At 71.8% G+C, this 57671-nt stretch carries 48 protein-coding genes, 1 tRNA gene, 1 pseudogene and 1 riboswitch; of the genes and pseudogenes, 18 read left to right on the top strand and 32 right to left on the bottom strand.

All coding sequences use genetic code 11. The features are described 5' to 3' along the window. The first annotated feature begins 81 nt into the window (after positions 1-81). Together ACZ4VI_RS18235 and ACZ4VI_RS18230 are read left to right on the top strand one after the other, a co-directional pair. On the top strand, positions 82-1284 hold the full coding sequence (locus ACZ4VI_RS18235; protein ID WP_468000212.1) for a DegT/DnrJ/EryC1/StrS family aminotransferase: 1203 nt from the start codon (positions 82-84) through the stop codon (positions 1282-1284). Beyond that, positions 1277-3658, top strand: a complete 2382-nt coding sequence (locus ACZ4VI_RS18230; RefSeq protein WP_468000211.1) for a lipopolysaccharide biosynthesis protein — start codon at positions 1277-1279, stop codon at positions 3656-3658. The genes ACZ4VI_RS18235 and ACZ4VI_RS18230 overlap by 8 nt, the downstream gene beginning before the upstream one ends. A gap of 31 nt (positions 3659-3689) precedes the next feature. Here ACZ4VI_RS18230 and ACZ4VI_RS18225 read toward each other — a convergent pair whose 3' ends face one another. The 9 genes from ACZ4VI_RS18225 to ACZ4VI_RS18185 all read right to left on the bottom strand — a co-directional run bounded on the left by ACZ4VI_RS18225 (position 3690) and on the right by ACZ4VI_RS18185 (position 14114). Then, a complete protein-coding gene (locus tag ACZ4VI_RS18225; protein WP_468000327.1) occupies positions 3690-4619 on the bottom strand; it encodes an alpha/beta fold hydrolase in 930 nt (309 codons plus the stop codon). Between the two features lie 118 nt (positions 4620-4737). Next, positions 4738-6300 (bottom strand): HD domain-containing phosphohydrolase, encoded by a 1563-nt coding sequence (locus ACZ4VI_RS18220; RefSeq protein WP_468000210.1) that lies wholly within the window; start codon positions 6298-6300, stop codon positions 4738-4740. A gap of 103 nt (positions 6301-6403) precedes the next feature. Continuing rightward, positions 6404-7471 (bottom strand): glycoside hydrolase family 26 protein, encoded by a 1068-nt coding sequence (locus tag ACZ4VI_RS18215; RefSeq protein ID WP_468000209.1) that lies wholly within the window; start codon positions 7469-7471, stop codon positions 6404-6406. Further along, positions 7468-7926 (bottom strand): hypothetical protein, encoded by a 459-nt coding sequence (locus ACZ4VI_RS18210; RefSeq protein WP_468000208.1) that lies wholly within the window; start codon positions 7924-7926, stop codon positions 7468-7470. Before ACZ4VI_RS18210 ends, ACZ4VI_RS18215 begins: the two co-directional genes overlap by 4 nt. A 60-nt stretch (positions 7927-7986) precedes the next feature. Continuing rightward, positions 7987-9954, bottom strand: coding sequence for a hypothetical protein (locus ACZ4VI_RS18205; protein ID WP_468000207.1), 1968 nt, complete (start codon positions 9952-9954; stop codon positions 7987-7989). A 114-nt stretch (positions 9955-10068) separates the two neighbouring features. Beyond that, entirely contained in the window at positions 10069-10878 is an 810-nt protein-coding gene (locus ACZ4VI_RS18200; protein WP_468000206.1) for a polysaccharide deacetylase family protein, read from the bottom strand. Then, a complete protein-coding gene (locus ACZ4VI_RS18195; protein WP_468000205.1) occupies positions 10875-12125 on the bottom strand; it encodes a glycosyltransferase family 2 protein in 1251 nt (416 codons plus the stop codon). The genes ACZ4VI_RS18200 and ACZ4VI_RS18195 overlap by 4 nt, the downstream gene beginning before the upstream one ends. Before the next feature lie 21 nt (positions 12126-12146). After that, a complete protein-coding gene (locus ACZ4VI_RS18190) occupies positions 12147-13133 on the bottom strand; it encodes a GNAT family N-acetyltransferase (protein ID WP_468000204.1) in 987 nt (328 codons plus the stop codon). Positions 13134-13424: 291 nt separating this feature from the next. Then, entirely contained in the window at positions 13425-14114 is a 690-nt protein-coding gene (locus ACZ4VI_RS18185) for an aspartate/glutamate racemase family protein (protein WP_468000203.1), read from the bottom strand. Between the two features lie 221 nt (positions 14115-14335). On the opposite strand from ACZ4VI_RS18185, the gene ACZ4VI_RS18180 reads away from it, so the two are divergent. The 4 genes and pseudogenes from ACZ4VI_RS18180 to ACZ4VI_RS18165 all read left to right on the top strand — a co-directional run bounded on the left by ACZ4VI_RS18180 (position 14336) and on the right by ACZ4VI_RS18165 (position 18357). Further along, positions 14336-16177, top strand: a complete 1842-nt coding sequence (locus ACZ4VI_RS18180; RefSeq protein ID WP_468000202.1) for an FG-GAP-like repeat-containing protein — start codon at positions 14336-14338, stop codon at positions 16175-16177. Between the two features lie 211 nt (positions 16178-16388). Continuing rightward, on the top strand, positions 16389-16910 hold the full coding sequence (locus ACZ4VI_RS18175; protein WP_468000201.1) for a hypothetical protein: 522 nt from the start codon (positions 16389-16391) through the stop codon (positions 16908-16910). Positions 16911-17107: 197 nt separating this feature from the next. After that, positions 17108-17299: pseudogene (locus ACZ4VI_RS18170) on the top strand (HD domain-containing protein); the annotation flags it as partial. A 338-nt stretch (positions 17300-17637) separates the two neighbouring features. Beyond that, on the top strand, positions 17638-18357 hold the full coding sequence (locus tag ACZ4VI_RS18165; protein WP_468000200.1) for a helix-turn-helix domain-containing protein: 720 nt from the start codon (positions 17638-17640) through the stop codon (positions 18355-18357). Between the two features lie 6 nt (positions 18358-18363). Here ACZ4VI_RS18165 and ACZ4VI_RS18160 read toward each other — a convergent pair whose 3' ends face one another. The 6 genes from ACZ4VI_RS18160 to hutU all read right to left on the bottom strand — a co-directional run bounded on the left by ACZ4VI_RS18160 (position 18364) and on the right by hutU (position 25094). Further along, positions 18364-18834, bottom strand: coding sequence for an SCO4225 family membrane protein (locus ACZ4VI_RS18160; protein WP_468000199.1), 471 nt, complete (start codon positions 18832-18834; stop codon positions 18364-18366). 153 nt (positions 18835-18987) lie between these two features. Next, entirely contained in the window at positions 18988-19575 is a 588-nt protein-coding gene (locus tag ACZ4VI_RS18155; RefSeq protein ID WP_468000198.1) for a DnaJ-like cysteine-rich domain-containing protein, read from the bottom strand. Positions 19576-19592: 17 nt separating this feature from the next. Then, positions 19593-20840: an imidazolonepropionase gene (gene hutI, locus ACZ4VI_RS18150; RefSeq protein WP_468000197.1), complete on the bottom strand. Its 1248-nt coding sequence runs from the start codon at positions 20838-20840 to the stop codon at positions 19593-19595. A gap of 44 nt (positions 20841-20884) precedes the next feature. Beyond that, the gene (locus ACZ4VI_RS18145) at positions 20885-22231 is read right to left on the bottom strand and encodes a formimidoylglutamate deiminase (protein WP_468000196.1); all 1347 of its coding nucleotides are present in this window, start codon (positions 22229-22231) and stop codon (positions 20885-20887) included. Further along, entirely contained in the window at positions 22222-23412 is a 1191-nt protein-coding gene (locus ACZ4VI_RS18140; RefSeq protein WP_468000325.1) for an allantoate amidohydrolase, read from the bottom strand. Before ACZ4VI_RS18140 ends, ACZ4VI_RS18145 begins: the two co-directional genes overlap by 10 nt. A 17-nt stretch (positions 23413-23429) precedes the next feature. Further along, on the bottom strand, positions 23430-25094 hold the full coding sequence (gene hutU / locus ACZ4VI_RS18135) for a urocanate hydratase (protein WP_468000195.1): 1665 nt from the start codon (positions 25092-25094) through the stop codon (positions 23430-23432). Positions 25095-25207: 113 nt separating this feature from the next. Here hutU and ACZ4VI_RS18130 point away from each other — a divergent pair, with 113 nt between their 5' ends. Both ACZ4VI_RS18130 and ACZ4VI_RS18125 read left to right on the top strand, forming a co-directional pair. Beyond that, positions 25208-26524 (top strand): type III PLP-dependent enzyme domain-containing protein, encoded by a 1317-nt coding sequence (locus ACZ4VI_RS18130; protein WP_468000194.1) that lies wholly within the window; start codon positions 25208-25210, stop codon positions 26522-26524. 23 nt (positions 26525-26547) lie between these two features. Then, entirely contained in the window at positions 26548-27012 is a 465-nt protein-coding gene (locus tag ACZ4VI_RS18125; protein ID WP_468000193.1) for an SRPBCC family protein, read from the top strand. A 16-nt stretch (positions 27013-27028) separates the two neighbouring features. Here the strand turns inward: ACZ4VI_RS18125 and ACZ4VI_RS18120 are convergent, their stop codons facing one another. Next, positions 27029-27892: a MurR/RpiR family transcriptional regulator gene (locus ACZ4VI_RS18120; protein ID WP_468000192.1), complete on the bottom strand. Its 864-nt coding sequence runs from the start codon at positions 27890-27892 to the stop codon at positions 27029-27031. A 99-nt stretch (positions 27893-27991) separates the two neighbouring features. On the opposite strand from ACZ4VI_RS18120, the gene ACZ4VI_RS18115 reads away from it, so the two are divergent. Beyond that, the gene (locus ACZ4VI_RS18115) at positions 27992-28588 is read left to right on the top strand and encodes a hypothetical protein (protein WP_468000191.1); all 597 of its coding nucleotides are present in this window, start codon (positions 27992-27994) and stop codon (positions 28586-28588) included. 252 nt (positions 28589-28840) lie between these two features. Here the strand turns inward: ACZ4VI_RS18115 and ACZ4VI_RS18110 are convergent, their stop codons facing one another. Beyond that, positions 28841-30229, bottom strand: a complete 1389-nt coding sequence (locus tag ACZ4VI_RS18110; RefSeq protein WP_468000190.1) for a cystathionine beta-synthase — start codon at positions 30227-30229, stop codon at positions 28841-28843. A gap of 119 nt (positions 30230-30348) precedes the next feature. Here ACZ4VI_RS18110 and ACZ4VI_RS18105 point away from each other — a divergent pair, with 119 nt between their 5' ends. From ACZ4VI_RS18105 to ACZ4VI_RS18095, 3 genes are all read left to right on the top strand, one after another. After that, positions 30349-31359 (top strand): SGNH/GDSL hydrolase family protein, encoded by a 1011-nt coding sequence (locus ACZ4VI_RS18105; RefSeq protein WP_468000323.1) that lies wholly within the window; start codon positions 30349-30351, stop codon positions 31357-31359. A gap of 374 nt (positions 31360-31733) precedes the next feature. Further along, positions 31734-32954, top strand: a complete 1221-nt coding sequence (locus tag ACZ4VI_RS18100) for an acetyl-CoA C-acetyltransferase (protein ID WP_468000189.1) — start codon at positions 31734-31736, stop codon at positions 32952-32954. 366 nt (positions 32955-33320) lie between these two features. Next, positions 33321-34184: a hypothetical protein gene (locus ACZ4VI_RS18095; RefSeq protein ID WP_468000188.1), complete on the top strand. Its 864-nt coding sequence runs from the start codon at positions 33321-33323 to the stop codon at positions 34182-34184. Positions 34185-34200: 16 nt separating this feature from the next. On the opposite strand, the gene ACZ4VI_RS18090 is transcribed toward ACZ4VI_RS18095, so the two are convergent. Continuing rightward, the gene (locus ACZ4VI_RS18090) at positions 34201-34548 is read right to left on the bottom strand and encodes a hypothetical protein (protein ID WP_468000187.1); all 348 of its coding nucleotides are present in this window, start codon (positions 34546-34548) and stop codon (positions 34201-34203) included. A gap of 100 nt (positions 34549-34648) precedes the next feature. Between ACZ4VI_RS18090 and ACZ4VI_RS18085 the strand changes: the two genes are divergently transcribed. Continuing rightward, complete coding sequence (locus ACZ4VI_RS18085) at positions 34649-34879, top strand: DUF4287 domain-containing protein (protein ID WP_355114563.1); 231 nt, start codon at positions 34649-34651, stop codon at positions 34877-34879. Between the two features lie 70 nt (positions 34880-34949). After that, positions 34950-35516: a TetR/AcrR family transcriptional regulator gene (locus tag ACZ4VI_RS18080; RefSeq protein ID WP_468000186.1), complete on the top strand. Its 567-nt coding sequence runs from the start codon at positions 34950-34952 to the stop codon at positions 35514-35516. Positions 35517-35572: 56 nt separating this feature from the next. Here ACZ4VI_RS18080 and ACZ4VI_RS18075 read toward each other — a convergent pair whose 3' ends face one another. Together ACZ4VI_RS18075 and ACZ4VI_RS18070 are read right to left on the bottom strand one after the other, a co-directional pair. Beyond that, the gene (locus tag ACZ4VI_RS18075) at positions 35573-36457 is read right to left on the bottom strand and encodes a Bax inhibitor-1/YccA family protein (RefSeq protein WP_468000185.1); all 885 of its coding nucleotides are present in this window, start codon (positions 36455-36457) and stop codon (positions 35573-35575) included. A gap of 111 nt (positions 36458-36568) precedes the next feature. Continuing rightward, positions 36569-36650: transfer RNA gene (locus ACZ4VI_RS18070), tRNA-Leu, on the bottom strand. A gap of 390 nt (positions 36651-37040) precedes the next feature. Here ACZ4VI_RS18070 and ACZ4VI_RS18065 point away from each other — a divergent pair. After that, positions 37041-37811: an ABC transporter ATP-binding protein gene (locus ACZ4VI_RS18065; protein WP_468000184.1), complete on the top strand. Its 771-nt coding sequence runs from the start codon at positions 37041-37043 to the stop codon at positions 37809-37811. 89 nt (positions 37812-37900) lie between these two features. Then, on the top strand, positions 37901-40432 hold the full coding sequence (locus ACZ4VI_RS18060) for an ABC transporter permease (protein WP_468000183.1): 2532 nt from the start codon (positions 37901-37903) through the stop codon (positions 40430-40432). A 68-nt stretch (positions 40433-40500) separates the two neighbouring features. Here ACZ4VI_RS18060 and ACZ4VI_RS18055 read toward each other — a convergent pair whose 3' ends face one another. The 9 genes from ACZ4VI_RS18055 to ACZ4VI_RS18015 form a co-directional block, all read right to left on the bottom strand. Further along, positions 40501-41799 (bottom strand): class I SAM-dependent methyltransferase, encoded by a 1299-nt coding sequence (locus ACZ4VI_RS18055; protein WP_468000182.1) that lies wholly within the window; start codon positions 41797-41799, stop codon positions 40501-40503. Between the two features lie 175 nt (positions 41800-41974). Continuing rightward, positions 41975-43372, bottom strand: coding sequence for an NAD(P)/FAD-dependent oxidoreductase (locus tag ACZ4VI_RS18050; RefSeq protein ID WP_468000181.1), 1398 nt, complete (start codon positions 43370-43372; stop codon positions 41975-41977). 380 nt (positions 43373-43752) lie between these two features. Continuing rightward, positions 43753-44667 (bottom strand): Ppx/GppA phosphatase family protein, encoded by a 915-nt coding sequence (locus tag ACZ4VI_RS18045; protein WP_468000180.1) that lies wholly within the window; start codon positions 44665-44667, stop codon positions 43753-43755. After that, positions 44664-45197 carry a DUF501 domain-containing protein gene (locus ACZ4VI_RS18040; RefSeq protein WP_468000179.1) on the bottom strand — a complete coding sequence of 178 codons (534 nt, stop codon included), beginning with the start codon at positions 45195-45197 and terminating at the stop codon, positions 44664-44666. Before ACZ4VI_RS18040 ends, ACZ4VI_RS18045 begins: the two co-directional genes overlap by 4 nt. A 58-nt stretch (positions 45198-45255) precedes the next feature. Next, on the bottom strand, positions 45256-45720 hold the full coding sequence (locus ACZ4VI_RS18035; RefSeq protein WP_468000178.1) for an FtsB family cell division protein: 465 nt from the start codon (positions 45718-45720) through the stop codon (positions 45256-45258). Positions 45721-45808: 88 nt separating this feature from the next. Next, a complete protein-coding gene (eno, locus tag ACZ4VI_RS18030) occupies positions 45809-47095 on the bottom strand; it encodes a phosphopyruvate hydratase (RefSeq protein ID WP_260230112.1) in 1287 nt (428 codons plus the stop codon). A gap of 295 nt (positions 47096-47390) precedes the next feature. Further along, positions 47391-48086, bottom strand: coding sequence for a transglycosylase family protein (locus ACZ4VI_RS18025; RefSeq protein WP_468000177.1), 696 nt, complete (start codon positions 48084-48086; stop codon positions 47391-47393). Between the two features lie 3 nt (positions 48087-48089). Further along, a riboswitch (cyclic di-AMP (ydaO/yuaA leader) is annotated at positions 48090-48265 on the bottom strand. A gap of 265 nt (positions 48266-48530) precedes the next feature. Beyond that, a complete protein-coding gene (locus tag ACZ4VI_RS18020) occupies positions 48531-49487 on the bottom strand; it encodes a transglycosylase family protein (RefSeq protein WP_468000176.1) in 957 nt (318 codons plus the stop codon). 114 nt (positions 49488-49601) lie between these two features. Then, on the bottom strand, positions 49602-50843 hold the full coding sequence (locus ACZ4VI_RS18015) for a cytochrome P450 family protein (protein ID WP_468000175.1): 1242 nt from the start codon (positions 50841-50843) through the stop codon (positions 49602-49604). A gap of 98 nt (positions 50844-50941) precedes the next feature. On the opposite strand from ACZ4VI_RS18015, the gene ACZ4VI_RS18010 reads away from it, so the two are divergent. Then, positions 50942-52138: a globin domain-containing protein gene (locus ACZ4VI_RS18010; RefSeq protein ID WP_468000174.1), complete on the top strand. Its 1197-nt coding sequence runs from the start codon at positions 50942-50944 to the stop codon at positions 52136-52138. Between the two features lie 226 nt (positions 52139-52364). Here ACZ4VI_RS18010 and ACZ4VI_RS18005 read toward each other — a convergent pair whose 3' ends face one another. The 3 genes from ACZ4VI_RS18005 to ACZ4VI_RS17995 all read right to left on the bottom strand — a co-directional run bounded on the left by ACZ4VI_RS18005 (position 52365) and on the right by ACZ4VI_RS17995 (position 55087). Continuing rightward, complete coding sequence (locus ACZ4VI_RS18005; protein ID WP_468000173.1) at positions 52365-53345, bottom strand: nucleoside triphosphate pyrophosphohydrolase; 981 nt, start codon at positions 53343-53345, stop codon at positions 52365-52367. Positions 53346-53365: 20 nt separating this feature from the next. After that, the gene (locus tag ACZ4VI_RS18000; RefSeq protein ID WP_468000172.1) at positions 53366-54010 is read right to left on the bottom strand and encodes a SurA N-terminal domain-containing protein; all 645 of its coding nucleotides are present in this window, start codon (positions 54008-54010) and stop codon (positions 53366-53368) included. An 81-nt stretch (positions 54011-54091) separates the two neighbouring features. Further along, a complete protein-coding gene (locus ACZ4VI_RS17995) occupies positions 54092-55087 on the bottom strand; it encodes a glycosyltransferase family 2 protein (protein ID WP_468000171.1) in 996 nt (331 codons plus the stop codon). 124 nt (positions 55088-55211) lie between these two features. On the opposite strand from ACZ4VI_RS17995, the gene ACZ4VI_RS17990 reads away from it, so the two are divergent. Further along, positions 55212-57671: YfhO family protein (locus tag ACZ4VI_RS17990; protein WP_468000170.1), on the top strand; the 2460-nt coding region annotated here is incomplete at its 3' end.

Raw genomic sequence — 57671 nt, 5'->3', positions numbered from 1 at the left:
TTCACCGGACGGGCCCTTCCGCGTTATTGACGGGTCGCCCGGAATGGGCCACATTGAGGCCGGGGTTCAGGGGGGAATCGCATGGTTTCTGCGTACGCGGAACTGGAAGAGCGCATGCGCGGCAGGCTCGGGGGCAGAGAGTGCCTCCATGTGCCGTCGTGCCGCTTCGGTCTCTATCTCGCGCTGCGCCACTGGTGCAGACCCGGCGGCCGGGTGCTGATGTCGCCGGTCAACGACGACGTGATCTTCTTCGTGGTGCTCGCGGCGGGGCTACGACCGGTCCAGGCGCCGCTCGACCCGCGCGACGGCTCGATCGACGCGGCCGCCGTGCCCGAGTCCGTCTGGCGCGGGCTCTCCGCCGTACTGACCACCAATCTGTACGGGAATCCCGACCCGGCGCCCGAACTGCGCGCCCGGTGCGACGCGTTGGGCATTCCGCTCCTGGAGGACGCGGCCCACGCCATCGGGTCGACGGTCGGCGGCCGCCCGGTCGGCACGTGGGGCGAGGCGTCCGTGTTCAGCCTCTCCAAGCACACCGGGGCGAAGACCGGGGGCTTCCTGACCTTCGCCGACCCGGCCCTCCGGGACGAACTGGCCGCCGCGCGGGACGAGTTGCTGCACCCGTCCCGTACGACCTCCGAACTCGCCTATCTCGTACGGCCGTACGCCGAGGCCACGGTCCGCGCGCTGCGGCTCGTGAAGGCCGCGCACGCCACGCTGCGGCTGCTCGGGCGGCAGGAGCGCGAGGAGATCCGGATGCCGCTGCGGGCCGACGAGCTGAAGCAGGCCCTCGCCGCCGCGCCGGGGCTCGCGCCCTTCCACTCGTGGGTCCGCGTCGACATGCACGACTACCGCCTCGGCCCTGGCCCGGGCCGCCTGCGCCGTACGGAACGGCTCCTGGCCCGCCTGGACGCCACCCTCACCGCCCACCGGGCCGGTACGGAGCGCCTGCTCGCGAGCGAGTGGGGCGGGGGCGGGGGTGCTGCTGTTGCGGAGGTCCAGCCGCTGTTCCGCGTGCCGCTGCTCGTCGAGGACCGGGACGCGGCCATCGCCGCCCTCGCCCGCCGCCGTCTCGTCACCGGCTACCTCTACGACCCGCCGCTCGACACGTACGCGGGCGAGCTCTTCACCGACCTCTCCCCCGCCCCGGAACCGGCGTCCTGGTTCGCCCACCACGCCCTGCCGGTGGACCCGCGGCGGGCGGACGAGGCGATCGCCACGCTGCGCGCGTCCGGCATCCGCCCGGCGCGGCGCGGCGACCGCGGGCGCGGCGACCGTGGCTGAGACCGTCCGGCTCCACATACCGGACGGGGAGGAGCAGCCCCCTGGGCCGAAGGCCCCCGCGTCGACGGCACCCGGGCCGGAGGCCGCCGGATCGCACGCCCCCGCCCCCGCGGCGGAGAGCGGGGGCTCCATGTTCCGTAACGCCTACGCGCTCATGCTGTCCACCGGCGTCTCGGCCGCACTCGGGCTCGGATTCTGGCTCGTCGCCGCCCGGTACTACTCCGAGGAGGCCGTCGGGCAGGGTTCGGCCGCCATCGCCGCGCAGCGGCTGCTCGCCTCCCTCACCGCGACGACGATGATCGGCGCGGTCGTCCGTTACGTGCCCCGGGCCGGCCGCGCCACCGGCCCCCTGGTCCGCCGGGTCTACCTGGTCAGCTCCGTCGTCGTGGCCCTGGCCTGCGGGATCTTCCTGCTCACCGTGGACTGGTGGGGACCCTCGTACGCGCCGCTCGGCTCGCTCTCCGCCGGGCTCTTCTTCACCGCCTCCTGCGTCGGCTGGGCGCTCCTCACCCTCCAGGACGGTGTCCTCACCGGGCTCCGCCGCGCCTTCTGGGTGCCCGTCGGCAACGCGGGCTTCTCCATCGGCAAGCTGCTCCTGCTCGCCGCCTTCGCCACCACCATGCCGGTCCTGGGCGTCTTCGTGTCCTGGTCGGCGGCGATCGCCCTGTCCGTCGTCCCGCTCGGCTGGCTCGTCTTCCGCCGCCTCATCCCCCGCCAGGCCCGCGCCGACCACGACCGCGAGCCGCCCGCCCTGCGCGAGATCGGCCGCTTCATGGCCGGGGACTCCGTCGGCGCGCTGTTCAGCCTCGCCATGATCAACCTGCTGCCGGTGATGGTCGCCGTCCGCTTCGACGCCGCGCACAACGCGTTCTTCTACACGGCGTACACCGTCGGCGGCACGATGGAGTTCATGGCCATCAACATGGCCTCCTCCCTCACCGCGCACGCCTCCCACAGCCCGGAGTCCCTCGCCGAGGGCGTCCGCGGGGCACTGCGGCGCATGGCGCTGCTGCTCGTCCCCGTCGTCCTCGTCCTCGTCGTCTTCGCGCCGTACATCCTCGCCCCCTTCGGCCCGGACTACGCCGAGCACGGCACGACGGTGCTGCGTCTGCTCGCCGCCGCCGCGCTCCCCCGGGTCGCCGTCGAGCTGTACATCGGCGTGCTGCGCGTCCAGGGGCGTACGGGGGCGCTCGCCGCCCTCCAGGGCGCGATGTGCGTCCTCGTCCTCGGCAGCGCGGCGCTGCTCCTCGGCCCGGTCGGGATCTCCGGCGCCGGGTTCGCGATGCTCGGCTCGATGACGCTGATGGCGGCGGTCTCGGCACCCGGCCTGCGGGCCGCGCTGAAGGGCGGCCGCGAGGAGATCGAGTACGGCACGAGCTGGGCGCGCCGCGCCGCCGAGCAGGAGTGGGCGGCGCCCGGCGGAGCCTCCGCGGACACGGTGACGCCGGCCTTCGGCATCCCGGTGTACGCGCCCCGGCCGGAGCAGGACGAGGGCCGGGGCGATGGCCGCGCGGAGAGCCGGGGCGCGAGCCGGGTCGAGGGCCAGGCCGCGGGCCGGGGCACGGCCCGGGGCGCAGGCCGGGCCGCAGGCCGCGCGGAGAACCGGGGCGCGAGTCGGCACGAGGGCCGGGTCGAGCGCCGGCACGAGGGCCAGGCCGCGGGCCGGGACACGGCTCGGGACGCAGGCCGGGACGCAGGCCGCGCGGAGAGCCGGGTCGAGGGCCGGGTCGAGGGCCGAGTCGAGGGCCGGGTCGCAGGCTGGGACGCGCGCCGGGCCCCAGGCCAGGACGCGCGCCAGGCCGCAGGCCCGGACGTGGCGGGCCAGCGGTCCGGGACCTGGCTGTGGCTGCTCCTCGGTCTGGCCGCCGGCCTCTTCTGGATCCCGCTCGTCCGCGCGGACGGCCTCGGCCTGGGCCAGCTGTCCGGTACGGAGCTGATCGCCGCGCTCCCGCCGGTCACCCTCGCCGCCGGGATCCTGCTCGTCGCGCTGCACTGCGCCGCGGTGTCGCTGCGCCGGGTCCGGCCCCTGCTCGCCGCAACCGTCGTACTCGCCACGTTCCTCGCCCTGCACACCGCGCCGCCCCTGCTCGGCATCCACCCGGACCCGGCGGGCGGCCCCGGCGCGGCGCTCGTCCCCGCCGGGGCCCGGGAGGCGCTGCCGATCGTGCTCCAGGCGCTCTGCCTGATGCTCGCGGCCGGGCTGCTGCGGGTTCTCGGCGCGAGCGTGCGGATCACGGCGTGCGCCGTGTGGGTCCTGGTGTGGGCGGGCTGGGCCGCCCAGCACGCCTTTGCCGCAGCCCCGCTACCCGTCCTCCTCGGGGCGTGCGGGGCCACGATGGCGGCGGTCGCGGTACGCGGACTGCGGCGCCGCTAGAGGGCTGCCCCTGGAGCTGGGGCGCAGCCCCCTAGGCAGAGGCCCGCTCCCCGCGTGCCGCCTCCGGCCTCCCCTGCCGACGGCGGAGGAAGGCCAGGACGGCCGCGTTCAGCGCCTGGGCGTTCTGCTCGTGCATCGCGTGTCCCGCCGCCGGAATCTCGACCCGCTCGGCGTCCGGCAGCAGCTCCTGCAGACGGTCTGTCAGCCGCAGGAAGAACGAAGGGCTGTGCTCGCCGGTGACCAGGAGAACCGGCGACCGCACCCCGCGTACCTCGTCGTCGGGCAGCGGCGGGAATCCGGCACCCATGAACTGGGCCCTGAAGGCGTTCAGGTTGTCGCGCATCTGCTGCTTGCGGACCTCCGGAAGGGCGGCGTACGCCTCCTTCCCGAGAACCCCGTGGACGAACGTGAGCATGGCCCGTTCGTCGGCTCCGGCACCGAACTCCTTCCGTACCGGGCCGATCACCGAGCCGCCGAACTTCATGATGGCCAGCGCCGTCCTCGGCCGCCGCACGAGCAGCCGGAGCAGCTCGGCCGGCCGGGGAGGTTCGCTGACGAACAGTGGCAGCGCGGGCGGTTCTTCGAGGACGACCGTGCGGACGGCCTCCGCGTGGTGCATCGCGGTGAGCAGGCAGATGTACGCGCCCCAGGAGTTCCCCACGAGGTGCGCGGGGGCCGCGCCGACAGCGTGCAGGAACGCGACCAGATCCTCGACGTGCACGGTCATCTGGTCGTCGGCCCCGGCGGGGATGTCGGCGCCCGGGCGGGCGTAGCGGCGGCTGTAGGTGATGGCGCGGTACGCACCCTCTACGGCAGGGAGCTGCTGCTCCCAGGTCCGCAGATCACTCAGGCTGCCGTGGACGAACACCACCGGTTCGCCCTTCCCCGTCTCCACGTACGCGAGGGGTACGCCGTGGACCGTCACGGTGCGGATGTCGTAGGTGCTCAGCGGCCCGAACATCACGGCCACGTCCTTCCTGGGTCCGGTGCCGGTCCGGCTGACCGGTCGGCGTGGTCCCAGGTTCGGGCGCCGTACGTGTGCGCCGCATCGGTAGATCCCCCCATAAAGGCGGGAATCCTCACTGACCGGTGAGGATTCCGTGCTCCATGGCGAACAGCGCCGCCGCCGGGCGCGTGCGGCAGCGGATCTTGGAGTAGATGTGCTCGACATGGTGTTCCGCGGTGCGCGGCGAGATGAAGAGCTGTGCGGCGATGACGCGGTTGGAGCACCCCCGGGCGAGCAGCCGGAGCACCTCTATCTCACGGTCGCTGAGCCCGCCCGGCCAGGGCGCGCCGCGCGGTCGCGCGACGCCCGCCGCGGCCGCGACCGCGTCCACGGCCTCCGCGTCCAGCCGGCCTGCCCGAGCCAGGCTCTCCAGCACGATGGCGGCGTCGGCCGCCGTACGGGCGGGCCGGTACGGCCTCGGCTCGGTCATGGCGTGGTAGGCGTCCGCGACGGCCAGCAGGCGGGCGGCCGGCAGCACCGCGGGCCCGGACGTCTGCCGGTGATAGCCGGAGCCGTCGAGACGCTCGTGGTGCTGGCCGACGACCGGAGCCAGGTCGCCCAGCGCCGGGCTACGGGCGAGGACGCGCTCGCCGTGATACGTGTGCAGCTCCACGGCCTCCCGCTCCAGGACCGAGAGCGGACCGGCCTTGTCCCAGACCCGGCTCGGCACGGCGATACGGCCGAGGTCGTGGACGAACGCGGCCCGACGCAGCCGCGCGATGTCCGCCTCAGGCCTGTTCAACTGCCGCGCGGCGGACTGGGCGAGCACGGCGACCCCTCGGGAATGGCCGCGCAGACAGGGCGACTTGAGGTCCGTCAGGTCACCGAGCGTCGCGGCCAGCCCGTCCAGGTCCGTGGCGGGCAGCCGCCGCCAGGGCCACGGCTCCGCCGCGAGCGTCGCCTCGTACGTGTCGTCGGCGTCGGCCCGGGCCAGCAGTTCGAGCCCGTCCAGGGCGAAGGCCGCGACGAGCCGGGGGCCGAACCAGGCGCTCCGCTCCCCCACGGTCTCCACCGCATGCTCCGGTCCGGCGACCTCCGCGACGGCGACCGCATGCGCGGCCAGCTCGGTGATCCGCGCGGTCAGACTGACGTCCTCGCCCCGCAGCCCCTCGGGCGCGCCCCTGCCGTCCCACCGCTCGAACTGCTGGAGCAGCGCGGCACGGACCCCCGCGCCCAGGTGCAGGCGCCGCGCCAGCGACGCCGCCACCTCGCAGGTCGCACGCTGCGTGCCCGCCGCCCACCGGCCGGAGGCCGCGAGCCGGGCCGCGAGGGCGAGCCGACGCGACGGAGGGAGCGACGAGGTCGCCGTACGCACGAAGGCGATCGGCCCGCCCGGGCCCGCCGGGTCGGTGACGCTCATGGCCGAGCGGACCACCGTCTCGTCCACCCGGAACCGCGCGGCTTCGTCCGAGGCGGTCGCGGTACAGCCGATATGGCGCAGGAGCGAGACGTAGTACACGTCGGCGAGCTGCTGCCCGTCGATGCCCAGGCCGGCCGCGAACCCGGTCGCGACATGGCACGAGCGCACGGCCTGCCCTTGCTGCTCGCCCATTCCCAGGTCGGTGAGCAGGGAGACGGCGGCCAGCACCTCGGCCAGGCGGGCCTCCTCGCGGCCCACGCCTTCCCTGACGGCCATACCTCTGTTCTAGCCCAGGAACCGGGCCCGGGCGAGCCCGTATGCCGACAGACGGCCACCTACCGATCACTTCGCGTGACACCCCTGGGGAGGGCAGGCGCGGTCACCTTCTCGGCACGCGCTGCTTGAAGTACGGGGCAGAGCCGGCGACCTTGTAACCCTCCAGCGCGGGGCCGGAGTTGACGGTCAGGTCGCAGTCCGGCCCCGGCACCGCCCGGTTCCAGTGGACGTACGCCCGGACCTCGGGCAGCCGGCGGGCGGCCTCGGGGATCTCGGCGTACCACTCCCGCTGCCGTTCCGGCCGCCGCGGATCGGGCGCGGTGGCGAACTCCGCCAGCATGAGAGGCTTCTTCGCCGAGATGTTCGCGCGCAGCCACTCGTAACCGGGCCGCTGACTGGCTTCGAAGTCGAGCCAGTTCGGCGACTTGTGGCACTGGTAGTAGTTGTACTGGTCCATGCCGATCCAGTCGACGTACGCGTCTCCGGGATAGAGCGCCTTCATCGTGTCGGCGTTGCCGAGATAGCCGGAGACCGTCCACACCCACACCACGTTCCGCACCCCCAACCGCTCGAAGCGGTCGCGCAGATGGCGGTAGGCGGCGACGTACTCCTCCGGGGTGCCGGCGCCCTCCTCGATGCGGAAGTCGGTCTCCTGGTCGAAGGAGAAGAAGACCCGCTTGCCGTACTCCTTGATGCGGCGCGCCTGCGGGTCGATGATCGAAGCGTCGTACTTCCCCGACGCGATGTTCTTCCAGCCGAGCTGGGTCTCGCTCCAGCCCGCGTGGTGCTTCTCCTTCCAGACCGTGGACTCCCAGGCCAGCATCAGCAGCCGCTCCCGGCCCAGTTCCACCTCGTCGGGGGTGAGGAGTTCGCCGTCGGCCGGGTTCCCGGACATGTCGTGGTACGTGTAGACGAGGTCGAGCTTGCGCCCGATCTTCTTCTCGAAGGCGTACACGGGCCTGGTGAGCGAACTGTCCTCGTCGTACGGGATGTACGCCCCCCACCAGGCCCCGCAGGGGGCGACGAGGGCGGCGTCGGGGGCGCAGGCGTCGGCGGCGTCGGTGGTGGTCGCGGCCCAGATCCCCGTCCCGGCCGCGAGGGCGGCGACGGCGGCCAGCGCGACGGCGAGCGGGGCCCACCGCCCCCGTATGAGGGCGTGGCGCCCGCTCATCGGCCCCCACCGGTCCTCCGTTTGACCCTGAACCGGGCCGTGAGCGGCGAGGCGGCCCGCTCCACGCCGCCGCGCGTGGCAGCGGGCAGCGGCACCCCGGGCAGCACGGCGGCGACGGTCACGAAGAGGGCGAGCACGACGAGGAACGCGACCGTGGAGAACCGCTCCATCAGGAACAGGGCGGTCGAGACGAGGGTGGCGAGCGAGAGGCTGACGGGGGCGGCTAGCGCCAGGGCCTCGAGGCGGGCGCCCGGCCGCAGCCCGCCCGGCTGCGGGAGTAGCAGCGCGAGTCCCGGCCCGAGGCAGACGAAGGCGAGGACGGGGACCCAGCGCAGCGGGGCGCCGGCGGGCAGCGCGGTCGCGGCGAGGGCGATCCATCCGGAGGCCGCGAGCCCGATTCTGCGCGGGAGCCGGGAGTTCGCGTGCGGGTGCGGGTGGGCGTGCGGGTGGGCCATGGCGTACGTACTCCTTGTGGTCCGGAATCCGGAAGGGAGCTGGGCGCTGGGCGCTGCTGCTCAGCCGCCCGGCGTGGGCCGGTGGCGCAGGACGAGACCGTGCTCGCCGTCCTCCACCACCTCGAAGAGCGGGGAGCGTCTCAGCGCGTTCTTCAGGGTCTCGAAGCCGCCCGCCGGCAGGTACCCCTCGCCGATGACGGCCTCGCCCTGCGTGGGCGTGAGGATCACGTAGGCCGGGCGGCCCGCGGGGATCCCGCCGGCGAGATAACCGGCCGGGTCCTTCAGCATGCGCAGGTTCTCGTCGACCTCCTGCTCGGTGAAGAACCAGCGCTCGTAGTGGTCGTAGCGGTAGTAGGCGTCGGGGAAGCCACCGGTCGCGGCAAGGATCAGGGCGCCGTCCGGGGCGCGGTCGAAGGCGCGGCGGGTGAGGGCGAGTTCGCCGGGCGGGGCGTAGTGCATGCCCTCCTTGCCGTAGTACGAGGGCAGGAAACCGGCCAGCATCGCGACGAGGACCAGCGGCAGGGCCACGGCGGCGGTGCGGCGCGCGGCGGTGGCCGTGCGGCGCGCGGCGGTACGGGACGCGGCCGTGGTCGTTGCCAGTCGGCCCACCGCCCCCGGCGCCGGGATCAGCGCGGCGGCGGCGAAGAACGCCGAGCCGGGGAGCCCGAAGAGATAGACCCGGAAGATCATCTCGCCGCCGTAGTCGTTGAGGGCGAGCATCGGTACGGGAGCGACGGCGGCGAGCACGAGCGGCAGGGCGCTGCGGGCCAGCCTGCGGCGCAGCAGCACGGCGGCCACCGCGAGGCCGCCGAGGGCCAGGACCATGAGCGTGTTGGCGCTGCCGACCAGTTCGGGGCCCGGCCCTGTGGGGTCGCCGGCGAAGCCGGGGCGGGAGTTGCCGAGCAGGTCGCCGGCCTTCTCGCGCAGGGTGCCGAGGGTGTCGAGGAAGAGGGCGCGGCCCATGCTGAGGTCCCAGGCCAGCATGATCAGCCCGGTGACGACGAGCAGGCCGATGTTGCGGTGGCGGCGGGTGAGACAGAGCGCGAAGAGCGTCGCGCACAGCATCACCGGGGTGAGCTGGTGCGAGGCGTTGATGGTGACGATGAGCGGGGCGATGATCAGCACGCAGATCGCGCGCTGCCTCGTCGTCGTGGGCGGCGGCACGGCGGCCGCGGCCGGGTCGAGGACGGTGCGGTCGCGCAGCCGCCCCGCCGAGCCCGGCCGGACGAAGTGCCGGACGACGACGGCGAAGACGGTCAGATAGAGCAGATACGAGAAGCCCTGCGGGGAGAGGTAGTCCTGGCCGACCCAGTTCGCCAGCTGGAAGATCCACACCCCGGTCCACACAAGCCGCCAGTCGTCGCTGAAGGTCCGGTAGATCAGCAGCAGGACAGGCAGCGTGAGCAGGCCGAGCGCGACCGGCGCCCAGTTGATGAACGAGGCCGCCGAGTCCACGCCGAAGGCGCGTACGAGCGCGGCGTCCAGCGAGAAGAACCCGGGCCACTGGTCGTACGCGGACATGCCGCCGGACAGCTCGCGCTGCGGGTACACCGTGCCCTCGGCGAGGAGCCGGCTGATCACGGCGTCGTGCTTGGAGGCCCAGGCGTAGCGCACGGAGTCGTAGAGGATCGCCGGCGGCGCCTTGAGCGCCACGAGCATGGCGACGCTGTACGCCGCCGGCCACCACGGGGCCGTGCCGGCGCGCCGCAGGGTGACCAGGAACCCGCAGGTCAGGACGGCGAGGGAGGCGTAGAACGGGAGCGGGAAACGGTCGAGGAGGCCGTAGTCGGCGATGTCACGGAAGCGGGTCCGGGGCACCGCGTACGCCCAGAGGGCGGCGGCCACGAGGAGCGGCAGCACGCTGAAGACGGTCTGCGGCCCGAGGGCGCCCCGCATGGCCGTGAGGCTCCGCCGCCCGCGGGTCGGCACGGGGGTGTCCGCGTCGGATTCCGCCTCGGGCCGCCGCCGGGCGGAGGGAGGCGACGGCACGCCGCTTCCGGTGACTGGCGCGGGCGTACGTTGCTGCACGGTGGCACTCCCCCTGGAACTGTCGTCACATCAGATACATGCCGGTTGGGGGCGCCCGTCGGGCCCACTCCCACCAGGCCACTCCCACCAGGCCACTCCTACCGGCCCGCGCCCTCAGCCCGCGAACTCCGGTCGGCCCCTGACCAGCGCGCGGGTCCTGCGGTACAGGCGCCAGCCCACCGTCGGCAGCGAGTCCGGGTACGGGGCGGCCTTGGCGCCTCGGCCGTTCATCCAGTGCTCGACGTCGGCGACGGTGTGGCCGCGGCGCACGATGAGCCGGGCGATCCGGTACCGCTCGTCGGTCTCGGAGCTCAGCGCGTGCCGGACGGCGACGGCCGAGGCGTACCCGGCGGCGACGGCGGCCCGGCGCACGGCCGGACTGTTGTAGCCGTGCGGGTAGGCCAGATGCCGGACCTCGTGGCCGAGGGCGTCCTCCAGGACGGCCTTCGGCTCGCGCAGCTCGCGCCGGAGCTCCGTCGGCGGCAGCGTGTCGAGCTGGGGATGCGTGGCAGTGTGGGCCCCGACCTCCATCCCGTACTGCTCCAGGAGCGGCGCCTGCCCGAGGGCCATCATCGGCGCGGGCGGCAGCAGAGAGGCCCGGCCCGGGGTGATCGCCCCGGTGGTCAGGTACGCGGTGGCGGGCAGTTCGCGGGAGGCGAGCGCCTCGGCCGTCGGACCCGGCAGGTCGGCGAAGCCGTCGTCGAAGGTGAGGACGACGGGCCGGGGCGGCAGCGGGGCGCGCCGGGCGAAGTGGTCGGCGAGGACGCCGATGGTGACGGGCGTCCGTCCGCTGTCGACGATCGCGTCGAGCTGGGACTCGAACTCCTTGGGTGTGACGGTGAATTCGGCGATCCAGTCGGGCGGGTCGTCCATCACCGCGTGGTAGAGCAGGACCGGTATACGGGTGTGGGCGGGTGCGCTCATCTCGTACCCCACATCCGCAGGCGGGCTGTGGCGTAGCCGAGAGGTCCGTAGAGCATGCCGCGTCGCTCCAGTCGGGAGAGGCTGCGAGGCCAGGAATGGGTGTGGGCGCCGTGGGCGCCGGGAACGCCGTCGCCGCTGTCGGTTCCCCTCTGCGCGGTCATGTTCCGGGCGTACGCGAGCCCGCGGGGCAGGCGGGCGAGGAGCGCGGGCAGCAGGGCGGGGCGGCGGACGAGGGTGGCGGTGAGGTACGCGGTGAGGCCGGCGCCGTACCCGAACGCCTGGTTCCGCAGGTCCTGCCAGGTCTCGCGGTGGTGATGCCAGACGAGGGCGTCGGCGGTGTAGCGGAGCCGGAACCCGGCGGAGAGGACGGCGACGAAGGCGTACAGGTCGTCGCCGCCCCGGGCGGCCGTCCCGGTGCCGGTGGCCGGATCGAAGCCCCCGGCGGCCTTCAACGCCCGTATGCGGAAAGCCATGTTGGCGCCGGAGCCGAAACTGCCCGCGGTGAACGGGAAGAGCGGCTCGTCGGCGGGCGGGCGCAGCGGGTCGTACAGCCGGGGCGCGAAACCCTTGGCGAAGCCGCCGTGGGATTCGAGGAGGATCTGGGCGGGGGTCCGCAGCCGCGCGGGCAGGATGAGGCCGGTGACGCAGCCGAGCCGCGGGTCGGCGGCGAAGGGCGCGGTGAGGGCGGTCAGCCAGTGCGGATCGGCCACGACGTCGTCGTCGGTGAAGGCGACGACCTCCGCGCGGGCGTGGGCGAGCCCGGTGTTGTGGGCGATGGCGAGCCCGGGGGTGTCCTCGCGGACGTAACGGACGCGGTCGCCGTACTTGCGCGTGACCAGTTCCTCGGTCTCGCGGGTGACGGGCGCGTTGTCGACGACGAGGATCTCGTAGTCGGGATGGTCCTGGTCGAGGAGGGAGTCCAGGGCGCGGGCGAGCTGGTCGGCGCGCTCGCGGGTGGCGACGACGACGGAGGCGCGGGGCGGGGGCGCGTACGGCTCGGCGTCCGCCGCGTCCTCCGCGTCCTGGAGTCGGCTCCGGGCGAGGCGGGCCAGGACCTCGGCAGGATCGTCCCCGTCCCGTACGTGCCCGAGGACGGTGGCGGCGGGGCGGCCCCGGAGCCGTACGAGCGCGTAGACGTCTCCGGGCCCCGGGGGCGTACCGCCGGGGGCGGGGCGGAGGGAGAGGACGGGTCCGTCGGGCGAGCCGAGGTCGAGGTCGGCGACGGAGAGGGCGTGTGGTGGTCGCATGCTGCTGTCCCCGCTGTCGGCTCAGGCCTGGCCGGCGCCGCGCAGGCGGGCGATCCGGTTGAGGGTGCGGCGGCCGCGCGCGGCGAGCGCCGGCCGGTTGCGTACGAAGCTGTGGGCGCGGCGGGACGGCTCGCGGGAGAGCCAGTAGAGCCCGGCGCGTAAGCCGGGACGGGTCACCGACCCTTCGTACACGGTCAGTTCGCCGGTCTTGAGCGCGTCCTTGTACTCGGCGGCGCCGCGGCCGAGGTCGAGCATCCCGATGCCGGCGGCAGCGGCGGCCTCGGCCATCCGCAGATGGAGGACGAGACCGGGCGAGTACTTCGCGAACTCGGGGTCGTAGGACGGGAACCAGCAGGACAGGACGGTCTGCGAGCGCAGTCCGAAGTGCGCGGCGACGGGCCGGTCACCGGCGTACAGCACGGACAGGACGCCGGAGCAGCCGGGCTCGCGCAGCTCGTGCAGCCGCCGGACGAGGGTGTTGATCCACTCCTTAGCGAAGCGGTCACGCCGTCCGGTCCTGCGGTACTGGGCGGACTTCCAGGCCATGAGGGCGCGGAGGGCGGCCGGATCGCGCTCGTCGAAGACGAAGCGGGTGGGCCCCACCTGGCGGCCGAGGCGGCGCTCCTTGGCGAGGGTGGTCTTGAGGAACTTGGGCGACTGGGCGCGCAGGACGTCCTCGTACGCGGCGTAGCCGTCACCAACGTCGATCACGGGCGCGTCGAACGACTCGGCGCCCTCGCGGCGCAGTACGTCCTGCCCGTCCTCCAGGTTGTCGAACTCCCAGGCGGAGAGCCCGCAGACGCGGAGGATCGCGCGGGGCGAGGGCGCGAGGCCTGGCCGCAGGACGGCCCCCTGACAGTCGGAGACCCCGAGCCCGACGGCCCGCCCGTGCCCGAACGGCCCCTTCTCGTACGGAAAGAACCCGACGGGCTCCCCTCCCTCCCACCACACGGCCACCCGCACGCGGGGCCGCACGGCGGCGACGGCACGGGTGAACTCGGGCCCCATGAACGGATTGTCGGGCCCCCCGGACTTCCCCCGAAGCTCCCGCCACGCCTCGATCTCGCGCGCGGTCAACTCCCCCGGTGCGAAGACCTGCACGTGCGTGCGGACGTCCTGTGTCCGGACGTCCTGCGTGCGGACATCCTGTGTCCGGACATCCTTCTTACGGACAGCGCTCAACTCTCCGACCCCCCGGTCTTCCCCCCTGAGTCCTGCCGTACAGGACGGTACCGGTCGAAAACCCTCCGGGACAGGGCACTCGACCTTTCTGTGACAGAGGGGAATTCGTGGGGCGTGTCAGCTGAGGGAGTCGTCGACCGCCGCTTCGGCGTGGATACGGGTGGTCGGGAAGACGGCCACAGGGCTGTCCTCGGGGCGCACGAGCAGCTCGATCTCGGTGCAGCCGAGGATCACCCCTTGGGCCCCTGCAGCGACGAGCCCCTCGATGACCTGCTGGTACGTGGCGCGGGAGGCCTCGTTCACGATCCCGAGGCACAGCTCTTCGTAGATGATCCGGTGGACGGCGGCACGGCCGTCGGCGTCGGGCACGAGGACGGTGAGGCCGTGGGAGGCGAGGCGGTCGCGGTAGAAGTCCTGCTCCATGGTGAAGGCGGTGCCGAGGAGCCCGACGGTGGTGATCCCGGCGGCGCGCACGGCGCGCGCGGTGGCGTCCCCGAGATGCAACAGGGGTACACGGACGGCCTGCTGCACCTGGTCGGCGACCTTGTGCATGGTGTTCGTACAGATGAGAAGCAGGTCGGCGCCGGCCGCTTCGAGCCCTTGAGCCGCCTCGGCGAGCACCTGGCCCGCCTTCTCCCACTCACCGGCGACCTGGAGCCGCTCGATCTCGGCGAAGTCGACGGAGTGCAGGACGCAACGCGCGGAGTGCAGCCCCCCGAGCCGCTCACGGACGAGTTCGTTGAGGAGCCGGTAGTACTCGGCGCTGGACTCCCAGCTCATGCCGCCGATGAGGCCGATTGTCTTCATGGATCCACGCTAGGCGACGCGGTGCCTTCATGAGGGCCTTCATTGTCCGTGACGCCGTAGAAGCGCCCCCGAAGACACAGGCAATGAAGTCGGCCGAGCCGGCCGTAGCATGTCGGCCGTAACTGGTGGGGGTCGCTCGCCGGCCCGCCGTGTGCCCCGAACCGCATGCGTTGACGCGCGGCGCGCCCCCGATGGAGGAAGAAGAGGGGGCCGGGAAGGCTATGGCATTCGGAAGACGAGGGTGGGCGGCCGGCGGGCTGCTGGCCGTGGGGGCGGTGGCCGCTTCCCTGCTGACGGCACCGCAGACGATGGCCGAGGAGGCGCCGGTGGCGCCCAAGACCGAGCTGCGGGTGATCTCCTGGAACATCTGCGGTGAGGCGGGCGGCGTGCGCGGGCAGGCGGGCTATTGCGCCCGTCGCAATGAGCCCGCGGCGAAGGCCGACGCGATCGTCTCCCTGGCCCGCCAGCATCATGCGGACGTCGTGCTGCTGCAGGAGACCTGCGGCTACGGGGACGGCTCGGTCTCCGGGGACCAGAGTCTCAGTCACCTTGCCTTTCTGGAGTCGAAGCTCGGCCCGGAGGGCTGGCAGTTCGCCTTCGCCAAGGGCAACCGCGAGGTCACGGACACGACGGGCAAGGTGATCGGATACGCAACCAACTGCCGCGGATCGCAGCTCGGCGGCGACCTCGGGGTGATCCTCGGGGTCAAGGGCGCCCTCACGGACGTCCAGCGCTTCGACACCCTGCGCGACGACAACACGTCCATCCCCGGCGGGTACGCGGCCCGTGACCTGCCGGCGGTGTGCGGCCGCCTCGAAGGCTGGCCCGACAAACTGTGCAGCACGCACCTGCTCCCCGGGGGCGGGACGGCCGACGAGGCCCGAACCAAGCAGTCCGAAGAGATCAGCGCCACGCTCGGCGCGGACTTCGCCGCCGGCCTGGTCATCGCCGGTGACCTCAATGCCGTCGAGACTTCCCTGAGCCTGAAGCCCCTCATCGACGGCGGCCTGTACCACTCTGCCAGCACCGAGTACACCCGTCAGGGCTGGGCTCCCGGGGTGACGAACCCGGCCCCGGTCACCAGCCGGATCGACCACGTCTTCACCTCGAAGAAGAACCGTTTCGTCAGCATCGAAGTCGCTCACGACCTGATGGACCGGACGAAGAACGTCCCGAACACCCAGCCGAACGGCTGGTCCGACCACGCCCCGGTGATCGCCCGCCTGGCCCCGGCCTACGGCGACCTCACCGGCGACACCCGCCCCGACCTGCTCGCCGTAGAGAAGGCCGGCGGCCTGCGCCTCTATCCGGGCGACGGCACCGGCGACCACGGCGCCCCGATCACCGCCTTCGGCACGGGCACCAACTGGACCGGCGCCTCGGTCACCCACCGCGGGGACTGGACCGGCGACGGCCGGGAGGACGTGGTCGCCCGCGTCGGCACCGAGCTGCGCCTCTACCCGAACAAGGGCGGCACAGCGCTCGACGCCCACAAGCTGCTGACGACGACCCCCCTGGAGGCCGACGCCAGGATCACCGGAGTCGGTGACATCACCGGCGACGGCTATCCCGACCTGGTGGCCCAGCGGGGCGATGCGCTGTACCGCTACGACGGCGTGCCCGGCGCCACCCCGTCCGTGAAGGCTCCGGTGATGATCGGCAGCCAGAGCTGGGCCGCCATGGACCTGTCGGCCGCCGGGGACGCCGACCAGGACGGCTTCCCGGACCTTCTGGCCCGTAACACCGTCACCAACTACCTGTACCTCTACCGCGGCGGCGACGGCAGGAAGGACGGCAACGGCACGGTGATCCGCCCGATCGGCACCTTCGACGACCGCACCCAGTACGGCAGCGGCTACGGCACAGCCAACCGGCCGCTGCTGGCCGGAGCCCACGACGCGAACGGTGACGGCATCACCGACATGTGGACCACGGCTGTGGACTCCTCGGGCGTGTACAACCTGCTCTTCTACGCGGGCGGCGTGAGCGGCGTCGATCCGGTCGACGGCCCCTCGACGCTGGTCGGCGCGGGCGGCTGGTCAATCTTCAGCTCCCTCAGCTGACCGACAGGCACGGACACAGGCGCCCCGGCCCGTGCGCGGACCGGGGCTCCGGTGCGTCCGGGGTCCGGGGGTCCGGTTTCGCGCTTCGGCGGACGTTGAACGACAAGCTCAGATTCTGATCAAGAGCGTTGTCGGGCCCGACTGCCCTTGGCTAGTTTCAGGGGACCGCTTCGGCACTGACCAGGCCGGAGCCTTAAGAGGGGGAAACAGCATGCGCACTTCCGCGCGCAAGTTCGTCACGGCCACCACCGCGTCGGCCGTGCTCGCCGGCGGGCTGATCGGGCTGTCGGCGACGCCCGCGTCCGCAGGTGAGATCTGTGACGACGTCTACAAGCGCAAGTACACGGAGATCTCGTCCACGTGGCACAAGGTGGTCGCGTCAGGGACCATCGACAACCGCAGCAGCAGTGCCTCCGTGCGCGAGAGCGTCAGCGCGGAGATCAGCGCCAGCCTGAAGGGCAGCGTCAGCGGTGAGATCGGAGGCAAGCTCGATCTGGCCGTGGGGGAGATCAACTCCAAGCTCGGCGTCAGTGTCGAGGCCAGTGCCTCCATCTCGCGGGGCAAGACCACGATGATCGTGGTGCCCGCCCACAAGCGGGTCAGCTACAAGATCGGCATCAAGAAGCGGGAGTACCAGGTGTACGTCACGCATCAGTTCCGGAGTTGCCACGTCTCCAACTCCTGGGCGAAGGTCACGGTGGCGGACTCGTACACGGAGACCAAGAACACCTGAGCTTGTCGTGTGAGCTCCGGCATCGAACGCGTCGACCTTGATCAGCGTTTTCGCAGTTCGGCGGACGCGTAGACGGCCTTCGCCTGATCGTGTGCTCCGTCACGGAGTGGATCAGCGCGAAGGCCGTGGTCGTGAGTGGCTCAGGCCCGCCGCCCGCGTTCGCGCCGCAGCCAGTTCACCGCATCCTCGAACTCCTCGACGCCGACAAGCCGGAGTGCCTGCTGCAGGGCCTCGAGTACAAGGCTCAGGGCTACGAGAACGCCCAGCGCTGGATCGACAACAGCCGGGGCCGGATCGTCACGGAGACGGCGGGACGACTGGCGGACGAACTGATGGCGCAGGGCAGCTTGGACTGGTTGCGCGCGACGCTCGGAGAGTCGCGGAGCTGAATGGACCTGACATCCTGAGTGTCGAAATCGCACGTCGCGGCGCGTGGATCGCGGTTCTTCGCGACCCGGTTCTGGGGGAACCGGCGTTCCACGACGTCCCTTTGAAAAGGACTGGGGTAAGAACCGACTCCGTCCAAACCCGACAGCTCACACCTTCGGGTGACAAGGTGGCAGAACGGCCGGTCGGCGCGGTACGGTCTCGCCAACTTGCATATGCCGTAAATGATTTCGGCCCCCGGCGGGACTGGCATCCCGATCGAGGGCCTGATCACCAAGGAAGTTGGGCCTTCCCGATGACTGCGACGCAGTTTAGTACCCTCACGCCCTCGCGGGCCGGAGTGACGCACGTACGTCACCATCACGACGAGAAGTTCACGGTCGTGGGCAACCATCTCGCCCAGCACAAGGACCTGTCCGCCTGCGCGATCGGCGTCGGCGTGTACATCCAGTCGCTGCCCGACGGCGCGCTCGTCGGCATCAAGATCCTCGCCCTCCGTTTCCGGGAGGGTGAGTCGAGGATCGCCGGGGCACTGCGGGAGCTGGAGGCCGCCGGGTACCTGAAGCGGCAGGTGACGCGGGGCGACGACGCCAGGCTGGCGACGATCACGACCTGGTACGAGAACCCGCACCCCGTCGACCTGGTCAAGCGCGCCCGTCCGGCCCGGCGGGAGCCGACGCCGCCGGAACCCGAAGTACCTGCACTCACCGAGGAGTTGAAGCCCGCTGCCACCCTCCTCGCGGGCCTCCGGCAGCGCGAGCCACGGCTGCTGCTCTCGGAGAACGACGTACGGCGCCTGGCGCCCGAGGTCCAGCGATGGCTGGAGCGGGACATCGCCCCCGCCATCGTCACCCGGACCCTCATCAGCGGGCTCCCCACCGGCACCATCCGCTGGCCCGCCCGCCTCCTCGCCCACCGCGTCCGCGAGTGGCTGCCGCCGGAACTTCCTCCCGTGGCGGAGGCACCTACGACCCTGCCACTCCAGAACTGCGACCGTTGCGACCGCGCCTTCCGGGGAGCCGATGAGGGACTCTGCCGCGGCTGCAGCTCCAGGGAGTGAGGTGCCCTATGCCTGTCCGAAGTCGCGTCGACGGCGTGCGAGGAGACCGGTCAGGCCCCGCACCAGCGCCCAGAGCGCCGTGGCGTTGACCAGGGCGCAGGCCAGGATCAGACCGTAGAACCCGAACCCCAGCCACATGTCGGGCAGTTCGGCGCTGGGCACGTCGTACGCTCCCGAGTCGGTCGGGGGCGGCCCCACGGGCACGGGCTCGGGCACGGGCGCAGGCAGGGGCTCGGGCGGCATGGGGCCCGTGTGGACGGGCGGCGTGGCCTCCGGCAACCCGAGCGACTCGGGATCGGGCACGATCAGCCGTATGGCCAGGAGGCTGAGCGGTGCGGTGGCCAGCATCGGCCAGATGCCGGCGAACCCGGCGTCCCCCGTCCGGACGAGCACGTCCACCCAGACCAACAGCCCCACCACCACGGCCAAATAGCCGGCCGGAACCCACACTTCAAGTCTTGACCGACGTCGTCTCACGCCTTCCCCCCGTTCGTCCGACAGCCAGTATCGGAACGGTGGAACCCGCGCGCCTGAGTACGACTACTCAGCGCGCGTACGCACCCGCTACGCCACCCAGGCGTCGGCCGGGCTCGCGCGGGCAGTCGCGGCGGCAGCCGGGGGACAGCCGGGTCATCCGGGCGGCACAGGCTCCGTGCCTGTGCCCTGGCAGTCCGGGCACGTCGTGCCCAGGCCGCATTCCGGGCATACTCGGCTCTTCCAGAAGCCAAGGCCCTCGCACGTGCGGCACGTGCCCCAGCCTTCGCACATGGTGCACAGTTGCTCGCCGGATCTCAGCGAAGCCACGGTGGCCACGCGTGGGGGGCGTGTCCATGTGCGGTGGATCCATACGGTCGGCACCTCGCCCGAGATCCGCAGCGTGCGGCCCTCGGCACGGGCGCTTGCCGTGAAGCGGTTGTGGTCGTGCGTCGCCTTGAGGAGGGGACGCCCGCCGAAGGCCTCGCCGGGCTCCGTACGCCAGCCCGCCGCCTCGAACGCCTCGGCCGCTGCCGCGGGGTCGTAGGGGGTGTCCGGCAGCGTCAGGGACATCTGGAACCGCTTGCCCATCGCCCCGCTCTCGGTGAGCCGGTCGCCGGTCCACTCCTCGGCTCTCGGCTCGACGCCCGGGGCCACGGCAGCCGCGACCGCACGCAGAGCGCGGCGCAGCCGGTTCACCGATTCCTCGAACTCCTCGGCCGCGCCCGCGATTTCATCGCTCATGCATGCGTAACGGGCGTTCAGACCACCCGAGTTCCCCGCCGCCAGACCTCCGTCACCAAAGGCACGCCCGGGCGGTAGGCCAGGTGGACGTGGGACGGGGCGTCGAGGAGGGCGAGGTCCGCGCGGGCGCCCGGGGTCAGGCGGCCGATGTCCGTGCGGCGCAGCGCTGCCGCGCCGCCCGCCGTGGCCGACCAGACCGCTTCGTCCGGGGTCATCCCCATGTCCCGTACCGCCAGCGCGATGCAGAACGGGACGGACGAGGTGAAGGAGGAACCCGGGTTGCAGTCCGTCGACAGGGCCACCGTCACGCCCGCGTCCAGGAGGCGGCGCGCGTCCGGCCACTCGGCTCGGGTGGAGAACTCCGCGCCCGGGAGGAGGGTTGCGACCGTGTTGCCCGACGCCAGGGCGTCCACGTCCTCCTCCGTCAGGTGCGTGCAGTGGTCCGCGCTCGCCGCGTCCAGCTCCACCGCGAGCTGGACACCGGGGCCGTACGAGAGCTGGTTCGCGTGGACCCGCGGGTGCAGGCCCTTCGCCTTGCCGGCCGTGAGGATCGCCCGCGCCTGGTCCCCGTCGAACGCGCCCTTCTCGCAGAAGACGTCCACCCAACGGGCGTACGGCGCACAGGCGTCGAGCATCTCGCCCGTCACCAGGTCCACGTACGCCGCCGGGTCGTCGGCGTAGTCGGGCGAGACGATGTGGGCGCCCAGGTACGTGACCTCGTCCGTGTGCTCGGCCGCGATCCGTAGCGCCCGCGCCTCGTCCTCGACGGTCAGGCCGTAGCCCGACTTCGTCTCGAAGGTCGTGGTGCCCTGGCGCAGGGCCTCCGCCATGAAGCGCCCTACGTTCGCCGAGAGGTCCTCGTCGCTCGCCGCGCGAGTCGCCGCCACCGTCGTGCGGATTCCGCCCGCCTTGTACGCCTGGCCCGACATCCGCGCGTTGAACTCCGCGGTGCGGTCGCCCGCGAAGACGAGGTGCGAGTGGGAGTCCACGAAACCGGGGATCACCGCCCGGCCACCGGCGTCGACCCGGTTGTCAGTGGCGGGTGCTTTGCTTGATTCACCGACCCAGACGACTCGGTCGCCTTCGATGACGACGGCCGCGTCCTGGATCAGGCCCAGGGGGGTTCCATCACCGAGGGAGGGATCGTTCGTGACCAGGCTGGCGATGTTGACGATGGCCGTGGCGGCCGTCGCCACGGCGCTGTTCGCGCTCGTGGGGGCGGAGCTCGCCGCCGGGTTGTTCCTCGTCGCGGGGCCGGTGTTCATGATGAGAGGTGTCTCCTTCAGTCGCTTCGGCCGCTTCAGCCGCTTCAGCCGCGCAGGGCGGCGATCGATTCCGCGAGGGCACGGGGCACGTCCGGTACGGACTGGTGGACCCCGTCCCGTACGACATGGCGGCCGCCCACGATCGTGTGCCGCACATCCGCGGCCGACGCTGCGAATACCGCCGTCTCGGCTGCCAGACGCGGCACCGGTCCCGCTGTCCTGACCGAGTCCAGGGCGATCGTCGTGAAGTCGGCGAGCGCGCCCGCCTCCAGGGTGCCCGCCTCGTCCCAGCCGAGGGCCGCGTGGCCGTCGGCGGTCGCGGCCCGGAGCAGCGCGGCGGCCGTCCAGTGGCCGCGCGTGCGGGAGCGCAGGCGCTCGTTCAGCTCCATCGCCCGCGCCTCCTCCAGGAGGTCGATGACCGCGTGGCTGTCGCTGCCCAGCGACAGCGGGGAGCCCGCGCGCTGGAGGGCGACGGCCGGGCCGATGCCGTCCGCCAGGTCCCGTTCCGTCGTCGGGCACATGCAGGTGCCTGTGGTCGACGAGCCCAGAAGGGAGATGTCCTCGGTCGTCAGGTGCGTGTTGTGGACGCCCGTCGTCCTCTCGCCCAGTACCCCGTGGTCCGCGAGCAGCTGAGTCGGCGTGCGGCCGTGGGCCGCGAGGCAGGCGTCGTTCTCGGCCGTCTGCTCCGAGAGGTGGACGTGGAGGGGTACGGCGCGCGACTGCGCCCAGTTAGCCACCGTCGCCAGCTGGTCGGCCGGGACCGCCCGGACCGAGTGGATCGCCGCCCCGATCCGGACGCCTTCCCGTTCCTTGAGAAGCGAGACCCGTTCCGCCCACGCGTCGGCCGTGCCGTCCGAGAAGCGGAGCTGGTGGGTGTCGGGGGCGGCGCCGAAGCCGGAGGAGAGGTACGCCGTGTCGAGGAGCGTGATCCGGATGCCCGCGTCGGCCGCCGCCGCCACGAGGGCCTCGCCCATCGCGTTGGGGTCGGCGTACGGGGTGCCGCCCGGAGCGTGGTGGAGGTAGTGGAACTCGCCGACCGCCGTGATGCCGGCCAGCGCCATCTCCGCGTACACCGCGCGGGCGAGGGAGTGGTACGTCTCCGGTGTCAGCCGGGACGCCACCTGGTACATGACCTCCCGCCACGTCCAGAACGTGCCCGAGCCGACCTGGACCGTCCCGCGCAGGGCACGGTGGAAGGCGTGCGAGTGCGCGTTGGCCAGGCCCGGGATCGTCAGGCCCCGGAGCACGACCGCGCCCGGAGGCGGGGAGTCCACCCCCTTGCGTACCGCCTTGACGCGGCCCTCCGCCACCTCAAGCGCCACGCCCGGCTCCACGTTCGTGTCCAGCCACGCGTGTTCCAGCCAGTACGTCGTCGACGTCGTCACCTGCACGCCAGCCCTTCCAGTACGTCGGCGAGTGCGATGACCCCCGCCACGCAGTCATCCTCGGCCGCGAACTCGGCCGGGGAGTGCGAGACGCCCGTGGGGTTCCGTACGAACAGCATGGCGGTCGGGATCGATTCGGACAAAATACCCGCGTCGTGGCCCGCTCCCGTGCCGAGGACCGGGGTCTTCTCCCCGAGGATGCCCGTGAGCTCGTCCCGCAGCGCGTGCGCGAACTCGACCACCGGCGTGAAGGACTCCCGGACGACCGTGAGGTCGATGCCGTGCCGGTCGGCGTAGTCGCGGGCCGCGGTCTCGATGCCCTCCGTGACCGTGTCCAGGGCGCCCTGGTCGGCGGCGCGGGCGTCCAGCCAGCCCCGGACCAGGGACGGGATCGCGTTGACCCCGTTCGGCTCGACCGCGATCTTGCCGAACGTGGCGACCGCGCCCGCGAGTTCGGCCTCGCGCCGGGCGGCAAGCACCGTCTCGGCGTAGGTGAGCATCGGGTCGCGGCGGTCGACCAGGCGGGTGGTGCCCGCGTGGTTGGCCTCGCCCGCGAAGTCGTACCGCCAGCGGCCGTGCGGCCAGATCGCGGACGCGATGCCGACGGAGTCCCCGGACAGGTCCAGGGCGCGCCCCTGCTCGACGTGCAACTCGACGAACGCGCCGATCCGGGCCAGGCGCTCGGGGTCGGGGCCGATGGCCTCGGGGTCGTAGCCGGCGGCCTCCATCGCCTGCGGGAGGGTGATCCCGTCGGCGTCGCGGAGCTCGTACGCCTGCTCCTTGGTCAGCCGCCCGGCCGTGAGGCGGGAGCCGACGCAGGCCAGGCCGAAGCGGGCGCCTTCCTCGTCACCGAAGTTGGTGATGGCGAAGGGGCGCTTGAACTGCACGCCGCGGGACCGCAGTTCGTCCAGCGCGGCGAAGGCGGAGACGACGCCGAGGGGGCCGTCGAAGGCTCCGCCGTCGGGTACGGAGTCCAGGTGCGAGCCGGTGACGACCGCGTCACCGGCCGACGGGTCGCCGAGCCAGGCCCACTGGTTGCCGTTGCGGTCGACCTCGTAGTTCAGCCGGCGCGCCTCCGCCTGCATCCGGAACCAGAGCCGGCAGTCGGCGTCGGCGCCGGTCCAGGCGTAGCGGCGGTAGCCGCCCGAGGCGTCGCTGCGGCCGATGGGCCGCAGCGACGTCCACATGGCGTGGAAGGTGTCACTCACGCGTCGTCGCCCTCGCGCATCGGGACGCGGACGCCCTTCTCGTCGGCGACCCGCTCCGCGATGTCGTAGCCCGCGTCGACGTGGCGGATGACGCCCATGCCCGGGTCGTTGGTGAGCACGCGGCGGATCTTCTCGCCCGCGAGAGCCGTGCCATCGGCGACCGAGACCTGGCCCGCGTGGATGGAGCGGCCCATGCCGACGCCCCCGCCGTGGTGGATGGAGACCCAGGACGCGCCGGAGGCGACGTTGACCATGGCGTTCAGGAGGGGCCAGTCGGCGATCGCGTCGGAGCCGTCGAGCATGGCCTCGGTCTCGCGGTACGGGGAGGCGACCGAGCCGCAGTCGAGGTGGTCGCGGCCGATGGCGAGGGGCGCGGCGAGGGTGCCGTTGCCGACCATGTCGTTGAACATGTCGCCCGCCTTGTCGCGCTCGCCCTGGCCCAGCCAGCAGATGCGCGCCGGGAGGCCCTGGAAGTGGACGCGCTCGCCGGCCATCTTGATCCAGCGGTGGAGGGACTCGTTCTCCGGGAAGAGCTCCAGGATCGCCTTGTCCGTCTTGTGGATGTCCGAGGCCTCGCCGGAGAGGGCGGCCCAGCGGAACGGGCCCTTGCCCTCGCAGAACAGGGGCCGGATGTAGGCCGGTACGAAGCCGGGGAAGGCGAAGGCCCGGTCGTAGCCCGCGAGTTGGGCCTCGCCGCGGATGGAGTTGCCGTAGTCGAAGACCTCGGCGCCGGCGTCCATGAAGCCGACCATGGCCTCCACATGGCGGGCCATGGACTCACGGGCGCGCGTCGTGAAGCCCGCCGGGTCCTTGGCCGCGGCGTCGGCCATGTCCTCGAAGGCGACGCCGACCGGCAGGTAGGAGAGCGGGTCGTGGGCCGAGGTCTGGTCGGTCACGATGTCGATCGGGGCGCCCTCGGCGAGCATCTGCGGCAGCAGCTCGGCCGCGTTGCCGAGCAGGCCGATGGAGAGCGGGCGGCGGGCGTCCCGGGCCTCGACGGCCAGCTGGAGAGCGTGCCGGAGGTTGTCGGCCTTGACGTCGAGGTAGCGGTGCTCGATGCGGCGCTCGATCGCGCGCGGGTCGACGTCGATACAGATCGCGACGCCGTCGTTCATCGTCACGGCGAGCGGCTGGGCGCCGCCCATGCCGCCGAGGCCGGCGGTCAGCGTGATGGTCCCGGCCAGGGTGCCGTTGAACTTCTTTGCGGCGACGGCGGCGAAGGTCTCGTACGTGCCCTGGAGGATGCCCTGGGTGCCGATGTAGATCCACGAGCCGGCCGTCATCTGGCCGTACATGGTCAGACCCAGCTGCTCCAGGCGCCGGAACTCCTCCCAGTTCGCCCAGTCGCCGACCAGGTTGGAGTTGGCGATCAGGACGCGCGGGGCCCACTCGTGGGTCTGCATGACGCCCACCGGGCGGCCGGACTGGACGAGCATCGTCTCGTCCTGCTTCAGGGTCCGCAGCGTACGCACCATCGCGTCGAAGGAGCGCCAGTCGCGCGCGGCCTTACCGGTCCCGCCGTAGACGACGAGCTTGTCGGGGTGCTCGGCGACCTCGGGGTCGAGGTTGTTCTGCAGCATCCGGAGGGCGGCCTCCTGCTGCCATCCCAGGGTGCTCAGTTCCGTACCGCGCGGGGCCCGTACGGGGCGGGGTCCTGACATGGGTGCCTCCTCCGATGTGACGCAACTTGTGACGTAGCTATTCACATCCTGGCGTGCTGAATAGTTGTAGTCAACAGCTGCGGGCGCCCCCATACCGGTGGTCCTATGGAGGCATGGCATCCCACCGTCGCGATCAGGCCGTCCGCGCCGCCGTCGAGCAGGGCCTCCTCTCCCCCTCCGAACCCGTCGTCGCGCTTCTCGACACCGCCGGCATCCGCGCCTCGGCCGCCGCCCTCGTCTCCGCCTTCGCCGCCGTCACCGAGGCCCCCGTCCTGCACGCCTTCGCCGTGAAGGCCTGCCCGCTCGTCCCCGTCCTGCGCCTGCTCGCCTCGTGCGGGCTCGGCGCCGAGGTCGCGAGCCCCGGCGAGCTGGCCCTCGCCCGCGCGGCCGACGTCGACCCGTCCCGTACCGTGCTCGACTCGCCCGCCAAGACGACCGCCGAGCTGCGCCAGGCCCTCGCGCTCGGGGTCGCCGTCAACGCCGACAACCTCCAGGAACTGGCCAGGCTCGACGAGCTCGTCGCCTCCGCGCCGACCGCCTCGCAGCTCGGCATCCGGGTGAACGCGCAGATCGGGGTCGGTTCGATCGCGGCCATGTCGACCGCGACGGCCACCTCCAAGTTCGGGGTGGCGCTCCGGGACGAAGGCGCGCGGGAGGCCGTGGTCCAGGCGTACCTCGACCGGCCCTGGCTGACCCGGCTGCACACCCACACCGGCTCCCAGGGCATCCCGCTCGCCCTGATGGCCGAGGGCGTCGCCGTCGCCTACGAGCTGGCCGAGGAGATCAACGCCAAGGCGGGGCGGCAGCAGGTCGACACGATCGACATCGGCGGCGGACTGCCGGTGAACTTCGCCTCCGACGAGGAGACGCCGACCTACGCCGAGTACGCCACGCTGCTCGCCGAGACCGCCCCCGGCCTCCTCGACGGGCGGTACGGGCTCGTCACCGAGTTCGGCCGCTCGCTGCTCGCCAAGCACGGCACGATGCTCGCCCGCGTGGAGTACACCAAGACCTCCGGCGCCCGCCCCATCGCGGTCACCCACGCGGGGGTCCAGGTCGCCACCCGTACCGTCTACTGCCCGGACTCCTGGCCGCTGCGCGTCCTCGCGTACGACTCCGAGGGCCGGCCCCGCGCCGGCGACGAGGTCGTCCAGGACGTGGCGGGCCCCGCCTGCTTCGCCGGGGACCTGCTCGCCACCGCGCGCTCGCTGCCCCTGCTGCGGCCGGACGACATCGTGGTGGTGCCGGACACCGGCGCGTACTGCTTCGCCCACCACTACGCGTACAACAGCCTCCCCCGCCCGGCCGTCCACGGCTTCACCACCGACGAGGCGGGCGGGGTGACGTTCTCGCCCGTACGGAAGGCCCAGACGCCGGACGAGATCGTCGCCGAGGCGGGCGGGGCGTTCGCGGACGCGTTGCTGGACTGACGTCCCGGTGGTTCCGTGGAGCCATGGCTACCAAGAGCGTCGTCGTCGAACGCCGGATCCAGGCGTCCCCCGGGCCCGTCTGGGAGGCGCTGACGGATCTGGAGGACATGCCACGGGTCCTCAGCGGCGTCGAACGGGTCGAGGTGCTCACCGAGGGCGGCTTCGGCGTGGGCACCCGCTGGCGCGAGACCCGGCGGATGATGGGCAAGGAGGCCACGGAGGAAATGACCGTGACCGAGGCCGAGCCGCCGGACCGCTATGTGACGGTGGCGGACTCGCACGGCATGCACTACGTCTCCGAGATCGCGCTGCGCCCGGACGGGAGCGGGGCGACGACGGTACGGATGACGTTCTCGGCGACCCCGGCCGAGGGCAGCCGCCTGGGCTTCCTGACCAAGCTCCTGAGCGGCCTCGGGGCCAGAGCGGTGAGCCGGGCGCTCACGAAGGACCTGGACGACATGGCGGCCACGGTGGAACGCCGCCACTGACGGCTCCCTGAGCCGGCTAATCCACGAACAGGCCGCGCGCCGCCGCCTTGGTGTCGAACTCCTCCAACCGGGCCTGGGCGTCGGGTAGTTCGTCCGCCATGGCCTCCAGGAGGACCCGGCCGAGGAGCATCGGGGCGCAGGCCGTGTCGAAGGCGAGGCCGGTGCCGACGGCGGCCGGGATCAGCAGGTCGCTGTGGGCGGCGACGGGCGCGAACGCCGACTCGGCGACCGTCACCACGGTCAGGCCGGCGCCCTGGGCGTACTCCAGGACCTCCACGACCTCCCGGGGGTGGCGGGGCAGCGCGAAGCAGAGCAGGGCCGTGGCCCCGGCCCGTACCGCCGCGTCGATGCGGTCCGTGAACATGGAGCCGCCCTCGTCGAGGAGGCGGACGTCGGGGTGGACCTTGGCGGCGAAGTACGCGAAGCCGCGCGCCTGCGAGGAGGCGGCCCGCAGCCCGAGGACGGGCAGCGGCCGGGAGGCGGCGAGCAGCCGTCCGGCGCGTTCGACGGGCGCGGGGTCGGCGAGCAGCTCGGCGAGTTGGCGCAGGTTCTCGATCTCGGCGAGGACGGCCTGCTGGTACTCGTTGCGCTCACCGGCCTCGCCCGCGGCCTTGCCCGCGGGCGCGACCTCGCGGAGGTGGCGGCGCAGGGCGGGGTAGCCGTCGAAGCCGAGGGCGACGGCGAAGCGGGTGACGGAGGGCTGGCTGACCCCGGCGAGCTCGGCCAGCTCCACGCTGGACAGAAACGCCACGTCACCGGCCCGGCGCACCATGCAGTGCGCGATCCGCCGCTGCGTCGGTGTCAGCCGGTGCCCCTCGAAGAGCGCCTGCAGCCGTCCGGCCGGGCTGTCACTCACGCCGTCCCCCTTCCGCTTATTCATCCACCTTGAACTCTGCATGAAGATATGCAGCAGGGCAAGAAGAGCGGGGGACGGGCACCGTGGCGTGCGATGAGGAATCGGCCGATCAGCGAGGCTTTCATGCACACCACGATCACCCCGTTCACGCTGGCCCGCTGGAAGGAGCAGCGGCAGTTCGGCTGGCACGGTACGTCTCCGGAGTTCGGCGACATCCGGGTCGTGTGGCCCGTGCTCCCGCACGCCGACAGCGTCATCCGGGCGGAGGCGAGCGGTGGCCTGGTCCCCACGGCCACCTTCGAGACACGGGGCCTCCACGCGGAGCTCGTGGCGATGCCGACGCTGAACCGCGCGACCCTGCGCGTGGGCGACGGCCTCGTGCACATGAGCCGGAGAAGGTGGGGGCTGAGCCGCCGCGGCCGTTCCCTGCGCATGACGTATCTGGGCGCCGCCTACCGGCTGACCGCGATCGATCGCCGGGCGTACACGCTGAAGCGGGAGCCCGACGCGGAGGACCCGGGTGTCGTCGTGACCGTGCGACAGTCCGGGCTCGGGAGGAACAAGAAGGTCACCGTCCAGGCGACCGGCCGGATCCTGCCCGCCGACCTGGCGCTCGCGACTCTCTTCTCCGGGGTCGACCGCGCGGTCCTCACCTGGCGAGGCGCCGTGCGCGCGGGCCTTTCGAGGATGTTCGGCTTCTGGGCCGAGAGCCATTCCTGAGGGAGGACGTGAGCGCGGGGACCGCCGCACCCCCAGTGGCTGGGGGGCGGGACGACGGCGGTCCCCGCGAGGAGCGCGGGCCGGGTCAGGGCCGGTCTCCGCGTCCGCGGCGTCGTGAGGAGGTCCGGGAGCCGCTCCGGTAGTCCGTGACGCCGACAACGACCAATGTGCCGGACGCGTGTTAAGCGGGTGCTGCGCGTACGTGTCCTGCCCGTACCGTTTTCGCGAACGCCCGCTCGACCACGCTTCGGGCTACTTCGACCCGCCGTTCGCAAGGAAGTGGAGCAGGTCCTGACGGCTCACCACACCCGTCGGCTTGCCCTCGACCAGCACGATCGCCGCGTCCGCCGACTCGCCGAGCACGGTCATCAGGTCGGCGACCGGCTCGCCGGAGCCGACCTGCGGCAGCGGCGCGCTCATGTGGCGCTCCAGCGGGTCCTCCAGGGAGGCCCGCTTGGTGAACAGCGCGTCGAGGAGCTCGCGTTCGACGACCGAGCCGACGACCTCCGCCGCCATGACGTCCGGGTGGCCGGCGCCCGGCTTGACGATCGGCATCTGCGAGACGCCGTACTCCCGCAGCACCTCGATCGCCTGACCGACCGTCTCGTCCGGGTGCATGTGCACGAGGGACGGCATGACGCCCTCCTTGTGCCGCAGGACGTCCGCGACGGTGGCGGAGGACGTGTCCTCCAGGAAGCCGTAGTCGGCCATCCACTCGTCGTTGAAGATCTTGGACAGGTAGCCACGGCCGGAGTCCGGCAGCAGCACGACCACGACGTCGTCGGGGCCGAGCTCGCGGGCGACCTCCAGGGCCGCGACGACCGCCATGCCGCAGGAGCCGCCCACCAGGAGGCCCTCCTCCTTGGCGAGGCGGCGGGTCATCTGGAAGGAGTCCTTGTCGGAGACGGCCACGATCCGGTCGGTCACGGACGCGTCGTACGCCGTGGGCCAGAAGTCCTCGCCGACGCCCTCGACGAGGTACGGCCGGCCCGAGCCGCCGGAGTAGACCGAGCCCTCGGGGTCGGCGCCGATGATCTGGACCTTGCCGCCGCTGACCTCCTTCAGGTACTTGCCGGTGCCGGAGATCGTGCCGCCGGTGCCGACGCCCGCGACGAAGTGGGTGATCTTCCCGTCCGTCTGGTCCCACAGCTCGGGGCCGGTCGTCTCGTAGTGGGAGCGCGGGTTGTTCGGGTTGGAGTACTGGTCGGGCTTCCAGGCCCCCGGCGTCTCACGGACGAGCCGGTCGGAGACGTTGTAGTACGAGTCCGGGTGCTCGGGGTCGACGGCCGTGGGGCAGACCACGACCTCGGCGCCGTACGCCCGCAGCACGTTGATCTTGTCCGTGGACACCTTGTCGGGGCAGACGAAGATGCACTTGTAGCCCTTCTGCTGGGCCACGATCGCGAGGCCGACGCCCGTGTTGCCGGACGTGGGCTCGACGATCGTGCCGCCGGGCTTGAGCGCCCCGCTCTCCTCGGCCGCCTCGATCATGCGCAGGGCGATGCGGTCCTTGACCGAGCCGCCGGGGTTGAAGTACTCGACCTTGGCCAGGACGGTCGCCTGGATGCCCGTCGTGACGTTGTTGAGCTTCACCAGCGGGGTGTTGCCGACGAGGCTGATCATCGAGTCGTGGAATTGCACCGTAATCTCCGGGGTCTCCGTAATGGTGCGTCCAGCGTATGCGTAGTCGGTGCGGGTTACGGGGCAGTTAGATCCTGAACGGCTTGAAGGAGGTGACTGCCCCCATGTCCAGGGCGAGGGTGGCACGGCGGATCGCGGCGGGCGCGGCGTACGGCGGCGGGAGCATCGGGCTGCTCGGCGTCGCGGCCCTTGGCGTGGTCCTGGCCGAGGTGCAGCTGGCGAAGCGGAACGTGGGGGGCGGGGTGGCACCCCTGCCGCCGGGGGCGGACGGCCTGTACGGGCGCTCCTACGCGGCCTCGGATCCCGCCGTGACCCCTTTCCGGCTGGCCCTTCTGGGTGATTCGACGGCGGCGGGCCAGGGGGTGCGCCGGGTGGGCCAGACGCCGGGGGCGCTGCTGGCCTCGGGGCTCGCGGCGGTGGCCGAGCGGCCGGTGGTGCTGCGGAACGTGGCGCTGCCGGGGGCGCGCTCGGACGACCTGGAGCGTCAGGTGTCGCTGCTGCTCGCCTCCCCGTCCGGTCCCCCGGACGTGTGCGTGATCATGATCGGCGCGAACGACGTCACGCATCGGATGCCGGCGACGGAGTCGGTACGGCTCCTCGCGGCAGCGGTGCGGCGGCTGCGGACGGCCGGCGCGGAGGTGGTCGTGGGGACCTGCCCGGACCTGGGGACGATCGAGCCGGTGTACCAGCCCCTGCGGTGGCTGGCGCGGCGGGTGTCGCGGCAGCTGGCGGCGGCGCAGACGATCGTGGTGGTGGAGCAGGGCGGGCGGACGGTGTCGCTGGGGGACCTGCTGGGCCCCGAGTTCGCGGCGAACCCTCGGGAGATGTTCGGGGCGGACAACTACCACCCGTCGGCGGAGGGGTACGCGACGGCGGCGATGGCGGTGCTCCCGACGCTGTGCGCGGTCCTTGGCGTGTGGCCCGAAACCGACCGTCTGGAGCCGGACCGCCACGAGGACATGCTGCCGGTGGCGAAGGCGGCGGCGGAGGCGGCGCGGGAGGCCGGTACGGAGGTCACGGGGGCGCGGGCGCCGTGGGCCCTCCTCAAGCACCGGCGACGTCGGCGCATCCCGGCGGCGGAGACGCCGACGCCGTCCCCGGACGCGGAGGACGCCACCCGCCAGGCGTAAGGGGCCCCCGTGTGGGCAATCGTCCCGCTGGGGCGATGGGGGTCCCCCCTGCTCGAGCGAAGCCGAGAGCTTGGGGGAGGGTGGGCACACGGGACGCCTGCGGGCGCGTTCCGTTCATGGGCCCTGACCCGCACCCTGAGGCCGTTGCGCTGTACAGGGCCCTGGGGTGGGCGTAGGGGCACGGGGCGGATGCGCCCGCAAAGGCGCCGTCCGTTGTGCCCACCCGTTCCGCCCCAGCGGAACGAATGCCCACAACGAGCTGAGCGCTCGCTTAGAAAAGAGGTCCGCGTCACACCCTCTAGCCGGTGACCCATCGCCTACGTACAGGTAACTTCCCGTTCTGTCCGCCCTCTCCGCATCCTCCTGGAGCCGTGATGCCCGAAGCCGTCATCGTCTCGACCGCCCGCTCCCCGATCGGCCGGGCCTTCAAGGGCTCCCTGAAGGACCTGCGGCCCGACGACCTCACTGCCACGATCATCCAGGCCGCCCTCGCCAAGGTCCCCGAGCTCGACCCGCGCGACATCGACGACCTGATGCTCGGCTGCGGCCTCCCCGGCGGCGAGCAGGGCAACAACCTGGGCCGGATCGTCGCCGTCCAGATGGGGATGGACCACCTCCCCGGCTGCACGATCACGCGCTACTGCTCCTCCTCGCTCCAGACCTCCCGCATGGCGCTGCACGCCATCAAGGCCGGCGAGGGCGACGTCTTCATCTCGGCCGGTGTCGAGATGGTCTCCCGCTTCGTGAAGGGCAACTCCGACTCCCTGCCCGACACGCACAACCCCCTCTTCGCCGACGCCGAGGCCCGCACCGCCGCCGTCGCCGCGTCCGAGGGCTCCACCTGGCACGACCCGCGCGAGGACGGCCTCGTCCCCGACGCGTACATCGCCATGGGCCAGACCGCCGAGAACCTGGCCCGCTGGAAGGGCATCAGCCGCCAGGAGATGGACGAGTTCGGCGTACGGTCCCAGAACCTCGCCGAGCAGGCCATCAAGAACGGCTTCTGGGAGCGCGAGATCACCCCGGTGACGACCCCGGACGGCACCGTCGTCTCCGCCGACGACGGCCCGCGCGCCGGCGTCACCCTGGAGGGCGTGCAGGGCCTCAAGCCCGTCTTCCGCCCCGACGGCCTGGTCACCGCCGCCAACTGCTGTCCGCTCAACGACGGCGCCGCCGCCCTCGTGATCATGTCGGACACGAAGGCCCGCGAGCTCGGCCTCACCCCGCTCGCCCGCATCGTCTCCACCGGCGTCTCGGGCCTCTCCCCCGAGATCATGGGCCTCGGCCCGGTCGAGGCCTCCAAGCAGGCCCTGAAGCGCGCCGGTCTGACCACGGGCGACATCGACCTGGTCGAGATCAACGAGGCGTTCGCCGCCCAGGTGATCCCGTCCTACCAGGACCTCGGCTTCGACCTGGACAAGGTGAACGTCAACGGCGGCGCCATCGCCGTCGGCCACCCCTTCGGCATGACCGGCGCCCGGATCACCGGCACGCTGATCAACAGCCTGCAGTTCCACGACAAGCAGTTCGGCCTGGAGACCATGTGCGTCGGCGGCGGCCAGGGCATGGCCATGGTCATCGAGCGGCTGAGCTGAGCCGTAGCGGAGGGTAGGGGTCGCCTGAGGAACGAAGGCGGCACCTGCCCGCAGCGGTGGCGAAGGGAAGCGCGAGCAAAGAAGCGAGCGCCTGAGCTGAACCTGACATGGGACGCGCGGCAGCGCTCCCATGGCCTGCTGACGCGGTTTCCAACCGCTCCGCGTCCCAGCCGTGACCGAATCTCCCCCAGGATGTGACCTACGTCCCGGGGGAGAGTCGTTCCCGCAGGTCACGGCAGTTCCGGGACTAAACACCTGGCCCAAATACCTGTCCATTTCGTGACGTAATGCACTGACAGGGGGCGCACTCCCACGGCAGGCTGATGTAGGAAGTCGGGGGATCGACTCGGAATCGGGAGTACGTCAGTGAGCGCCATGTCTCTTGCCCTGCTGGTGACCACGGCCGCCGCCACGGCCGTGGGCGCCGCCGCCCTGCACGCTGCCCACGGTCTCCGTAAGCAGGTCGTCGCGCTGCGTGGCGAACTCGCCGCCTCGCACGGGGCGTCCGTCCCGCACGCCCGCCAGTCGCCCGCGGCCGAGATACGCGCCGCGGTCGCCGAGGCGCTGGCCGAGGAGCGCGAGCGCGAGCTCGCCGAGGCGCGCGCCTTCTGGGCGGCGCAGGAGGCCAGGGACGCGGCCGACGCCCCGTCCCTGCTCGGCGGCCTGGGCGGTCCCGCAGAGGACGGCGCCCCGTTCTACATCCCGCGCCAGGCCGACTTCGCGGGCCTGGAGGCCATGGCCCTGGAGGCGATGGAGGCCGAGGCCGCCGCGCTCGACGGCGCCGGCGTCGACAGCGTCCTGGAGGAGTTCCCGGAGCTGGCCGAGTACACCGAGTACGCGGAGGACTCCCCCGAGCTCGCCGCGGCCCGCCGACGCCACCCCTCGCACCCCGACTTCGTGCCGGTCCAGACGCCCGTCGTCACCGACCACGAGCGCACGGTGTCCCGCCTGGAGGAGCTCGCCGACACGCGCACCGCGCTGACCGACGTACGCCCCGGCCCGCTCGGCACGCTCGACGTGTACGTCTTCGCCGACGGCACCACGCTCTGCATGACCCCCGGCCACCGCGAGACCGCGGAGCGCCTCGCTGAGGCCCTGCGCGCCGGCCGTACGCCGGTCCTGCTCGGCGGCTCCGGCGTCTCGGGCGCGTACGCCCTGACGTTCTCCTTCGGGGACGCGGACGACGAGAACGTCTACATCCTCGCCGACCGCGTCATCGCGTCCCTGTAGTCCTCCCCATAGGCCGCTACAGCCCCGACCGCGCCACGGCCTCCCGTACCAGCCTCACGGCCTCGCCCAGTTCCCGTTCCCGGGAGCCGGCCGGGGCCGTTCGCAGTGCCTCCGCCAGATCGGTCCCGGCGACGAGGAGTTGGTCGGCGACCGCGAAGATCCCGGCGTCCGGCATGATCCGCCCGGCCTGGGCCGGCTCCCCCGGCTCCCCCGGCTCCTCCAAGCGCTGCGCCCGGAGCGCCAACTCCCTGGCCAGCGCGAGCCCTTCGGCGGCGGCGCCACGCCGGAGGCGGCTCTGCGGGGCGGCCCGCAGCCGGTCGGCGAACCGTTCGACGGCGGCGGTCAGTTCACTCGTATCAAGCACTCCGCGACCCTACGCGCCCTCCCGGGACTGTTGCCAACGGGCCGAGGCTCGGGCACGGTGTCGGGAAGGAGCACACGGCAACACGCGTCCGGAGGCGCCGATGTCCCACGCATTCTCCGAAGAGACCCACCGCAACCTGCTCGCCCGCATCCCCCATTGCACCGGTCGTGAAGTCTCCGACTGGCTCCGCACCGTCGAGGAAGGCCCCTCCCTCGTCCGCTTCGAGGAGAAGGTCAGCTGGCTCCGGGGCGAGCACGACCTCGCGTACGGCCACGCGAAGGCGATCATCCACGAGTACGACCTCCGCAGGGCGGCCCGCCGGCTGCTCTGACCGCTCTGATACCCCCGCTGTAGAGTGGGAGAACGATGGTTCTCCCACTCCGGGGGGTGATCGGACGATGATGACGGACACCGACACCGCCGAGCTGCGGCTCCTGGAGGCCGCCGAGGCCCTCTTCGACGAGCGCGGGGTGCAGGCGGTCGGCATGGATGCCATCCGCACCGCGTCCGGTGTCTCGCTCAAGCGCCTCTACCAGCTCTTCCCGTCCAAGGACCATCTGGTGTGGGCCGTCCTCAACCGCCGCGACCGCGCCGTACGGGAGGCCATCGCCGCCCACGGGGCCGCGCACGCCACCACCCCGTACGAGCGCGCCCTCGACGTCTTCGACTACCTCGGCGAGTGGTTCGCCGACCCCGGCTTCCGCGGCTGCGCCTTCATCAACACGTTCGGCGAGATGGGCGGCATCTCCCCGGACGTCGCCGACATCGCCCGCGGGCACAAGCAGGCCCTCCGGGGGTACTTCGCCGAGCAGACCGCGTCCCTCGGGGCGCCCGGGGAGCTGGCCGACCAGCTGGCGCTGCTCGCCAACGGCGCCATGGTCGTCGCGGGCATCGAGGGCTCCCCCGAGCCGGCCGCCCGCGCGAAGGACGCCGCGAAGGTGCTCCTGGACACGGCGCTCAGAGGCTAGGTACGCGGAAGGGCCCGCCCGGAAGCCGGACGGGCCCTTCGTCACACAGGGGTGCGTCAGTCGTCGCCCTGCAGGATCGACAGCAGACGCAGCATCTCCAGGTAGATCCACACCAGGGTCAGGGTGAGGCCGAAGGCCGCCAGCCAGGACTCCTCGCGCGGAGCGCCGTACGTCACGCCGTCCTCGACCTGCTTGAAGTCCAGGGCGAGGAAGCAGGCACCGAGGATGATGCCGATGACGCCGAAGAGGATGCCGAGGCCGCCGCTGCGGAAGCCCAGGCCGTCACCGGCGCCGTCGAAGAGCGAGAAGAGCGCGTTGACCGCCATCAGCAGGATGAAGCCGATCGCGGCCGCCATCACGAAGCCGTAGAAGCGGCGGGTGACGCGGATCCAGCGCATCTTGTACGCGATCAGCACACCGGCGAAGACCGCCATCGTGCCGAGCACCGCCTGCGCGACCACACCGGGCGAGATGTAGGTCGAGACGGTGGCCGAGATGACGCCGAGGAAGACACCCTCGAACGCCGCGTAGGACAGGATCAGCGCGGGCGAGGCCTTGCGCTTGAAGGACTGCACCATCGCCAGGACGAAGGCCACCAGGGCGGCTCCGACAGCGATGCCGTAGGACTTGCCGATGTTCGCCGGGTCGACCGGCATGACGATCCACGACAGGGCGGCGAAGATCACGACCGTGCCGAGCGTCATGGCCGTACGGCTCACGACGTCGTCGATCGTCATCACATTGCCGCGGGCCTGCTGCGGGGCACCGAGCTGGGTGTCCTGCGCGTACGGGTTCGTGGCGTACGGGTTGGCCGCGCCCTCGGCGAACGGGTTGCCGGCGTACGGACTGGCGACGGCGGGGCCCCCGGCCTGCGGCTGCTGCGCGTAGCCGTTGTCGCGGCTGAACCCCCGTCGCGAGAAGACCGGGTTGCTGCTCCTCATCTCACTCCTCCATGCGGCCGCACTGCGCAGCCTTGCCACAAGAGTAATAGGGAAGCAAAAGAAACTCTCTAGTGCCCGGGGAGGATCTTTCGCGGGCGCGATGATGAGCTGTGCCCGGAACCGGACTCGAACCGGTACGGCCCGAAGGCCAGCGAGGTTTAAGCTCGCCGTGTCTGCATTCCACCATCCGGGCATGGCGCGCGGCTCCGCGTTGGCACATGAGCCTATCGGGACGCTTCCCTCGTTCAGCGGAACCCTGGCCCGATGTTGTCTTATTTTATTGACGTCTGAGTGTGCGTCAGCGCAGGTGGGGCCCCATCTGACGAACTGTGACAGGGATCGCGCCCGCAAAGACCCGTCCGCCGGAATGACGGAAAGTCGCCGCCTCGGCACGCCCCGCGCGGCACTCCCCCGGGGGGTACCCGGCTCTCAGGGATCCCGTCATACCTCAGGAGGAGGGCCGGGCTCCGCGGTCCGACTCCAGTCGGCCCCTGGAACGGGCACGTGGGCGGACGACCGGGCCCTCAACGCTCGACACGATGGAGTGGTTCCCGAACGCACCGAAGTGACAGGAGTCCCCCTCGTGACCACCACCCCCACCGTGTCCCGCGCCACCGCGGTGGCCGCCCGCGCCACGGATCTCTCGAAGGTCTACGGACAGGGTGAGACCCAGGTGGTCGCCCTGGACCGGGTCACCGTGGACTTCCGGCAGGGCGAGTTCACCGCGATCATGGGCCCCTCCGGCTCCGGCAAGTCGACCCTGATGCACTGCGTCGCGGGTCTGGACTCCTTCAGCTCCGGCTCGGTCCGCCTCGGCGAGACGGAGCTCGGCACCCTCAAGGACAAGCAGCTGACCCAGCTGCGCCGGGACAAGATCGGCTTCATCTTCCAGGCGTTCAACCTGCTGCCGACGCTGACGGCGCTCGAGAACATCACGCTGCCGATGGACATCGCGGGCCGCAGGCCCGACAAGCAGTGGGTGGAGAAGGTCATCGACATGATCGGCCTGTCCGGCCGGCTGAGCCACCGCCCCGCGCAGCTCTCCGGCGGCCAGCAGCAGCGAGTCGCCGTGGCCCGCGCGCTGGCCTCCCGCCCCGAGATCATCTTCGGTGACGAGCCGACCGGAAACCTGGACTCGCGCTCGGGCGCGGAGGTCCTGGGCTTCCTGCGCAACTCGGTGCGCGAGCTGGGGCAGACGGTCGTCATGGTCACCCACGACCCGGTCGCCGCGTCCTACGCGGACCGGGTCGTCTTCCTCGCGGACGGCCGGATCGTCGACGAGATGCTCGCCCCGACGGCGGACGGCGTCCTCGACCGCATGAAGGCCTTCGACGCGAAGGGCCGCACCAGCTGACGCCCCTGGGCCCCGCGCCCCGGACCCCCGCAGCCCTTCGACGTTCCGCCCCCGCACGCAGGGGGCGCTCCACCCCAGGACACACACCCATGTTCCGTACCGCCTTGCGCAACGTGTTCGCGCACAAGGCCCGGCTGCTGATGACCGTGCTCGCCGTCATGCTCGGCGTGGCCTTCGTCTCCGGCACCCTGGTCTTCACCGACACCCTCTCCCAGGCCTTCCGCAACCAGTCGGCCAAGAGCTACGACGACGTCGCCGTCGCCGTCAGCCTCCACCCGAGCCCGGAGGAGGCCGCCAAGACGCCCGGCCTCTCCCAGGCCGTGATCGACCGCATCGGCAAGGTCGACGGCGTCGCCTCCGTCACCGGGCGCGTCGACGGCTTCGCCGGTGTGCCCGACAAGGACGGCAAGCTGATCGGCGTCGGCTGGTCCAACAAGGGGACCAACTTCGCCCCGGGCGCCGACGGCAAGGATCCGGCGTACGACTTCACCCAGGGCGCGGGCCCGGTGCAGGACGGCCAGATCGCGCTCGACAAGGACTCCGCCGCCAAGGGCGGCTACAAGGTCGGCGACATCGTCCGCGTCGCCACCAACGGCCCGGTGAAGGAGTACACCCTCTCCGGTGTCTTCACCACCGACGACGGCGCCGTCAGCGCCGGCGGCAGCCTCGTCCTCTTCGACAACTCCGTCGCCCAGAAGCAGTTCGTGAAGCCGGGCTACTACCAGGACGCCACCGTCGTCGCCGCCCCCGGCACCGACGCCGACAAGCTCCTCGACGAGGTCCTGAAGGTCGTCCCGAAGGCCGCCACGGCCCAGACCGGCCAGGCACTCGCCGAGCAGCAGGCCCGTGACATCGAGGCCGGGCTCGGCGCGCTGAAGCAGGTGCTGCTCGGCTTCGCCGGCATCGCCCTCTTCGTCGGCATCTTCCTGATCGCCAACACCTTCACCATGCTGGTCGCCCAGCGCACGAAGGAACTCGCGCTGATGCGCGCCGTCGGTGCCTCGCGCAGGCAGATCACCCGATCCGTCCTCGTCGAGGCCGGTCTGGTCGGCCTGGTCGCCTCGGCCGTCGGCTACGGCCTGGGCATCGCGCTGGCCGTCGGACTGCGCTCGGGCATGAACGCCTTCGACCTGAAGGTGCCGGGCGGCCCGCTGGTCCTCGGCACCGCCCCGGTCATCGCCGCGCTCGCCGTCGGCATCAAGATCACCATGCTCGCCGCCTGGCTGCCCGGCCGCCGCGCCGCGAAGATCCCGCCGGTCGCCGCGATGAGCAGCGTCCACGCCGCCGCGACGACCAAGTCCCTCGTGGTCCGCAACTCCATCGGCGCCGCGATCACCGCGCTCGGCGCGGTCCTGATCGTGCTCGGCGCGGGCAAGGGTGGCGACGACGGCCGGATGTTCATCGCGGGCGGCGCCTTCCTCACCCTCATCGGTGTGATCGTGCTGATCCCGCTGCTCTCCCGCCCGGTGATCGCCGTCATCCGCCCGCTCTTCGTCGGCGTCTTCGGGGTCTCCGGCAAGCTCGCCGGCCTGAACGCGGTCCGCAACCCCCGCCGTACCGGCGCCACGGCCTCCGCGCTCGCCATCGGTCTGACCCTGGTCACCGGCCTCACCGTGCTCGGTACGACGGTCGGCGCGGCCCTCGACAAGATGACGACGGACCAGATCCGCGCCGACTACATGGTCTCCATGGCCAGCGGCCAGGGCCTGAACAAGGACGCGCTCACCGCGATCGAGAAGGCCCCCGGCGTCACCGCCGTCTCGCCGCAGCAGGCCGGCTGGTTCGCCCTCAAGGGCAAGGACGTCTCGGCCTCCGGTGTCACCCCCGGCGACATCGAGAAGCTCATCAAGCTCAACACCGTGCAGGGCTCGCTGAGCTCCCTCGGCAAGGGGCACATCGCGGTCGCCGAGAAGACGGCGACCAAGCAGGGCTGGAAGGTCGGCGACACGCTGCCGGTCGAGTACGGGGACAAGCAGAAGGGCAAGCTGACGGTCGGCGCGGTCTTCGAGGACAGCGAGTTCGTCTCACCGGTCCTGATCGACGCGAAGATCATCAACGCGCACGAGCAGCAGCCCTACATCCGGGAGATCTACGTCTCGATGGACGGCGGCGCCTCCGCGGCCAACGAGAAGGCGCTCGCGAAGGCGATGGGCGACAACCCGGCCGTCACCGTCATGGACCACAAGGACATCCGTGACCTGTTCGGCGGCCAGATCAACCTGATGCTGAACATCATGTACGGGCTGCTTGCGATGGCCCTGCTCATCGCGATCCTGGGCGTCGTGAACACCCTGGCGATGTCCGTCTTCGAGCGTCAGCAGGAGATCGGCATGCTGCGGGCGATCGGTCTGGACCGGCGCCGCGTGAAGCGGATGGTCCGTCTGGAGGCCGTGGTCATCTCGGTCTTCGGAGCGGTGGTCGGCATCGGCCTCGGCTCGTTCCTCGGCTGGGCGATCGGCGAGACGGTCAAGAGCAGCCTGCCGGGCTACGCGCTGGTCCTGCCCTGGGACCGGATCGGGATCTTCCTGGTCCTGGCCGGACTGGTCGGCGTCCTGGCGGCCCTGTGGCCGGCCCGCAGCGCGGCCAGGCTGAACATGCTGGCCGCCATCAAGGCCGAGTAGGACACCGTACGGAAAGAAGGGCCGGGTTCCCCCTCGGGGAGCCCGGCCCTTCTCCGTACGTACGCCGCTTACCGCTTCTCGTTCCACACCCGCGGCCGCAGCGCCACGCCCGAGACCCCGGACTCCGGCGTCTTCACCGCGAGGAACTGGTTCACGCCGATCCGGTTGCGCTCGAAGGAGACCGCGGAGGCGGCCATGTAGAGCCGCCAGATCCTCGCCCGGCCGGGCGAGGTGCTCCGTACGGCCCGGTCCCAGTCGCCCTCCAGATTGGCCACCCAGCGCCGCAGCGTCAGGGCGTAGTGCTCGCGGATCGCCTCCACGTCACGCACCTCGAAGCCGGCGTCCTCAAGGGTCGTCAGCGTGCGTCCCATCGGGGCGAGTTCGCCGTCGGGGAAGACGTACGCGTCGATGAAGGCATCGACCTGGTAGGCGTCCTCGTCCGGTTCGGGGCGGCGGGAGATCTGGTGGTTGAGCAGCCGGCCGCCCGGCTTGAGCAGGGCGTGCAGGAGGTCGGCGTACTCGCGGTAGCGGACCGCGCCGACGTGCTCCGCCATGCCGATGGACGAAATGGCGTCGTACGGGCCGTCCTTGACGTCCCGGTAGTCCTGGACGCGGATCTCGATCCGGTCCGTCAGGCCCTCCTCGGCGATCCGCTTGCGGGCGTAGGCGGCCTGCTCGCGGGAGAGGGTGATGCCGACGACCTGCGCGCCGTACTCGCGCGCCGCGTGGATGGCCATGGAGCCCCAGCCGCAGCCGACGTCGAGGAGCCTGTCGCCCTCCTTCAGCCGCAGCTTGCGGGCGATGAGGTCCAGCTTGTCGCGCTGGGCGTCCTCCAGGGTGCCGCCGTCCGTCCAGTACGCGCACGAGTAGACCATCGACGGGCCGAGCACCAGCTCGTAGAAGTCGTTGCCCACGTCGTAGTGGTGACTGATCGCCTGTTTGTCGCGGCGCTTGCTGTGCCGTGATCCGGAGCGGCGGCGCATCTCCTCGGCGGGCGGCGCCGGGGGCGGCAGCGGTCCGGCCAGCTTCAGCAGGGCGGCGGCCGCGGCGCGCAGCTTCGGGTCGCGTACGGACTCCAGGGCGCTTCTGGTCTCCTCGCCGCGCTCCCAGAGCACCCCCGCGAGCCGGTCCAGGACCTCGTAGAGGTCGCCCTCGACGTCGATCTCACCGGCCACCCAGGCCCGCGCGAGGCCGAGTTCGCCGGGCTTCCACAGCATCCGGCGCAGGGCGCGGCGCTGCCGGACGATCAGGACGGGGCCGTCCGTGGGACCGGCTTCGCTGCCGTCCCAGGCTCGCAGCCGCACCGGGAGCGGGGCCCCCAGCAGGTCCTCCGCGAGAGTGGTCAGCCGCAAGGCGGCGTCGGCCATGGTGCACACCTCCGTGATGTCGTGCCCCAGAAATGCTCGTCACCACGTAAACACCGTCCGTAGGCGAATGCAGTCCCACCGCCGCACAACGACTCGGCAAAAACACGCGAAAGGGCCGTCCGCACCACGGATGGCGGACGGCCCTTTCGGGTACAGCAGGGTGGAGCCAGTGGGGCTAGGAGGCCTTGGCCTTCTCCTGGCCGGCCTTCTCCTGGCTCGCCGCGGCGGCGGGGGCCGGGGCGGGCTTGGCGGCCTCGTAGAACTCCTCGCGCGGCGACTCGATGGCACCGAGGGAGACGACCTCACGCTTGAGGAACATCGCGAGGGTCCAGTCGGCGAAGACGCGGATCTTGCGGTTCCAGGTCGGCACGGCCATGCCGTGGTAGCCACGGTGCATGTACCAGGCGAGCCGGCCCTTGAGCCTGATCTTCATCTTGCCCATGACGATCATGGCGACGCCCTTGTGCAGGCCGAGACCCGCGACAGCGCCCTTGTTGGAGTGCGAGTACTCCTTCTGCGGGAAGCCCCGCATGCCGGAGACCACGTTGTCGCCGAGGACCTTCGCCTGGCGCAGCGCGTGCTGGGCGTTCGGCGGGCACCAGGCGTTCTCCACACCGGCCTTGCGGGCGGCGAGGTCCGGAACCTGGGCGTTGTCGCCGGCGGTCCAGATGTAGTCGGTGCCAGTGACCTGGAGGGTCGGCTGGGCGTCCACGTGGCCGCGCGGGCCGAGCGGGAGGCCGAAGCGGGCCAGCGCCGGGTTGGGCTTGACGCCCGCGGTCCACACGATCGTGTTGGAGTCGACCTCGAGGCCGTTCTTCAGCACGACGTGGCCGTCGACGCAGGAGTCCATCGACGTCGAGAGGTAGATCTCGATGCCGCGGCCCTCGAGGTGCTCCTTGCCCCAGCGGCCCAGCTCCGGGCCGACCTCGGGAAGGATCTTGTCGGCGGCGTCGACCAGGATGAAGCGCATGTCCTCGCGCTTCACGTTGGTGTAGTACTTCGCCGCGTCGCGGGCCATGTCCTCGACCTCGCCGATGGTCTCCGCGCCGGCGAAGCCGCCGCCCACGAAGACGAAGGTGAGCGCCTTGCGGCGGACGTCCTCGTTGGTCGTCGAGTCGGCCTTGTCCAGCTGCTCCAGGACGTGGTTGCGGAGGCCGATGGCCTCCTCCACGCCCTTCATGCCGATGCCCTGCTCGGCCAGGCCGGGGATCGGGAAGGTGCGGGAGACCGCGCCCATCGCGATGACCAGGTAGTCGAACGGCAGGTCGTACGCCTCGCCGACGAGCGGCGCGATCGTGGCGACCTTGCGGTCCTGGTCGATGGTGGTGACGCGGCCGGTGAGCACCTCGGCTCCACGCACGACGCGTCGCAGCGGGACGACGACGTGGCGCGGCGAGATGCTGCCTGCGGCGGCTTCGGGGAGGAAGGGCTGGTACGTCATGTACGAGCGCGGGTCCACGACCGTGACGGTCGCTTCCGCGTAACGCATCTTCTTGAGGATGCGTCGAGCTGCGTACAGGCCTACGTACCCACCGCCTACTACGAGGATCCTGGGACGCTCCGTGGTGCTCATGCATCCGAGTATCCACCCCACTCAGGGGGGTCGCTCGTGCGCCCCTTCACAAGCTTGTGGGGCACCTCTGCTACACTCCGCCGCCCACGTGACCCAGGTCATGGTCGTGCAAAGGAACCAAGGTGCAGGGGCGAACGTTGTTCACCCCTACTGAACTGGCCCGGAGAGCGGCTGTTAACGCCGAACCACCGGGTGCATTCACACGATGGAAACATCGAGCGAACTGGGCTCCTCGCCTGCGAAAGAGCCCCGACAGGGGCCCTGGAGGCCCCTATGGCCCTCCTCAGCCCCCATCAGGGCCCTTTTCCTTGTGAAGAACTTCACGAACTTTTCCGCCGGGCGGTCGGCGGACGGTTTCCGGACGCGTCGCCGGGTGCCCGTTACGCCACGGACAGTGCGATTCCGTCCAGAATGTCGTGCTCGCTGACGAGGGCCTCCCGGGCCCCGGTCCGCTCCATGATCTCCAGCAGAACGAGCGACCCGGCGATGATCACGTCGACCCGTCCCGGGTGCATGACGGGGATCGCGGCGCGCTCTTCGTGGGTGGAGACGAGCAGGCGGCCGACGACCTCGGCGACCTGGTCGAAGGAGATCCGGGAGCGGTGGATCTTCTCGGAGTCGTACTCCTCCAGGCCGAGCGCGATCGCGGCGACCGTCGTGACGGAACCGGCGAGGCCGACGAGGGTGTCGGCCTCGTTGATCGGGACCTGCTGCTCGGCCAGGTCGAGGGCCGCACGGATGTCGGTCACGACCGCCTCGACCTCGGCGGCGGCCGGCGGGTCGCTGCGGATGTGCCGTTCGGTGAGCCGGACGCAGCCGATGTCGACGGACCGGGCGGCCTCGACGTGCTTGTTGCCGACGACGAACTCGGTCGAGCCGCCGCCGATGTCCACGACGAGGTACTTCTCCGTGCCGTGCAGCTCGCTCGTGGCGCCGGTGAAGGAGAACTCGGCCTCCTGGTCGCCGGTGATCACCTCGGGCTCGACGCCCAGGATGTCCAGGACGCCTGCGACGAACTCCTCGCGGTTCTCGGCGTCACGGGAGGCGGAGGTGGCCACGAAGCGCAGCCGCTCGGCGCCGAGCTCCTTGATGACGGCCGCGTACTCACGGCAGGCGGCGAAGGTCCGCTCCAGCGCCTCGGGCGCGAGGCGGCCCGTCTTGTCGACGCCCTGGCCGAGGCGGACGATCGTCATCCGCCGTTCCAGCTCGATCAGCTCACCCGTCTCGGGGTGGACGTCGGCGACGAGGAGGCGGATGGAGTTCGTACCGCAGTCGATGCCGGCGACCCGGGTCACTTCTCCTCCCCTTCCGCCTGCGGAGTCACGCAGGGGCCCTTGGCCCACCACTCCGGCAGCATCGCGATCGCCTCGTCGCCCAGCGGGTTCACGCCGGGTCCCGCGGCCAGCGAGTGGCCGACCAGGACGTGCAGGCACTTGACCCGGTCGGGCATGCCGCCGGCGCTCGGGAAGCCCTCCAGGACCTCGATGGCGTCACGGCGGGCGATGTAGTCCTCGTGCGCGGCCCGGTAGGCGGCGGCCAGCTCCGGGTCGGTGGAGAGCCTGGCCTGCATCTCCTTCATGACCCCGTTGGCCTCGAGCGTGCCGATCGCGGAGGCGGCGCGGGGGCAGGTCAGGTAGTACGTCGTGGGGAACGGGGTGCCGTCCGGGAGCCGCGGCGCGGTCTCGACGACGTCCGGGTTGCCGCAGGGGCAGCGGTGCGCGATGGCGCGCAGCCCCCGGGGCGGGCGGCCGAGCTGCGCCTCGAAGGCGGCGACGTCCGCCTCGGTCGGCTCGGTGCGTGCGGTCTGCGGAGGGGGCGTTTCCATCGTTACGTCTTGTCTTCTCGTCGGGGGCGGTCGTTGGTCATCATCTCGCGTCGGCGCGCTAGCGGCGCGCGTCCGCGCGGTCGACGCCGTCCCAGAGGTCGGAGTACCAGGGGCGGTCGGCCGCGCCCTGCTCGGTGCGCCGGGCCCGCTCGGCCTCGGGGTCGTTCACGGTGAAACCGGTCTCGCCGGGCACCACGTAGTGCAGGTGCTCACGGGCGAGCCGGCGGATGTACGCGGGGTCCTGGAGGCGGGCCTTCTCGTCCCGCAGCTCCTCCACGCGCGCAGCGGCCTCGGCGGCCTGGCGCTGCTGCTCGGCGATCTCGGCACGCTGGGAGACGTACTGCCGCATGGGGTAGGCGAGCGCGACCACCAGCGAGCAGACGACCAGGGCGAGGAAGGCCGCGCGGCCGGTGAGCCGGGAGCGGCGCGCCTGACGGCGGGTCTGGGAGCGGTAGACACGGGCGGCGGTCTGCTCACCGAGCAGCTTGATCCTGGTCGCGGTCGAGAACCGGTCCCGGGCCATGTGCGCGCCTCCCCTTATACGTACGAACGTCCCCGCACACGGTACGGGACCGCGTGCGGGGACGTAGGTAACCGCGTGTGCTTCGGGATCAGCCCTTGAAGCGCGGGAACGCGCTGCGACCGGCGTAGACCGCCGCGTCGTCGAGGATCTCCTCGATGCGCAGGAGCTGGTTGTACTTGGCGACGCGCTCGGAGCGGGCCGGGGCGCCGGTCTTGATCTGGCCGCAGTTGGTGGCGACGGCGAGGTCGGCGATGGTGACGTCCTCGGTCTCACCGGAGCGGTGGGACATCATGCACTTGAAGCCGTTGCGCTGGGCCAGCTCGACGGCGTCCAGGGTCTCGGTCAGCGAACCGATCTGGTTGACCTTGACGAGCAGCGCGTTGGCGGCGCCGTCCTCGATGCCGCGGGCCAGGCGCTCCGGGTTGGTGACGAACAGGTCGTCGCCGACGATCTGGACCTTGGAGCCCAGCTTGTCGGTGAGGACCTTCCAGCCGTCCCAGTCGTCCTCGAACAGCGGGTCCTCGATGGAGACCAGCGGGTACGCGGAGACGAGCTCCTCGTAGTACTCGGTCATCTCGGCGGCCGAGCGGGACTTGCCCTCGAACTCGTACGAGCCGTCCTTGTAGAACTCGGAAGCGGCGACGTCGAGCGCCAGCGCGATGTCCTTGCCCGGGGCGTAGCCGGCCTGCTTGATGGCCTCCAGGATGAGGTCGAGCGCCTCGCGGTTGGAGTCCAGGTTCGGGGCGAAGCCGCCCTCGTCGCCGAGGCCGGTGGACAGGCCCTTGGTCTTCAGGACGGACTTGAGGGTGTGGTAGACCTCGGTGCCCCAGCGCAGGGCCTCGGAGAAGGACTCCGCGCCGATCGGCGCGATCATGAACTCCTGGATGTCCACGTTGGAGTCGGCGTGCGAGCCGCCGTTCAGGATGTTCATCATCGGAACGGGCAGCAGGTGCGCGTTCGGGCCGCCGAGGTAGCGGAAGAGCGGGAGGTCGGAGGCCTCGGACGCGGCGTGCGCGACGGCGAGGGAGACGCCGAGGATGGCGTTGGCGCCGAGGGAGGCCTTGTTGTCCGTGGCGTCCAGGTCGAACATGGCCTGGTCGATCAGGCGCTGCTCGGTGGCGTCGTAGCCGACGAGCTCCGGCCCGATCTGCTCGATCACGGCGAGGACGGCCTTCTCGACGCCCTTGCCCTGGTAGCGGTTCTTGTCTCCGTCACGGAGCTCAATGGCCTCGAACGCACCGGTGGAGGCACCGGACGGAACGGCAGCACGGCCGGTGCTGCCGTCGTCGAGGCCGACCTCGACCTCGACCGTGGGGTTGCCTCGGGAGTCCAGGATTTCCCGGGCTACGACGACGTCGATGGACGGCACGAGCATCTCCTTCTGGGATGTGACGCTGGATGTGACGCTGCGATGCAAAGTCGCTTCGGCCTTGCGACAAGAGCCTAACCGGCTCCCGGGCTCCAGCCAGCCGGGCGCCCGCCCCCTGGGACGAAAAAGGACCCAAGGGCATGCATCCGGGGGCAAAAGACCCGTACCTACTCATGGGTAACGCTGAACGGGCGGAACCCCGGCCCGGAGCGCACGGGGGGAGTCGCTCCGGACCGGGGTGGTCACCGCGGGAGGGTCGTGGGACCCGTGTGAGCCGCCGGACTCACACGAGCCGCCGGGCTCACTTCAGGTGAAGCTGCTGGCCCGGGTAGATCAGGTCGGCGTCCTCGACGACGTCCTTGTTGAGCTCGAAGAGCTTCTCCCAGCCGCCCTTGACGTCGTGGGCGGCGGCGATCTTGCTCAGGGTGTCACCGGCGACGACCTTGTACTCGCCGTCACCCTTCTTGACCTTCTTGCCGGCCGGGGTGGTGACGGTCTTCTTGGACTCGGCCTTCTTGGACTCGGCCTTCGGGGCGGTCCGCTGCTCGCTGCGGGTCGTCGGCTGCTCGGCCTGACGCTCCGGCTGCTGCGGGGCGCTCTGCTCGGCGGCGCCGCCGTCGTACGCGGCGTTGGAGAGGCCGACGCCGCAGCTCGGCCAGGCACCCTTGCCCTGGCCGGCCAGGACCTTCTCGGCGATCGTGATCTGCTGCGACTTCGAGGCCTGGTCGGCGGTGGCGGCGTACGCGGTGCCACCGTAGGCGGCCCAGGTGGAGGCGGCGAACTGCAGGCCGCCGTAGTAGCCGTTGCCGGTGTTGATGGACCAGTTGCCGCCGGACTCGCACTGGGCGACGGTGTCCCACTCGGAGGTGGTGGCGGCCGAGGCGGACCCGGCGGTCATCAGCGGGGCGGCGACGGCGACACCGGCGACACCGGCGAGGGCGACGGCGCGGGTGGCCTTGGAGGGACGACGGTGTTTGCCCTTGGCGGAAAACAGCATGGGACTTCTCCTCACCGACGCCTACGAGGTGAGCTGTCGGGTTCGGGCCATGTGAGTTGCCCGGCCGCGCGACCCAGCGCGCGGCTTCACCCCAAGCCGGTCCGTCGGCCGTCTGTCTCAACGGCCGGGGACGGCACTTACCTTGGGTCCCCCGCTCCTGCCTTCGGCGCATGACGCGACGACTGTTCCCATCGGCCGACGGCAGGATTCGGCGTACCGGTCGACGGGGCCCGCGGTGGCGAGCGGTGACGACCGTAGACACAGACCCGGGGGAAGTTCAAAGACGCCCATGGGGGACAAAACGCCCCTACTCGCTTCGGGACGAAGGGTGTTTACGCAGGTGAGAGGTGACGGAAGCAGAGTTTGCGGACGAGGCGCGCCAGTTGAGACAAAGAGACTCATGTCTCACTTGAACAGAACCGGACATACGACCCCGAACTGCCCCTACTTCGGGGCTGTCTCGCTCACGAGGTCGATGTCGAGGTCGAGGCTCTGGCCAGGGAGGATGAGGTCGGGGTCGTCGCCCACCGTCGCGCGGTTGGCGTCGTAGAGGGCACTCCAGCCACCCGGGAGCTCGTTCTCCTGGGCGATCTCGGTGAGGTTGTCGCCCGGCTTGACGGTGTATTCGCCGATAGCGTCCCGAATGTTCCGAGAAGCCCTGTTGTCCGGAGTGTCCCTACTGCCGTCCGGATTCATCGAATCCGCGCCAGGTGCCGGCACATCGGACGGGGAGGCATGTCGGCCCGTTTCAGGCGCCTTGTCCGTATGACCCGTCTCCTCCGGGGCGGCGTCACCACGGTGCTTGCCGGTGCCCTCGGTCACGGGCGCGGACGGCGTGACGGTCGGGGACGGGGCCCCGGGGGTCGCAGAGGCGTCCGGCTGTGCGGGCGCGGCCGAGGGGCTGGAGGAAGGACTGGAAGAGGCCTCGGAGTCGGCCGGGAGGCCGACGGTCCGGTTCGACTCCGGGAGCGGACCCGTGGGCTCCACCGGCGTGACGGCCGGACCGGGGTCGACATCGGGCGTGGCGCCGCCCTTCGTGAGCCCGGCGATCGGGGCACAGGTCGCCCACTGCGTGTCACCCGCGGCGAACGCCTTCTCGGCCACCGCGATCTGCTGGGCACGGCTGGCGAGGTCCGCGCTCGTCGCGTACGCCAGACCGCCGTACCTCTCCCAGGTCTCCTGGGTGAACTGGAGCCCGCCGTAGAGCCCGTTGCCGAAGTGGGCGCTCCACAGGCCGCCCGACTCGCACTCGGCGACGCGGTCCCAGGTCGCGGCATCGGCGGCGGAGGCCGAGCCCGCACCCAGGAGGGGCAGCGCGAGGGCCGATCCCGTCACGCCTGCGGCGACGACGATGGCGGGTGCCTGGCGGGGTCTGCGGTGTCGTCCGTTCCCGGAGCGCATGCGGAGCTGCCTTTCGCGTGACTGCTGAGGTGACGGTGAACGTAGCGGCATTCGAACGTCAGTCACAAGTCGATGCAGCGGAGATCACGTAAAAGTCACAGTCTTGACGACCCGTCAGTTCGCAACTGGTGCGAACTCGACAGGAAGCGTGCGCAATCCACGCATGATGAGCCCGCCGCGCCACCGCAGATCGGCAGGATCGACGGCAAGTCGCAGGTCGGGCAGGCGAGTCAGCAGCGTCGCGAGCGCGATCTGCCCTTCGAGCCTGGCGAGCGGGGCGCCGATGCAGTAGTGGATGCCGTGCCCGTAGCCGAGGTGCTGGTTGTCGCGCCGGGACAGATCGAGCGTGTCCGGCTCGTCGAAGCGCGCCGGGTCGCGGTCGGCGGCGGCCAGCACGACGAGGACCGGGTCGCCGGCCGGGATCTCCTGCCCGCCGATCGTCAGCGGCTCCATGGCGTACCGCCAGGTCGCCAGCTCCACCGGCCCGTCGTAGCGCAGCAGCTCCTCGACGCCGGTCTCCAGGAGGTCCCGTTCCCCGGCGGCGAGCGAGGCCTGGAGGCGGGCGCGCTGGTCGGGATGGCGAAGCAGGGCGTACACCCCGTTCCCGACCAGGTTGACGGTGGTCTCGAAGCCGGCGAAGAGAAGGATGAAGGCCATCGCGGCGGCCTCGTTCTCGGTGAGGTGCTCGCCGTGGTCGGAGGCCTTGATGAGCCCAGAGATCAGGTCGTCGCCGGGATCGAGCCGCTTGCGGTGGATCAGCTCCGCGAGATAGCCGCGCATCTTCTTGACCGACCGCGCCACCCCGCCGCGCGGCCCTCCGCCGTGCCGGATCATCATCCCGGCCCAGTCCCGGAAGTCGTCCTGGTCCTCGCGCGGCACTCCGAGCAGGTCGCAGATGGCGTAGATGGGCAGCGGGAAGGCGAACTCGTGGATGAGGTCGGCGGTGCCGTTGGCCGCGAACGAATCGATGAGCTGGTCCGTCAGCTCCTGCACCCGGGGCGCGAACTCGGCGACGCGGCGCGGGGTGAACGCCTTGGAGACCAGCCGGCGCAGCCGGGTGTGGTCGGGTGGGTCGATATTGAGCAGATGCGTCATCAGCTCGGCCTTGCGCTCCCCCGGGATCCCGGTCTTGCCCTTGGCGTGCGAGGGCTCGTCGTGATGCGCCGGGTTCTTCGACAGCCGCGGGTCGGCGAGGGCCTGCCGGGCGTCCGCGTACCGCGTCACCAGCCAGGCGTCGACCCCGCTGGGCAGCTTCGCCCGGTGCACGGGCGCGTGCTCGCGCAGCCAGGCGTAGGCGGGGTACGGGTCGGTGGCGAACTCCCAGGTGAAGAGCTCGGGGGCGGGGGGCGTGCTCACCCTGAGACGGTACAAGGTCGGTGGAGCGCCGGCCTCCGGGCGGACCGGTCCCTGAGATGTGATCGTCCGGTGAAGACGCGTGGCCTAGATTCTCCGGCGTGGATGTCCAGTTGCTCAGAAGCACGTTCGCCGTCGTCGAGAGACGGGCCGAGCATGCCGTCACCTTCTTCTACTCCCATCTGTTCTGGCACCACCCGGGCGTCCGCGAGCTCTTCCCCGAGGACATGCGGGCGCAGCGCGACCGGCTCTTCGCCGCGCTCACCCATGTCGTGACCCACCTGGAGGACCCCGGCCTCCCGGAGTACCTGGCCCATCTGGGCCGCGACCACCGCAAGTTCCTGGCCTCCCCCGCGCTCTACGCTGCCGTCGGCACCAGCCTGACCGCCGCGTTCGCCCATGCCGCCGGGGCCGCGTGGAGCGTCGAGGCGGAGAAGGCGTGGAGCGAGGCGTACGGGTACGTCGCCGAGCTGATGGTGCGGGGCGCGGAGGAGGCGGAGGCGGACGGGGAGCCGGCGTGGTGGGACGCGGTGGTGGTCCGGCACGAGCGGCTGGGCGAGGACCTGGCGGTGCTGACGCTGAAACCGCGCCGCCCTTTTCCGTACCGGCCGGGGCAGTACGTCAGCGTCAGCTCGCTGCGGGTGCCGAGGGTGTGGCGGACGTACTCGCTGGCCAACGCGGTGCGCGCGGACGGGACGGTGGATCTGCATGTGAGCCGGATCCCGGGCGGGGCGATGAGCACGGCGCTGGTGGACGGGGCGCGGGAGGGCGAGCCGCTGCGGCTGAGCGCGCCCGGCGGCGCGCTGACGGCGCGGACCGCGGCGGGCGACCCGCGCAGCTACATCGCCGCGGGGACGGGCTGGGCGCCCGTCAAGGCGCTCTTGGAGGAGGTGGCGGAGGGCCGTCCGGAGGGGGTGGAGGCGCGGCTCTTCCTGGTGGCGCGGGCGAAGGAGTACCTGTACGGGAGGGGGGACGCGGAGCGCCTGCGGGAACGGATACCCGGGCTGAAGGTCACGTACATCACCTCCGCGCCCCGCCACCCGCGCGACCAGGCGACCGAGCGGCTGCTCCACGCGCTGTACGCCTGCGGCAACTGGCCCTCCCACGACGTCTACGTCGCAGGCCCCCCGCCCTTCCTGACGGAGACCCTCCCGGCCCTGAACGACCTGGGCGCCCCCCGAATCCACCACGACCGCTTGCCGACGACGCCCCTCCGCCCGATGGGCCCGGCAGAATGGCTGATCGCCGGCCCGGATCCCCACTGGCACGATCCGGAGGCCCGGTCCCCTCGGCCTTGACCCCGCCCCCCGTGTGGGCAATCGTCCCGCTGGGGCGGGACGGGTGGGCACACGGGACGGCGCCCCTGCGGGCGCGTCCGCTCGAAGGGCCCCCGCACCCCGAGGCCGTTGCACGTGTAGGGCCCTCGGGGGCGCCGGGCACAAGGGGCAGAGGCGCCTGCAAGGGCGCCGTCCGTTGTGCCCACCCGTTCCGCCCCGGCGGAACGAATGCCCACAACGGGGCGGGCTACTGGCCCTCTGCCGCTCGGATCGTGTCTCGGTAGGCGCGGGCCGCCGCTCGGAGGGCTGCTTCCGGGTCGACGCCCGAGGCTTCCGCGCGGGCGGCGAGGGTCAGGAGTTCGTAGCCGATGCCCTCGCCCTTCGGGATCTCGATGTCGAGGCCCGCCTGCCGCACCCGGCCCGCCAGTTTCGCGGCGAGGGCCAGGCCGGGCTGGCCGAGCGGGACCCCGTCGGTGACGGACTCGCGCTGCTTCTCGATCGCCTTCGTGCGCAGCCAGTGCGCCTTGACCTCCTCCGGCGTCTCGGCCGTCGCGTCGCCGAAGACGTGCGGGTGGCGGTGGATCAGCTTCTCCACGATCGTCCCGGCGACGTCGTCGACGGAGAACGGTTCCTCCTCGTCCTCCTCCGCGATCCGGGCGTGGAAGACGACCTGGAGCAGGACGTCCCCGAGCTCCTCGCGCAGCTCCTCGCGGTCGCCCTCCTCGATCGCCTCGACGAGTTCGTACGCCTCCTCGATGCCGTACTTGGCGAGCCCCTTGTGCGTCTGCCGCGAGGACCACGGGCACTCGCGCCGGATGCGGTCCATGACCTGCACCAGGTCGAGGAGGCGGGCGCCGGGGAGGTCGTACGAGCCGGGCAGCAGCTCCAGGTCGGGCATCGTGACGCGGCCGGAGCCGGCGAGCCGGGCGAGCCCGTCGGTGAGCGTCTGGTCGCCCTCGCCGGAGGGCAGGACGACGACCGTCCGGCCCCCGGCGCACGCCTCGACCAACTCCTGCGCGGCCGGTCGGGCGTGCTCCACGGCCACGCCCGCCTCGCGGAGGTACGGCAGCTGCGGGTGGTGCTCGTCGGCGCACAGCACCCGGTCGGCGCCGTGCAGCGCCTGCCACGCGGGCCAGGACAGCAGTCCGGGCGCCACGCGGTGGCTGGCGGTGAGCAGGACGATGCGGCCGGGCTCAAGGGGCGGCTCGACGGGTGATTCGGCGTTCACCCTTCCGACCTTACGTTGCGCTACGCGCCCGCCTCCACGCCCGCCGGCTCCTGGCTGATCTGCCGTACCCACGGCGCCGTGTACGTACCCAGCTGGATCTTCGCGTCGTCCCACGCGCCGAAGCGCGGGTTCACGTCGATATCGAGCTTCTTGGAGGCCGCGGTGAAGACCTCGGTGAGCTTCTGCTGGCCCTCGGGGGTATTCGCGATGCCCAGCTTGGCGGCGATCTTGTTCATCAGGACCGTGCGCCGGACGACCCCGTCGATCTGGTCGGGGGCGACGCCCTGCTGCTGGAGCAGCGTCGCGGCGAGCTGCTCCTCGCCGCCGCTCTGCCGGGTGAAGTCGGCCCGGGCCTGCTGGATCTCGGCGCGCGAGGCGGTGACCCCGTGGTCCTCGGCGACCTGGTCCACCACCCGGTCGAAGATCATCACGTTGAGCTTCTCGCGGCTGAGGTCGCCGGTGGCCTGGATCAGCTGCGCCGCCTGCGGAGACGCCTCCTGCGCCGCCCGCACGTCCCGCACCTGCGCCTGGAGGCTGGTCACCTCGATCCGTTCACCGCCGACGACGGCCGCCGCCCCTGGGTGGGCCTCACCGCCGCAGGCGGCGAGCAGCGGAGCCGCGGCGAGGAGCGCGGCGGAGACGGCGAGCGCAGTGCGGCGGTGCAAAGGAGCCTCCCGGCGTGGGTCGTGCGTCAGTTGAACGACCTTGCGGTGATCGATGGTAGGCAGTCGTCGTGGCCGGGGCCACTACTTCGACGTGACTGTCTCGATCAACGACTCACGTGTTCCGGTGGTGGCGGTCCGGGGCCCGATCAGCCCGGGAACGTCCGCGTTCGTCGCCTTCACCAGGAAGTGCGGACGCCGCTTGACCTCGTAGTAGATACGGCCTACGTACTCGCCCACGAGCCCCAGCATCACCATCTGGACGCCGGCCAGCGCCGTGACGATGACGAGCAGGGTGACGTATCCGGGCGTGTCGACGCCGTTCAGCAGCGCGTCACCGACGATCCAGGCCGCGTACGCCAGTGCCACCGAGACCAGGATCATTCCCAGATAGACGGCGGCCCGCAGCGGCTTGTTGTTGAAGGAGAGCAGCCCGTCGAGTCCGTAGTTGAGCAGCTTTCCGAAGGTCCATTTCGAGCGGCCCTGCTCGCGCACCGCATTCTCGTACTCGAATGTGGTGGTGCGGAATCCGACCCAGGCGAAAAGGCCCTTGGAGAAGCGGTTGTACTCGGTGAGTCCGAGGATCGCGTCGACGGTACGGCGGGAGAGCAGCCGGAAGTCGCCGACGCCGTCCACCAGCTCGACGTCCACGAGCCGGTTGATCGCCCAGTAGTAGGCGCGCGCGGTCAGGGTGCGGGTGACCCGGTCGCCCTTGCGGGTGCGCCGGGCGATGACCTGGTCGTACCCCTCGGAGTGCAGGGCCACCATGCGGTGCACGAGCTCCGGCGGATGCTGGAGGTCGGCGTCCATGATGACGACCGCGTCACCGTCGGCGTGCTGGAGGCCGGCCAGCATCGCGGCCTCCTTGCCGAAGTTCCGGCTGAAGGAGACGTAACGGGCGCGGGGGTCGGAGGCGGCGATCTCCTCCAGGAGAGGGAGGGTCCGGTCGTGACTTCCGTCGTCCACGTAGACCAGCTCGAATTCTCCGTCGAAACGGGAGAGTTCTGCGGTCACATGGTCGTGGAAGCGACCGATGATCTCCTCTTCGTTGAAACACGGGACCACGATCGAGAGCAGCACGAGAACACGACAACGCACCTGGATGTCTCCGGCCGATTCGAAACATGACGACAAGGCGACCATTGCGTGAACTGGCCCCGCTGGATCACCATTTCGTGGTTCGTACTGGCATATTCGCTCCATCATGCCTGCTCAGACGACTCCGGCGGCCGTGGGCCGCTCCGCCGGCCTCGCCGCGTCCCTCGCCGCCCTCCTCACCGCGCTCGCCGTGTGCGCCGGGGACGCGGTCGCCCGCACCTTCCCCTTCGGGCCGGAGCGCCGCGCGGTCAACGACCTGGCCAACCAGTTCGTCCCGTACCACGCCCGTCTCTGGGACCTCCTGCACGGACGGGCGGACGGCGGGCTGCTGCTCAACTGGCAGTCCGGCTGGGGCACCAGCTTCCTGCCCGACCTCGGGACGTACCTCGGCAGCCCGTTCGCGCTGCTCGTGGCGCTCTTCCCACGCGAGGACATCGAGTACGCGGTCTATGTCGTCACGATCCTGAAGATGGCCGCGGCGGCGGCCGCCATGACCGTGACGCTGCTGCGGTTCCGCCCGGGCGTGTGGTGGGCGGCGGCGGTGCTCGGCGCGTCGTACGGGCTGTGCGGCTGGTCGGTCATCGAGGCCACGTACAACCCGATGTGGCTCGACGGGCTGATCGCCTTCCCGCTGCTGTGCCTGGTCGGCGAGTGGGTACGGCAGGGGCGCAGGCCGCTGCTCGGTCCGCTGGTCGTCGCGCTGTGCTGGGTCGGCAACTTCTACACCGCGTACATGGCGACCATCGGCGCCGCGCTCGTCCTCCTGGTCCGGCTCGCGGCGGCGCGTGAGCTGCGCGTCCGGGTGGTCGTACGGGCGGTGGTGACCGTGCTGCTCGGGATCGGGCTCGCCGCGCCGATCCTCGTACCGGTGTTCCTCGGCTCCACGCGCGCGTACCCGGGCTGGACGAACGAGTTCCAGCCGGCCGGCTGGACGGACTTCTTCGCACGGCTGCTGCCCGCGACGTACAGCTTCACCACCCCCGCCGCGTTCCTGGGCACGGGGACCCTGGTGCTCGCCGGCGCCCTGCTCTTCCACCGCACGGTGCCGCGGCGGGAGCGGCGGCTGTGGGCCGGGTTCGCGGTCGCGGTCGCGGTGTCGATGCAGTGGGGACCCACCCACCTGGTGTGGCATGTGTTCGCCACCCCCAACGGGAGCCCGTACCGGCAGACGTTCGTCCTGTCCGGCGTCCTGGTCCTCGCCGCCTGGACCGTCCTCTCGTACGGCTGGCCAGGGCGGCGCGCCCTGCTCGGCGGGGCGGGCGTGGTGGCGGCGGTCGGCGTGGGGGCGGTGACCAGCGAGCACGTGACCGGCTGGTCGTACCCGCTGCTCGTCCTCGGACTGGCGGCGGCCTGCGGTGGGCTGTGGCTGGCCGGGCGCGGGCGGCTCCCGGTGGTGGCGGCGGTGCTTCTGTCGGGGGCGCTCGTCGGTCAGGCGGCCGCGACGACGGCGTACGCGGACCGGGAGCGGCTCGGCCGGCTCGACGACTACCCGGCCTGGGGCGCGGAGCAGGACCGGCGGACGGCGGCGCTCGGCGCGGCCGACGGCTGGCCGGCGTACCGCACCGACTCGGGCCGCGAGCAGATCACGGGCAACGAGCCGATGCTCTTCGGCGGCCAGGGCGCCGCGTACTACAGCAGCCACACGCCGTCCGTGCTGACGGAGACGCTGGCCTCGCTCGGCGGCGGCTGGACGTCGCGCGGCCGGAATCTGCAGAGCCTGGACAACCCGGTGACGGACGCCCTGTTCGGAGTCGGCGCGCGGTGGCGGGGCGAGTCCCTGGTGCGGACGGGGCCGGTGCTGCCGCTGGTGACGGTACGTCCGGAGGGGGCCGCCGCGCCTCGGTACGGGGCCTCTCCGTTCCGTAACCAGGAGATGCTGCTGGGGTCCCGGGTGTACGAGGTGCCGGCCGACGGGGTCTGCCCGGTCGGCAGCGAGGTCTTCCTCTGGGCCCCCGACTTCCGGGGGACGGCCCGGCTCGGCGCGGGCGGCAGGCCGCTGAAGATGACCGGGGAGATGCCGAAGCGGAGGGCGGCGCTGAGCTCACTGGGCGTCCAGGAGAAGGCGGGCACGACGGTGGTCCTGAAGGGGAAGCGCGGCGGTGACCACGAGGTCGGCTGCCTGGACCGGGACCGGCTGGCTTCCGCCGTCGCGCGCCTGAAGGCCTCGGCCGCGGTGTCGGTCGACGTCACGGACAGCGGCATCCGCGCGGAACTCCCGCCGGGGACGAGGGGGACGGTGGTGGTCGCGGCCCCGAGGATCGCGGGCTGGACCTGCGAGGGCCGCCCGGCGGACTCGTACGGCGGGCTGCTGGCTCTGCGCGTCGACGGCCAGTCCTCGGTGAGCTGCGACTTCCGCCCACCGGGGCTGCGGGCGGGGCTGGGCATGGGCTGCGCTGCGGCGGTGCTGCTGGGGGTGTGGGTGCTGTGGCGGAGGCGGGGGGGGGGGGCGCCGCTTCCCCCCCCCCCCCCCCCCCCTCCCCCCCCACCCCCCCCCCAAAAACCCCCCCCCTTGTTGGGAGGGAAAAAACCCCCCCACCGGTTTGTTTTCTTTTTTTTGCCCGTCCTT

It is taken from the genome of Streptomyces sp. NPDC029169, from assembly GCF_055563935.1.
The sequence above is the reverse complement of the archived record's forward strand: the minus strand, read 5'-3'. Positions and strand labels throughout refer to the sequence as shown.

Bases quoted from the DNA above. Each gene is read 5' to 3' on its own strand.
- ACZ4VI_RS18075 (WP_468000185.1), bottom strand. From the start codon at position 36,457: ATGAGGAGCAGCAACCCGGTCTTCTCGCGACGGGGGTTCAGCCGCGAC.
- eno (WP_260230112.1), bottom strand. From the start codon at position 47,095: ATGCTCGTGCCGTCCATCGACGTCGTCGTAGCCCGGGAAATCCTGGAC.
- ACZ4VI_RS18055 (WP_468000182.1), bottom strand. From the start codon at position 41,799: ATGGCCGACGCCGCCTTGCGGCTGACCACTCTCGCGGAGGACCTGCTG.
- hutI (WP_468000197.1), bottom strand. From the start codon at position 20,840: ATGAACACCGGCCCCGCGACGAGGAACAACCCGGCGGCGAGCTCCGCC.
- ACZ4VI_RS18190 (WP_468000204.1), bottom strand. From the start codon at position 13,133: ATGGGGCCCGAGTTCACCCGTGCCGTCGCCGCCGTGCGGCCCCGCGTG.
- ACZ4VI_RS18130 (WP_468000194.1), top strand. From the start codon at position 25,208: ATGGCATCCCACCGTCGCGATCAGGCCGTCCGCGCCGCCGTCGAGCAG.
- ACZ4VI_RS18060 (WP_468000183.1), top strand. From the start codon at position 37,901: ATGTTCCGTACCGCCTTGCGCAACGTGTTCGCGCACAAGGCCCGGCTG.
- ACZ4VI_RS18085 (WP_355114563.1), top strand. From the start codon at position 34,649: ATGTCCCACGCATTCTCCGAAGAGACCCACCGCAACCTGCTCGCCCGC.
- ACZ4VI_RS18040 (WP_468000179.1), bottom strand. From the start codon at position 45,197: ATGGAAACGCCCCCTCCGCAGACCGCACGCACCGAGCCGACCGAGGCG.
- ACZ4VI_RS18120 (WP_468000192.1), bottom strand. From the start codon at position 27,892: ATGAATAAGCGGAAGGGGGACGGCGTGAGTGACAGCCCGGCCGGACGG.
- hutU (WP_468000195.1), bottom strand. From the start codon at position 25,094: ATGTCAGGACCCCGCCCCGTACGGGCCCCGCGCGGTACGGAACTGAGC.
- ACZ4VI_RS18185 (WP_468000203.1), bottom strand. From the start codon at position 14,114: ATGAAGACAATCGGCCTCATCGGCGGCATGAGCTGGGAGTCCAGCGCC.
- ACZ4VI_RS18140 (WP_468000325.1), bottom strand. From the start codon at position 23,412: ATGTGGACGTCGCTGCGGCCCATCGGCCGCAGCGACGCCTCGGGCGGC.
- ACZ4VI_RS18020 (WP_468000176.1), bottom strand. From the start codon at position 49,487: ATGCGCTCCGGGAACGGACGACACCGCAGACCCCGCCAGGCACCCGCC.
- ACZ4VI_RS18215 (WP_468000209.1), bottom strand. From the start codon at position 7,471: ATGAGCGGGCGCCACGCCCTCATACGGGGGCGGTGGGCCCCGCTCGCC.
- ACZ4VI_RS18080 (WP_468000186.1), top strand. From the start codon at position 34,950: ATGACGGACACCGACACCGCCGAGCTGCGGCTCCTGGAGGCCGCCGAG.
- ACZ4VI_RS18220 (WP_468000210.1), bottom strand. From the start codon at position 6,300: ATGGCCGTCAGGGAAGGCGTGGGCCGCGAGGAGGCCCGCCTGGCCGAG.
- ACZ4VI_RS18025 (WP_468000177.1), bottom strand. From the start codon at position 48,086: ATGCTGTTTTCCGCCAAGGGCAAACACCGTCGTCCCTCCAAGGCCACC.
- ACZ4VI_RS18195 (WP_468000205.1), bottom strand. From the start codon at position 12,125: ATGCGACCACCACACGCCCTCTCCGTCGCCGACCTCGACCTCGGCTCG.
- ACZ4VI_RS18155 (WP_468000198.1), bottom strand. From the start codon at position 19,575: ATGAGCGATGAAATCGCGGGCGCGGCCGAGGAGTTCGAGGAATCGGTG.
- ACZ4VI_RS18115 (WP_468000191.1), top strand. From the start codon at position 27,992: ATGCACACCACGATCACCCCGTTCACGCTGGCCCGCTGGAAGGAGCAG.
- ACZ4VI_RS18125 (WP_468000193.1), top strand. From the start codon at position 26,548: ATGGCTACCAAGAGCGTCGTCGTCGAACGCCGGATCCAGGCGTCCCCC.
- ACZ4VI_RS18175 (WP_468000201.1), top strand. From the start codon at position 16,389: ATGCGCACTTCCGCGCGCAAGTTCGTCACGGCCACCACCGCGTCGGCC.
- ACZ4VI_RS18050 (WP_468000181.1), bottom strand. From the start codon at position 43,372: ATGAGCACCACGGAGCGTCCCAGGATCCTCGTAGTAGGCGGTGGGTAC.
- ACZ4VI_RS18225 (WP_468000327.1), bottom strand. From the start codon at position 4,619: ATGTTCGGGCCGCTGAGCACCTACGACATCCGCACCGTGACGGTCCAC.
- ACZ4VI_RS18210 (WP_468000208.1), bottom strand. From the start codon at position 7,926: ATGGCCCACCCGCACGCCCACCCGCACCCGCACGCGAACTCCCGGCTC.
- ACZ4VI_RS18180 (WP_468000202.1), top strand. From the start codon at position 14,336: ATGGCATTCGGAAGACGAGGGTGGGCGGCCGGCGGGCTGCTGGCCGTG.
- ACZ4VI_RS18235 (WP_468000212.1), top strand. From the start codon at position 82: ATGGTTTCTGCGTACGCGGAACTGGAAGAGCGCATGCGCGGCAGGCTC.
- ACZ4VI_RS18100 (WP_468000189.1), top strand. From the start codon at position 31,734: ATGCCCGAAGCCGTCATCGTCTCGACCGCCCGCTCCCCGATCGGCCGG.
- ACZ4VI_RS18035 (WP_468000178.1), bottom strand. From the start codon at position 45,720: ATGGCCCGGGACCGGTTCTCGACCGCGACCAGGATCAAGCTGCTCGGT.
- ACZ4VI_RS18200 (WP_468000206.1), bottom strand. From the start codon at position 10,878: ATGAGCGCACCCGCCCACACCCGTATACCGGTCCTGCTCTACCACGCG.